Here is a 56,663-nt window from a genome sequence, read left to right on the forward strand (position 1 = left end):
GCGTAGCTCAGTTGGTAGAGCACGGGATTGTGACTCCCGTTGTCGAGGGTTCGATCCCCTTCGTCCACCCCATATTCTGAAAGGCGCCAGATTTAACAGTCTGGCGCCTTTGCTTTAAGAGCTTCAAGCGCGGATGTGGTGGAATTGGTAGACACACTGGATTTAGGTTCCAGCGCCGCGAGGCGTAAGAGTTCGAGTCTCTTCATCCGCACCAATTAAAGCTTTTCCCGGTCGTCAGGCGGGGCAGGGCTCAACAAAGAAGTGGTTTGGTTTCTTTGTTAACGCAATATGGTGGGCGTAGCTCAGTTGGTAGAGCACGGGATTGTGACTCCCGTTGTCGAGGGTTCGATCCCCTTCGTCCACCCCATATTCGAAAGGCGCCAGATTTAACAGTCTGGCGCCTTTTTTGGTTTTGGCGGTTTGAGATTGGGTGGTTGCAGGTGCTGGGCTGCCCCGGCAGGGCGTGTCGTCGTATTTATGTATCTCGATGATGCCGCGTTGCTTGCTCGCCTTGTTCGCAGGGCGGGCCGTCAGGGAGATGAATGGTTGTTCCTTCTATATATAGAGAGGGGCGGCGCAGAGCCCTGGCGCAATTTGGCTGTATTTGTCACCGGGGCGAGGTACTTCAGTGCTTTCGTACCGATAAATTGCCGGCTGTTTTTCGCGGTGTTTTCAGTAGGGTGACTTCTTGAGTTTGACCCACTAGAATGCATGCCCTTGATTGGGGTCGGAAATGGCCGGCTAATGTCTGTGCAACGAGGAATATCCATGCAAGTTTCTGTTGAAAATACTACTGCTCTCGAGCGCCGCCTGAGCATCACCGTGCCGGCAGAGCGTATCGAGACTGCGGTCAACAAGCGTCTGCAGCAGACTGCCCAAAAGGCCAAGATCGCTGGTTTCCGTCCAGGCAAAGTGCCTATGAGCGAAATCAAGCGTCGTTTTGGTGCCGATGCGCGCCAGGAAGCTGTAGGTGACGTGATCCAGGCTTCCTTCTACGAAGCCGTTGTCGAGCAGAAGCTGAACCCTGCTGGCTCGCCTTCGATCGAGCCCAAGTCCCTGGAAGCGGGCAAGGACCTGGAATACGTTGCCGTATTCGAAGTGTTCCCGGAATTTGAAGTGGCCGGTTTCGAAGGTATCGAAATCGAGCGTCTGAGCGCCGAAGTGGCTGATTCGGACCTGGACAACATGCTGGAAATCCTGCGCAAGCAGAACACTCGTTTTGAAGTGGCCGACCGTGCCGCCCAGAACGAAGACCAACTGAACATCGATTTCGTTGGCAAGGTTGACGGCGAAGTCTTCGCTGGCGGCTCCTCCAAGGGCACTCAGCTGGTGCTGGGTTCCAACCGCATGATTCCTGGTTTCGAGGACGGCCTGGTTGGCGCCAAAGCCGGCGAAGAGCGCGTTCTGAACCTGACTTTCCCTGCTGACTACCAGAACCTGGACCTGGCTGGCAAAGCCGCCGAGTTCACCGTTACCGTCAACAGCGTTTCCGAGCCTAAGCTGCCAGAGCTGAACGAAGAGTTCTTCGCTCAGTTCGGCATCAAGGAAACCGGCATCGAAGGCTTCCGCACCGAAGTTCGCAAGAACATGGAGCGTGAGCTGCGCCAGGCTATCAAGTCCAAGGTCAAGAACCAGGTCATGGACGGTCTGCTGGCCGCCAACCCGATCGAAGTGCCTAAGGCCCTGCTGTCCAACGAAGTGGATCGCCTGCGCGTTCAAGCGGTTCAGCAGTTTGGTGGCAACATCAAGCCTGACCAACTGCCGGCCGAGCTGTTCGAAGAGCAAGCCAAGCGCCGCGTTGTGCTGGGCCTGATCGTGGCCGAAGTGGTCAAGCAGTTTGACCTCAAGCCAGACGAAGACCGCGTTCGCGAAATGATCCAGGAAATGGCTTCGGCCTACCAGGAGCCTGAGCAGGTCGTGGCTTGGTACTACAAGAACGAGCAGCAGATGAACGAAGTACGTTCGGTTGTGCTGGAAGAACAAGTTGTGGATACTGTTCTGCAGAAGGCTAAGGTGACCGATAAAGCGGTCTCTTACGAAGAAGCAGTCAAACCGGCGGAAGCAGCACAAGCCGACTGATTGTCCAACTCGTTGGAAATTCAACCATAAGCCAGCCTCGCGCTGGCTTATGCGTTTTCAAGACATGACTATTTGGGAGTAACTGCAGAGCATGTTCCGTAATTCCTATATTCAGCAGAACTCTGATATCCAGGCCGCAGGCGGCCTGGTCCCGATGGTTGTCGAGCAGTCCGCTCGTGGCGAACGCGCCTACGACATCTACTCGCGCCTGCTCAAGGAGCGAGTGATCTTTCTGGTTGGCCCGGTAGAGGACTACATGGCCAACCTGATTTGTGCGCAATTGCTGTTCCTTGAAGCGGAAAACCCGGACAAGGACATCCATCTCTACATCAACTCACCGGGCGGTTCGGTGACTGCGGGCATGTCGATCTACGACACCATGCAGTTCATCAAGCCAAACGTGTCGACCACCTGTATTGGCCAGGCGTGCAGCATGGGCGCCTTCCTGCTGACCGCGGGTGCCGAAGGCAAGCGTTTCTGCCTGCCGAACTCGCGTGTGATGATTCACCAGCCACTGGGCGGTTTCCAGGGCCAGGCGTCGGACATCGAAATCCACGCCAAGGAAATCCTCTTCATTCGTGAGCGTCTCAACACGCTGATGGCCAAGCACAGCGGGCGCACCCTGGAAGAAATCGAGCGCGATACCAACCGTGACAATTTCATGAGCGCTGAAGCCGCCAAGGAATACGGGTTGATCGACGCAGTGATCGACAAGCGCCCCGCTTAATATAAGCCGCTCAAAATAGGGCTGGTCGGCATGTCCGACCACTGGCGGGCTTGAAAAAGCCCGCATAAGCCTTCATCTTGTGTTGCAAGCCTATCGGATTTGGATCGAACGAATGACTGACACCCGCAACGGCGAGGACAACGGCAAGCTGCTCTATTGCTCCTTCTGTGGCAAAAGCCAGCATGAAGTACGCAAATTGATTGCCGGCCCCTCGGTGTTTATCTGCGACGAATGCGTCGACCTGTGCAATGACATCATCCGTGAGGAGGTGCAGGAAGCCCAGGCCGAGAGCAGTGCGCATAAATTACCTTCGCCTAAAGAAATCAGCGGCATCCTTGACCAGTACGTCATTGGTCAAGAGCGTGCAAAGAAGGTTCTGGCCGTAGCGGTGTACAACCACTACAAGCGCTTGAACCAGCGTGACAAGAAAGGTGACGAGGTTGAACTTGGCAAGAGCAACATCTTGCTGATCGGTCCTACAGGCTCGGGTAAAACCCTGCTTGCAGAAACCCTCGCTCGCCTGCTGAACGTTCCGTTCACCATCGCCGACGCCACCACCCTTACCGAGGCTGGCTACGTGGGTGAAGATGTCGAGAACATCATTCAGAAACTGCTGCAGAAGTGCGACTACGACGTAGAGAAAGCCCAGATGGGTATTGTCTACATCGACGAGATCGACAAGATCTCGCGCAAGTCGGACAACCCGTCGATCACCCGGGACGTTTCCGGTGAAGGCGTGCAGCAGGCCCTGTTGAAACTGATCGAAGGCACGGTTGCTTCCGTTCCGCCACAAGGCGGCCGCAAGCACCCGCAGCAGGAATTCCTTCAGGTTGATACGCGCAACATCCTGTTCATTTGTGGCGGTGCGTTCTCCGGTCTGGAGAAGGTGATTCAGCAGCGTTCCACCCGTGGCGGCATTGGTTTCAGTGCGGAAGTGCGTAGCAAGGAAGAAGGCAAGAAGGTGGGCGAGTCCCTGCGTGAAGTCGAGCCTGACGATCTGGTCAAGTTCGGTCTGATCCCGGAATTCGTTGGCCGTCTGCCGGTCCTGGCGACGTTGGACGAGTTGGATGAGGCGGCTTTGATCCAGATCCTCACCGAGCCGAAAAACGCCCTGACCAAGCAATACGGCAAATTGTTCGAGATGGAAGGTGTAGACCTCGAGTTCCGTACCGATGCGCTGAAATCGGTGGCCAAGCGGGCACTGGAGCGCAAGACCGGTGCACGTGGCCTGCGTTCTATTCTCGAAGGCGTGTTGCTCGACACCATGTACGAAATCCCCTCGCAGTCCGAGGTGAGTAAAGTGGTGATCGACGAAAGCGTGATCGAAGGCAAATCCAAGCCACTGTATATCTACGAAAACAGTGAGCCGGCTGCCAAGGCTGCACCCGACGCGTAAGCGTTCAGCAGTTGCGGTACAAGCAAGGGGCCTCTAGGGGCCCCTTGTTTTTTGGGGGCTTTTCTCGGAGCGGTGGTTAAATTCGCGTGTATTCATGCGTTTAACTACTGGCATTGAGCTTGTTTTTTTTGCATGTAACCCCCATCTTGGTTTCAAGCTTATTTTTGAACTGTCATAGAGGCGAAATCATGAAGACAACCATCGAATTGCCTCTCCTGCCGTTGCGTGATGTCGTCGTCTATCCGCACATGGTTATCCCGCTGTTCGTGGGGCGCGAGAAGTCTATCGAAGCCCTCGAGGCCGCGATGACGGGCGACAAGCAAATCCTGCTGTTGGCCCAGAAGAATCCTGCCGATGATGATCCAGGTGAAGATGCCCTGTATCGCGTCGGCACCATTGCCACTGTCCTGCAATTGCTCAAACTGCCCGATGGCACCGTCAAGGTGTTAGTCGAAGGTGAGCAGCGCGGCGCCGTAGAGCGTTTCATGGAGGTGGATGGCCACCTGCGTGCAGAAGTGGCGCTGATCGACGAAGTCGAAGCCCCGGAGCGTGAGTCCGAGGTGTTCGTGCGCAGCCTGCTCTCGCAGTTCGAGCAGTATGTGCAACTGGGCAAAAAAGTTCCGGCTGAAGTCCTGTCGTCCCTCAACAGCATTGATGAGCCAAGCCGCCTGGTCGACACCATGGCCGCCCACATGGCGCTGAAGATCGAGCAGAAGCAAGACATCCTCGAAATCATCGACCTGTCGGCCCGTGTCGAACACGTGCTGGCGTTGCTGGATGGCGAAATCGACCTGCTGCAGGTTGAGAAACGCATCCGTGGCCGTGTGAAGAAGCAGATGGAGCGTAGCCAGCGCGAGTACTATCTGAATGAGCAGATGAAGGCCATTCAGAAAGAACTCGGTGACGGCGAGGAGGGCCACAACGAAATCGAAGAGCTGAAGAAGCGTATCGATGCCGCTGGCCTGCCCAAAGACGCCCTGACCAAGGCCACCGCGGAGCTGAACAAGCTTAAGCAGATGTCGCCGATGTCGGCCGAAGCCACCGTGGTGCGCTCGTATATCGACTGGTTGGTGCAAGTGCCGTGGAAGGCCCAGACCAAGGTGCGCCTGGACCTGGCCCGTGCTGAAGAGATCCTCGACGCTGACCATTACGGCCTGGAAGAGGTCAAGGAGCGCATCCTTGAGTACCTCGCCGTGCAAAAGCGTGTGAAAAAAATCCGCGGGCCGGTGCTGTGCCTGGTCGGGCCTCCAGGTGTGGGTAAAACATCCCTGGCGGAATCGATTGCCAGCGCGACTAACCGCAAGTTCGTGCGCATGGCCTTGGGTGGCGTGCGTGACGAAGCGGAAATCCGTGGTCATCGCCGTACCTACATCGGTTCGATGCCAGGAAGATTGATTCAAAAGATGACAAAGGTGGGTGTACGCAACCCGCTGTTCCTGCTCGATGAAATCGACAAAATGGGCAGCGATATGCGTGGCGATCCGGCGTCGGCCTTGCTCGAAGTGCTTGATCCCGAGCAGAACCATAATTTCAACGACCATTACCTGGAAGTCGACTACGACTTGTCTGACGTAATGTTCTTGTGCACCTCCAACTCCATGAACATTCCGCCAGCCTTGCTGGATCGGATGGAGGTGATTCGTCTGCCGGGCTACACCGAAGACGAGAAGATCAACATCGCAGTCAAGTACCTGGCGCCCAAGCAGATTTCGGCGAACGGCCTGAAGAAGGGCGAGATCGAATTCGAGGTCGAGGCGATCCGTGACATCGTGCGCTACTACACCCGCGAGGCCGGTGTACGGGGCCTTGAGCGCCAGATCGCGAAGATCTGCCGCAAGGCGGTGAAGGAGCACGCGCTGGAAAAACGCTTCTCTGTGAAGGTAGTTGCCGATTCCCTGGAACACTTCCTGGGCGTGAAGAAATTCCGCTACGGCCTGGCCGAGCAACAGGATCAGGTCGGCCAGGTGACTGGTTTGGCGTGGACCCAGGTAGGTGGCGAATTGCTCACCATCGAAGCTGCGGTGATTCCGGGCAAAGGCCAATTGATCAAGACCGGTTCCCTGGGGGACGTGATGGTCGAATCCATTACCGCCGCGCAGACCGTGGTGCGCAGCCGCGCCCGCAGCCTGGGCATCCCGCTGGACTTCCACGAGAAGCACGACACCCATATCCACATGCCGGAAGGGGCGACCCCTAAAGACGGCCCTAGCGCTGGCGTAGGCATGTGCACGGCGCTGGTATCAGCGTTGACCGGCATTCCTGTGCGCGCCGATGTGGCGATGACCGGGGAAATTACCCTGCGTGGTCAGGTATTGGCGATCGGTGGCCTGAAAGAGAAATTACTCGCTGCGCACCGGGGTGGAATCAAGACCGTGATCATTCCTGAAGAGAATGTTCGCGACTTGAAGGAAATTCCTGACAATATCAAGCAGGATCTTCAGATTAAACCGGTTAAATGGATTGACGAGGTCCTGCAAATTGCGCTGCAATACGCGCCGGAGCCCTTGCCGGATGTGGTCCCGGAGATAGTCGCGAAGGACGAAAAACGCGAGTCCGATTCCAAGGAAAGAATTAGCACGCATTAATGTGTTGGAGCCTGGGGGGCTTCCTTGACAGCTTTTTAGAGCCCTTGTTATAAAGCGGCTCTTAAGTGTCTGTAGGCCATTCAGCACTGGTTTTGCTTTTTACCAAAAAACTTAGAATCATACTCAATAGATATATAAGGGGACTTAGAGTGAACAAGTCGGAACTGATTGATGCTATCGCTGCATCCGCTGATATCCCGAAAGCTGCTGCTGGCCGTGCGCTGGACGCAGTAATCGAATCCGTCACTGGCGCTCTGAAGGCCGGCGACTCCGTGGTACTGGTAGGCTTCGGTACTTTCTCTGTGACTGACCGCCCAGCTCGCACTGGCCGTAACCCACAGACCGGCAAAGCACTGCAAATCGCTGCTGCCAAGAAACCAGGTTTCAAAGCCGGTAAAGCCCTGAAAGAAGCCGTTAACTAAGCTTCGTTCAAGCCTTTGCTTACCCGGGTCGGACGCAGGTCTGGCCTGGCAGCGGAGCGGTAGCTGACCCACGTATCGGGTCGCCACGCCGGGGGTGCAGATTCGAACCCCCGTCCGCTCCGCCAGTTACGAGAAGGCGCATCCTCGGATGCGCCTTTCTTCTATCCGGACTCTACCCACGCTCCACGGTTGCCTAATTTTTGAAGTTCAACCGTTTCTGGGGGACGCATGCTGCAAAATATCAGGGACAATTCACAAGGCTGGATTGCCAAGACCATTATCGGGATCATCGTCGCTTTGATGGCGTTCACCGGTATCGAAGCCATTTTCCAGGCTTCGGGTAATAACAAGCAGGACGTGGCCAAGGTCAATGGTGAAGAAATCACCCAGACCGAACTGAGCCAGGCCGTCGATATGCAACGGCGCCAGCTGATGCAACAGTTGGGCAAGGATTTCGATGCTTCCCTGCTGGACGAAAAACTGCTGCGCGATGCTGCCCTCAAGGGCCTGATCGACCGCAAGCTGCTGCTGCAAGGTGCTGCCGATTCCAAGTTCGGCTTCTCGGAAGCGGCGCTGGACCAGGTGATCCTGCAGACGCCGGAATTCCAGGTGGACGGCAAGTTCAACGCCGAACGCTTTGACCAGGTGATCCGTCAGCTGGGCTATAGCCGCATGCAATTCCGTCAAATGCTGACCCAGGAAATGCTGATCGGCCAGGTTCGCGCAGGCATCGCCGGCAGCGGTTTTGTGACCGACGCCGAGGTGCTGGCATTTGCCCGTCTGGAAAAACAGACCCGCGACTTCGCTACCGTCAACATCAAGGCTGACCCTGCGGCGGTGAAACTCACCGACGACGAGGTCAAGGCCTACTACGACCAGCACGCCAAAGAGTTCATGACCCCGGACCAGGTGGTCATCGACTATCTGGAGTTGAAGAAGTCTTCCTTCTTCGACCAGGTCAGCGTCAAGGACGATGAGCTGCAGGCTGCCTACGAGAAGGAAACCGCCAACCTCGCTGAACAGCGTCGTGCCGCGCATATCCTGATTGAAGTCAACGACAAGGTCACCGAGGCGCAAGCCAAGGCCAAGATCGAAGACATCCAGGCGCGCCTGGCCAAGGGTGAGAAGTTCGAAGCCCTGGCCAAGGAGTTCTCCCAGGACCCAGGTTCGGCCAACAATGGCGGTGACCTCGGCTTTGCCGGCCCTGGCGTTTATGACCCGGACTTCGAAACCGCGCTGTACGGCTTGAAGCAAGACCAGGTGTCGGCGCCAGTGCGCACTACCTTCGGTTGGCATCTGATCAAGTTGCTGGGCGTTGAAGCGCCTGAGGTGCCATCGTTCGCCAGCCTGAAAGACAAGCTGACCCGCGAGCTCAAGGCACAGCAGGTTGAACAGCGTTTTGTCGAAGCGACCAAGCAATTGGAAGATGCGGCATTCGAAGCCTCTGACCTGGCCCAGCCGGCGTCTGACCTGAAGCTGACCGTCCACACTTCCGCGCCGTTTGGCCGTGAAGGTGGCGAAGGTGTTGCGGCCAACCGTGCCGTGGTCACTGCAGCCTTCAGCCCGGAAGTGCTGGATGAAGGTGCCAACAGCAGCGCTATCGAGCTGGACCCGGAAACCATCATCGTGCTGCGTGCCAAAGAGCATCTCAAGCCGGCCCAGTTGCCGCTGGAGAACGTCGCTGCGGCCATTCGCACCCAGATGACCAAGGAGCGCGCGAGCGCTGCCGCCAAAGCCCATGCCGACGAGTTGATCGCCAGCCTGCGTGATGGCAAGACCGCGCTGGACCAGCCGGTTGACGGCCAGGCCTGGAAGGTGACTGAGGCAGCTACCCGTGGTCAGGACTCCATCGACCCGGCCGTGCTGCAAGCCTTGTTCCGCATGCCCAAGCCTGTGGCCAAGGACAAGCCGACCTTCACCACCGTGACCCTGCGCGATGGCAGCCTGGTGATCGTGCGCTTGAACGGTGTGAACGAAGCGGCGGCCCCTACGGACGAAGAAAAAGCGCAATACCGCCGCTTCCTCGCTTCCCGTATTGGCCAGCAGGACTTCGCGGCCTACCGCAAGCAGCTGGAAACCCAGGCAGACATCAAGAAGTATTGATGCCGGCCTGAATAAAAAGACCCCGACCTGAAAAGGCCGGGGTCTTTTTTTGCCCTTGATAAAGCGGCTACTCAGTTAAATGGGACTGTCACTGTGGCGAGGGAGCTTGCTCCCGTTGACTGCGCAGCAGTCCCGGCTTTTTAGGGCCGCTTCGCGACCCAGCGGGAGCAAGCTCCCTCGCCACAGGTTGGTGCTCTGCCTCAGATAGGCTTGGCAGCAAACTTGAGCTTGCCCCACGTCAACCCGATCACCGCCGCCAGGGTTGAAGCCGCCAATACGCTCAGCTTCGCAGCCGACAGCAGGGCCGGGTCGGAAAATGCCAGGGACGAGATAAAGATCGACATGGTGAAACCGATCCCCGCCAGCAGGCCGACCAGGCCAACGCCCGTCCAGGTCACACCGTCCGGCAGCTTGCAGATGTTGAGCTTGACCAGCGCCAGGCTCGCCAGCATCACGCCCAGAGGCTTGCCGAGCACCAGGGCGAAGATGACGCCCATGAACACACCGTGGGCCAGCGGGTCATCCAGATTGAAACCGTCCAGGCTCACACCGGCGTTGGCCAATGCAAACAGCGGCATCACGCCGAACGCTACCCACGGGTGCAGCGCCGATTGAACACGCTGCACCGGCGGCAGTATTTCCCGTTGAGCTTCGCGCAATTGCTTGAGGGGCGTGGCGACTTGTTGGGCCCCTTCGGCTGGCTGCGAGAACCGGTCCATCAGCTCGTTGAAGGTGCGTTCGATGGTTTCCAGCGGGCGTTCCCGGGTGGGCTTGGAATTGACGGGGGTCATCAAGCCAAGGATCACCCCGGCGAGCGTCGGGTGCACGCCGGTCTTGAGCAGGCCAAACCACACGATAGCGCCTGGCAGCAGGTAGATCGCCGCCTTGCTGATGCCCATGCGTTGGAACACCAACACCAGGGCCAGCCCGCCGGCAGCAATCACCAAGCCCATGTAGTCGAGGCTGGCGGTGAAAAAGATCGCGATGATCAGAATCGCCACGATGTCATCGATGATCGCCAAGGCCAGCAGCAGGATGCGTACGCCACTCGGAATCGATTTGCCCAGCAGCGCAAGCACACCCACGGCAAAGGCGATGTCGGTCGCGGTGGGGACTGCCCAGCCACTCGCGGCGGCGGTGTCGTGGTTGAGCAGGGTGTAGATGAGTGCGGGCATCAGCACACCGCCCAACGCCGCGCCCAAGGGCAGCGTGGCCAGCTTCAGGTTGGCGAGGGCGCCGTCTTTGATTTCCTGGCGGATCTCGGTACCGACCACCAGAAAGAAAATGGTCATCAGCCCGTCATTCACCAGAAAATGCAGGGAGCGCGACACGCTGTAATCGCCCAGCCCGAGGGTGATGGGCGTGTTCCAGAAATGCTCGTAGGTCGCGGCGGCGGGGCTGTTGGCCCACACCAGCGCGACGATGGCGGCCAGCAGCAGCACGATACCGCTGACGGCTTCGATGTGTGAAAAGCGCTCAAGGGCGGACAGCGCGCCCTCAGTCAAACGCTGGGGGCGGGGGATGGCGGGGTGTTTATCAGGCACGACAAATCTCCATTGGCGGCCCGACCAATGCTTGGCTTTTAACCTGCGCCGTGCTTTATGCAACAACGCACCCAGGGGCGATGATAGGAAGGTGAGGAATAAGTTGTAAACAAACTTGTCATCGCGCGGGCAGCGCTTTACCCCGGATTGCGCCCAGCGCCAACACGATCAATCCTAGAACTGCCCATGGAAATGTCACGACGCCCCAACGTTCGAGCAAGAGCCCGCCCACTAATCCACCTCCGGCGATGCCCAGGTTCCATACCGTGACCAACATCGATTGGGCGGCATCGGCCGAGTTGCCAGCCGACTTGGCCAGCGCGGTTTGCAATAGCGCTGGGAGGCCACCGAAGGCGAGCCCCCACAACGCCACGCTGACGTAAATGGCGACTACGCAGTTGAACCATAGTCCGAGCAGCAGGGCCGCAACGGCGAACATCGCGCAACTGATGAGGGTCAGTAGCCTCAGGTGCCGGTCAATCCAGACGCCTACCAGCCAGATACTCAGCAGGGCCATCAGGCCGAACACCAGCAGCACGCGATCAATCTCGCGGCCGATACCGGCGGGCACCAGCAAAGGGGCGATGTAGGTATAGAGAATGTTATGCGCGAGCACGTAGGTAAAGGTCACCCAGAGCACCGGCCGTATGCCTGGCAACGCCAGTACCTGACGTAAGCCGAGGCGTTTGCTTGGCGGTTCACCGGCAAAATCCGGCAGTTGCCAACGCGCCCATACCAGCAGTAACAGGGTCAGGCCAGTCATGATGGCAAAACTGGCGCGCCATCCGACCAGCGTACCCAGCAGGGTGCCGGCGGGCACGCCGAGGGACAAGGCCAGCGGCGCACCCAGCATGGCGACGGCAATCGCCCGGCCCTGCAGATGAGGTGCGACCATACGACTGGCGTAACCCGCCAGCAAGGCCCACAGCAAGCCCGCGAACACACCGGCGAAAAATCGTGCAGCCAAGGTCAAGCCATAGTGGCTGGAAAAGGCGGTGACACTGTTAACCAATGCAAAGCCGCCGATGGCGATCAACAGCAACGGCCGCCGGCGCCAACCCCGGGTCAGCAATGTCAGGGGGATAGCGGCGAGCAACGAGCCGAGCGCATAGAGCGTTACCAGTTGCCCGACCAGAGCCTGGGAGACCCCGAGCCCAGCACCGATTTGCGGTAACAAACCGGCGGGCATTGCCTCGGTGAGGATGGTGATAAAGCCGGCGCAGGCCAACGCCAGCAAACCGGCCAGTGGCAGGGGGTCAGCGTGGGGGGCTGTATCGATCAATTGGGGGCTGTCGTTCATCGGGGCTCTCCTTGAAAGGGTCAAGGCGCCAGGGTAGGGGGCTGCGAGGCGCGGAAAAACAGGCTAAGGTTCCGAACTTATCGGACGTTGATGTCCGCAATCGGCAAAGGCATCACCATGGACAATCTGGGCAGCCTCTCGGTTTTTGTGCAGGTCGCGCAAACGCTTAGCTTCACCGCTGCGGGCCGTGCACTGGGCGTGTCATCGTCGGCGGTGGGTAAAAGCATTGCGCGAATGGAAGAGCGCCTGGGCGTCAGGTTGTTTCATCGCAGCACCCGCAGCATCACTCTGACCAGCGAGGGCGCGCTCTTCCTGGAACGTTCGCGGCGCATCCTGGCGGAGTTGGAAGCGGCCGAACAGGAATTGACTGAGGTCACTGCCAAGCCTCGCGGCAAGCTGCGGATCAGTGTGCCCCAAGTGCGTGGTTTGTTGATGCCGGTGATCAGCGATTTTATGCGTGCCTACCCGGACATCGAGTTGGATGTGGATTTTTCCGATCGCATGGTGGACGTGATAGAGGAGGGCTTCGACGCGGTGATTCGCACCGGCAAGCCAGAAGATTCGCGCTTGATGGTGCGCCATCTTGGGCATTACCAGTTGGTCCTCGTCGGTACGCCCGGCTACTTCGACCAGCACGGCACCCCCCGTCGGCCCCAGGACCTGAATCATCACGCCTGCCTGCGGCACAAATTCTGCGCCACCGGTAAGCTGGAGCCTTGGCCGCTGCGTCATGTCCCGGGGGCGGCAGAACTGAACCTGCGCGCACCGCTGGTCAGCACTACCATCGAGTCCCTCAATCATGTGGTGCAAGAAGGACTGGGCATTGCGTGCCTGCCGGACTACATGGTCAACCAGGCCGTACAGCATGGGCGTTTGCGACGGGTGCTGGATGAGCACCTCGAACATCGCGGCAGTTTCTGGTTGCTGTGGCCGGCCAGTCGCCATGCTTCGGCCAAGCTGCGGGCCTTTATCGATCATATGTGCGCCGGGCTTTTTCCTACTGACGCCGCTGTATGAGCTTGAGATGTTTTACCGACAGGAATCGCGCTTCAATGTCGCGTTCTGTTGCACAATACCGTCCGGACCGTTTTCTTCAGGATTTTCAATGTCGACATCATTTCACTTGCGCAATCTCGGGTTGGCGCTGGTGCTGGCGGGCGCCGCGGGCTGCTCGTCACCCAAGACCGCTATCTATGAACATGAGAATTTCGACGATTCCGGTACGTTTTCCCGCGATTACCCGGTCAGCGATGTGGCGGCCTGTGAAGCTGCGCGCCGTGCCCTGCTGAGCCAGGGCTACATCATCACCAGCAGCGATCCGAAGTTGGTGGCCGGCAACAAGAGCTTCCAGCAGACCGGCGAGACCCACCTGCAGATCAGTTTCAATGTGGTGTGCGCTGCTGATGGCAAGGGCAGCAATCACTCGACGATGTTTGCCAACGCCTTGCAGGACCGCTATGCGCTGAAGAAGGTCAACAACTCCGCGAGCCTCGGTGTGGGCGTGCTGGGCTCGGTGTCGATGCCGATTGGCTCCACCGACGACTCGATGGTGAAGGTGGCAAGCGAGACCGTCTCGGCACCGAAGTTCTACGAGCGCTACTTTGCGTTGGTGGACGTGTTCCTGCCGCAGGAAGTAAAGCAGGCCGAGCATATCCCCGAGCAGCCCAAGGCCGACCTCGGCGTGCCCGAGCCCAAGACCGCTCCGGCAGCCGAGAAGGTCGAAGCGCCGAAGGATGTGCCTGTAGCGCCTGCCGCTGCAGAGCCGCTTGCGCCGCCACCTGAGGCTGCACCGATTGCACCGGTGACAGAGCCTGCTCCGGTTGCACCGGCGCCGACTGATCCGTCCTTGCCGGCGCCGACGGAAGCGATTCCACCGCTTCCGATGCCTGCGCAGTAACGCAATGCTGTTCTGATGTGGGAGCGGGCTTGCTCGCGAATACGGTGTAACAGTCGCCAAGTGTGTTCAATGACCCACCGCTTTCGCGAGCAAAGCCGCTCCCACATTTTGACCGAGGTTGCGGTTGAGTTAAATCAAGTGATCGCCGCTACGTTTAATCCTGAAGAGCAGGAATGTCACGGCGTCGACATTTTTTCGTCATGACGGCACTTTAGGCTGGGTTCGCAGGTCATTAATCTGCAACCGCTTTCAACACGAAAAGGAGTCCACCATGGACGATTACCAGGAAGAGCTGCTGGAGTATCAGGCATTCGAGCTAGACCCACTGGATCCTGCCGACGATGCCACCGAGCTGTAACACCGACTTCAGGCGGAGTGGCGCTGACTGCGGCGAAATTCCCCTGGGGTCTGGTTGTTCCAACGCCTGAAGGCCCTTTGGAAGGCTTGGGCCGAAGCAAAACCGAGCAAGTAGGCGATCTCGCCGAACGCCAGTTCCGTATCGCGAATGTAGGTCATGGCCAGGTCGCGACGGGTGTCATTGAGGATCGCGCGAAACTGCGTGCCTTCCTCGGCCAGTTTGCGCCGCAATGTCCAGGTTGGCAGCTTCAAGCGTGCCGCCACTTCCTCCAGGTCGGGTTCCCGGCCGCCATTGAGCATCGGCCCGAGCAACCGGGTAATGCGCTCGCGCAGGCTGCGGGTGCGGGTCAACTGCTCTAATTCCCTTTCACACAGCTGTAGCAACAGGTGCCAGGTGCTTGGGCAATGCTGCGGGTTGCGCAGCGCCAGGGTGGGTTGGCTGAGGCGCAGTTGATTGACCTCGGCGCCGAAGTGGACCACGCCCTCTCCCAGCACCCTGTAGTGGTCGTGGTAGTCCGGCGCGTCGAATTCGATTTCAATGCGCTGGGCCTGCACCGGCTGTTGGGCCAGGCCAGACAATTGCTGCAGCCAGCCGGCGATGATCGAATCCACCACAAAGCGGTTATAGGTGTTGTAGGGGCTGATGGAATAAAACCTCAGCCACGCGCCTTCGGCGTCTTCATGAAAGCTTGATTGCCCGCGATAGTTGGAGCCGTACAGTGCTTCAAAGCGTGTGAGCGTGCGTGCCGCTTCGCGCACGGTGGGCGCTTGGGCGGCAGTAACGCCGGCAAGACCAGCCTGGCTCAAGCGGCTGAGCTGGCCCATACGCAGACCCAGGCCGGGGTTGCCGGTCAGTTGGATGGCCGCGTGGCCCAGGCGCATGTAGCGCGGGATCGACAAGCGTGCGCCGGCCTCAGCCAGGCGAGCTGGATCGAGGCCGTATTGCAGCAGCAGGGGCTGTGGGTCCAGGCCGTGGCTGTGGATGGCGTCGGCCAGGGTGTGCACGAAGCCCACCGACAGATCCCCCAGGCGCACCGGCTTCACGGCGCTACAGCCAGATATTCAGCAGGCGCGCACCATGGGCGTCGCCATCGGCGAAGACTTGCCCATTGCGACTGAGAAAACTTTGGCCGGCGCTGCCCAGGTCCCAGAATTGTCCGCGCAGAAAGACGCTCATGCCCGCGGTGGCTTCGCTGACAGGCGGCTGGCTGATCAGGGTAAGGCGACGCCAGGCCGCGCCCTCACTGGTTTCTTCAGGCTTGAGGCTCACTTCTGAGGGCGTAGACACACTCTTGAAACCGCGCCACGGACGGTCCCAGGTATCGCGGCCGGTGACAAAAGCGGGTACCGCGATCAATTGCGCGCCTTGCTCGTTGAGCTTGCGGTAGTTGTCCGGGTACCAGCTGTCGCTGCCGACCAGAATGCCCAGGCGCCCGGCGGGGGTATCGACAACGTTGACGACATGCTCATCGCCAGGTTCTATAAAGCCACGTTCATCGTAGATCGGGTAAAGCTGGCGCTGCGGCTGGCCCAGCGGCAAGCCGTCGGCGGCGAACACCACGCTGGCGTTGTACAGCGCGCCGTGGCCGATCTCCAGTTGCCCCTGGATCACGCTCGGGTTGGGCAGGGCGATGGAACCGGCCACCAGGGTCACGCCAAATTCTTTGGCGAGGCCGCCAAACAACACTTGATAGTCGCGGGCCATTGCCGGGGCTTTCATGCGCAGGTACGCATCGTCCATGCGGTTGTCGCCAGTGGCGCTGATCCAGGCTTTGGCAAATTGCAGCGGGTTGCTGATCGACAGCCAGTTCATGGCGTCCTTGAGGTGAGCGGCCTGGTACAGCTCATTCTTTTCTCCGCCGAGCATCAGCCAAGTGCCGATATGTTCCGGCAGCACCACAACGGTCTTGGCATTGATCAGCCCAAGGTCCCGGGCATTTTGCAGGTAGGCGGACAGCTTCAGATGCAGGCGTTCCAGGCTCTGGTAATCGGCAGGGAACAGTTCCGGCTGGATACCCAGCAGGTTGCCCCGGTCGGCTGGTTCGCCCTCGTTGACGGCGAGGGTGATGCGCAGGTCGGACAGGTAATGCGCCACGGGGCGCTCCTGGGTCCAGACCAGATACGCGGCGAGTGAGGCAACCAGGGCCATGATGACGGTGAACGCTAGAAGTTTACGCATGGGGCAACAGACAACAGACCAGGTGCAGGGTTCGCGACTAGGGTAGGGCCCATGGCGTGGCTTGCCAAGGGGCGCTGTGCATTTGGATCAATAACTTGTCAGTTTCAGTCATTGAGCCGTGGTCCACCGCCTCTTAGTCTGTGGGACATAAACCGATGGCACGCCGTTCGAGTGCGCCACGTCCCGTGATGATCCGTTGTGGAGCTGTACCATGACCGCTGCTGCCTACCCGCACCTGCTGGCCCCGTTGGACCTGGGTTTCACCACCTTGCGCAACCGTACCCTGATGGGTTCGATGCACACCGGCCTGGAAGAAAAGCCCGGCGGTTTCGAGCGTATGGCGGCCTATTTTGCCGAGCGCGCCCGTGGCGGCGTAGGCCTGATGGTCACTGGCGGCATTGGCCCCAATGATGAAGGCGGCGTGTACGCCGGTGCAGCCAAGCTGACCACCGAAGAAGAGGCGAGCAAGCACAAGATCGTTACCCAAGCCGTGCACGACGCGGGTGGCAAGATCTGCATGCAGATCCTCCACGCCGGGCGTTACGCCTACAGCCCCAAGCAGGTGGCTCCGAGCGCTATCCAGGCGCCGATCAACCCGTTCAAACCCAAGGAACTGGATGAAGAGGGCATCGAAAAGCAGATCCAGGATTTTGTCACCTGCTCGCTGCTGGCCCAGGTCGCCGAGTATGACGGCGTCGAAATCATGGGCTCCGAAGGCTACTTCATTAACCAGTTCCTCGCTGCCCATACCAACCATCGCACCGACCGTTGGGGCGGCAGCTTTGAAAATCGCATGCGTCTGGCGGTGGAAATCGTGCGCCGCGTACGCGAAGCCGTAGGCCCGAACTTCATTATCATCTTCCGCCTGTCGATGCTCGACCTGGTGGAAGGCGGCAGTGTCTGGGAAGAGATCGTGCAGTTGGCCAAGGCCATCGAACAGGCCGGCGCGACGATCATCAACACCGGTATCGGCTGGCACGAAGCACGTATCCCGACCATCGCCACCAAGGTACCCCGTGGTGCGTTCAGTAAAGTCACGGCCAAATTGCGCGGTTCGGTACAGATTCCGCTGATCACCACCAACCGCATCAACACCCCGGAAATTGCTGAGCAGATCCTGGCCGAAGGCGACGCCGATATGGTCTCGATGGCGCGGCCGTTTCTCGCCGACCCCGAGTTCGTCAACAAGGCCGCCGCCGGGCGCGCCGATGAGATCAATACCTGTATCGGCTGCAACCAGGCATGCCTGGACCATACCTTTGGCGGCAAGCTCACCACCTGCCTGGTCAACCCGCGGGCGTGCTACGAAACCGAGCTCAATTACTTGCCGGTCAAGCAGATCAAAAAGGTCGCGGTCGTCGGCGCAGGCCCTGCGGGTTTGGCCGCGGCTACCGTGGCCGCAGAGCGCGGGCATCACGTGACCTTGTTCGACTCCGCCAGCGAGATCGGCGGCCAGTTCAATATCGCCAAGCGCGTGCCGGGCAAGGAAGAGTTCTTCGAGACCCTGCGTTATTTCAAACGCAAATTGCAGACCACCCACGTCGAGCTGTGCCTCAACACCCGTGTCGACGTTGCGCAACTGGTAGCGGGCGGTTATGACGAAGTGATCCTGGCCACCGGCATCGCACCGCGTACCCCGGCGATTCCCGGTGTCGACAACGCCAAGGTCCTGAGTTACCTGGACGTGATCCTCGAGCGCAAGCCGGTGGGCAAGCGCGTGGCGGTGATCGGCGCCGGCGGCATCGGTTTTGACGTGTCTGAATTCCTCGTGCACCAAGGCGTCTCCACCAGCCTGGATCGTGAGGCGTTCTGGAAAGAATGGGGCATCGACACTCAGCTGCAAGCCCGTGGTGGCGTGGCCGGGATCAAACCCGAGCGCCACGCGCCGGCCCGTGAAGTGTTCCTGCTGCAACGCAAGGCTTCCAAAGTGGGCGATGGCCTGGGCAAGACCACGGGCTGGATCCACCGCACCGGTTTGAAGAACAAGCAGGTGCAGATGCTCAACAGCGTCGAGTACTTGAAGATCGACGATGAAGGCTTGCATATCCGCATCGGCGCCGAGGGCGAGCCGCAAGTCCTGGCGGTGGACACTATCGTCATCTGTGCCGGCCAGGACCCGCTGCGCGAATTGCACGACGGCCTGGTCGCCGCCGGCCAGAACGTGCACCTGATCGGTGGCGCCGATGTGGCGGCCGAACTGGACGCCAAGCGCGCCATCAACCAGGGCTCGCGCCTGGCTGCAGAGCTGTAAGACGACGAGAGGGGCGGTGTTAGACTACCGCCCCTTTTTCATTCAGATACCTGCCAATGGGCCCTTTCGATTGGCTGCCTTATGCGCCCCTTGAACCTTTGCAGCTGGATTGGCTGAACGGTGTCGAGCTGGCCGTGCTGCGCCTGGACCGTATCGATCCGCTTATCAGCGGCAACAAGTGGTTCAAGCTCACCGAGCACCTGGCCCAGGCCCGACACGCTGGAGCCACCGGGGTGATGAGTCTCGGCGGTGCGTACTCCAACCATTTGCATGCGCTGGCGGCGGCGGGCAAGCGCTTTGGTTTTTCCACGGTCGGCCTGCTGCGGGGCCATCCTCAAGACACCCCCACGGTTCTCGACCTCAAAGCGTTTGGCATGCAGCTGCATTGGCTCGGTTATGGCGGTTATAGGGCGCGGCATGAAGCGGGTTTCTGGTTGCCTTGGCGCGAGCAGTATCCTGGCTTTCATCCGATACCCGAAGGCGGCGGTGGGCTGGCCGGCGCGCAGGGCTGTGGCGTGTTGGTCGAGCAGGCGCGGGCGCAACTGGACAGCCTCGGTTGGAGCGATTACGACGCCTGGTGGTTGGCGGCGGGTACCGGCACGACACTGGCCGGGCTGGCACTGGCGGAGGCGGGCGCGCATCCGGTATATGGCGCCATGGCGGTGCCGGATGACCACGGTGTGGCGCAGAACGTGAGTGCCATCGTGCAGGACGGTTATACATTGCTGGACGCCAGTCGCGGCGGCTTTGCCAAAGCCGATCCACTGTTGCTCGACTTCATTCAGCGCACCGAACAAGCGTGCGGTCTACCGCTGGAACCGCTTTACACCGGCAAGGCGCTGCTGGCGTTGAAACAGCAGATCGAGGCCGGACGCTTTGCCCCCGGCATGCGCCTGATCTTCATCCATACCGGCGGCCTGCAAGGCCGCCGAGGCTTCAGCGACTGGCGCAAACCCCTTGTGGGAGCTGGCTTGCCTGCGAAAGCGGTCTTGCAGTAAGAGGCACTGTGACTGACACACCGCCTTCGCGGGCAAGCCCGCTCCCACAGGGGAGCTAATTGGCTGGGTTAAAGCCTCCTCCCACCCGGCATCATGCGCAGCGCCGTGTTATCGCGCATCACGTAATGATGAAAGATCCCCGCCACCGCGTGCAGCCCGATCAGCCAGTACCCGATCTGGCCAAACAGCACATGCCAGCCTTCAATCTCCTTGGCCAGTGCCTTGTTTTCCCCAATCAACGGCGGCAACTCCATCCCATAGAACATCACCGAGTGCCCTTCGGCGCTGACGATCAACCAGCCGGCAATCGGCATGCCGATCATCAACGCGTACAACGCAGCGTGCATCAGTGTCGCCAGCAGGCTTTGCCATTGCGGCGGTGCCGGCACGATCTTCGGCGCCACCCCCAGGCTGCGTGCGAACAGGCGCAGCCATACCAGCACAAACACGGTAAGGCCGAGCATAAAGTGCATTTCCACAATCAGCGTGCGTGCGCCGCTGCCTTTGGGGAATTGGCCGCGCAGTTCAATGCAGGCGTAGACCACCGCCAGCAGCACCACCATCAACCAGTGCAACGCAATCGACATGGTGCTGTAGCGTGTATCGGAATTTTTCCACGGCATCGCTGTGTTCCTCACTCATCAGGGCATACCTCCATTCTTTAGCGATGGAGTGCATTAACTCTATGCCTGTTTTGAGCGCTGCGCTTGTTGCCAATGCCGTTGTCTTGACCTCGGTCAGTAGGCCTGCGGCATTTCCCCGCGGGCCAGGCGCTGGTTGATGTCACTGATGACCTGTGGCAGATCGGTGATGGTGTCAATCAGGTAGTGTGGGCGTGAAGCTTCGAACATCGCTTCGATGCGCTGGCGTTCGCTGGCCAGTGTGTCGGTGTCCAGGGCGCGGAACTGCTCGTAGGTCAGGCCCAGCGCGTTGCCCGAGCAGGTCAGGGCCACGGTCCACATGCCGGCACGGCGACCTTCGAGAATGCCCGGCACGGTGTCGTCGACCTTCACGCAGGCCGCCACATCATCAATGCCCAGGGCGATCACGTTGGCCAACGCCTGGGCCGGCCATGGTCGGCCGTTGGGCACTTCGTCAGTGGCCACGACGTGGTCGGCGACGTAGCCGTTGGTGGCGGCCAGGGCCACGACCTTGTCCATCACCTGCTTGGGGTAGCCAGAGCAGGAGCCGATCTTGATGCCTTGGCCGCGCAGCGCTGCAATGGTGTCGAGGGCGCCGGGGATCAGGGCCGAGTGTTCGGCGATCTTCTCGATCTGCAGCGGCATGAAGCGCTGGTAGATGGCGGTCACGTCGTCGTCGGTGGGCGTGCGGCCGAACGCCTTGCGGTAGCGTTCGGCAACCTGCGGCTGGTCGCAGAGCGTACGGATATGGTCCCACTTGCCCATGCCCATCGGGCCACGGGCTTCCTCGATCGACACCTGCACGTCGAACTCGGCGAAGGCCTCGACAAAAATCTGCGTGGGGGCGAAGGAGCCGAAATCGACCACGGTGCCAGCCCAGTCGAGGATAACGGCCTGGAGGGTGTTGGGGTTTTGATAGTTCATGGTTCAGATCCTGTGGGGTAATAACATTCATCTATGTAGGAGCTTGCTCGCGAAAAACATCCAGGCGCCGCGTTAACTCAGGATGCCCGCGTTTTCGTTAACACTCTTCGCGAGCAAGCTCGCTCCTGCACATTTCTTGCAGCACCTCGGCGATGGCCTTGACGGCTGCGCGCATGTCGGCCGCGTCGACATGACCGATGCAGCCCACGCGAAAGGTTTCCACCTGGGTCAATTTGCCCGGGTACAGAATGAAACCCCTGGCCTTGACCCGTTCGTAGAACGCTTTGAACTGATAGCGAGGATCGTCGGGGGCGTGGAAGGTGGCAATGATCGGCGCCTGGATAGCCGCCGGTAGAAAACTGCGCACGCCCAGTTCGGCCATGCCGTCCAGCAAGGCCTGGCAGTTATTTGCATAGCGCTGGTGACGGGCGGGCAGGCCGCCTTCCTCGGCGTACTGCAACAGCGCTTCATGCAGGGCGGCGACCACGTGGGTCGGCGGGGTGAAGCGCCACTGGCCGGTTTTGGTCATGTAGCTGTGCTGGTCGAACAGGTCCATCGCCAGGGAATGGCAGTTGCCCTGTGCCGCGGCCAGTGCGTGTTTTTCCGCAAAGACAAAGCCCATGCCCGGTACGCCTTCCAGGCATTTGCCCGAGGCGGCGATCAGCGCGTCGAAGGGGATTTCGCGGGCATCAATCGGTAGCGCGCCGAAGGAACTCATGGCGTCGATGATCAGGCGCTTGCCGTGGCGTTTGACCACCTCGGCGATCTGCGGCAACGGGTTGAGAATGCCGGTACTGGTTTCGCAATGGATCAGTGCGACATGGGTGATGGCGCTGTCGGCGTGCAACAGACGATCCACATCGGCGGCAGTGGTGGGCTCGTCTTCGGCGGTTTCAAAGGTGCTGAATGCGCGGCCAAGCACCTCGCAGATTTTCGCCAGGCGTTTGCCGTAGGCGCCGTTGATGAGCACCAGCACCTTGCCATTGCGGGGGACCAGGGTGCCGATCGCGGCTTCGACGGCGAAGGTGCCGCTGCCTTGCAACGGCACGCAGTGGTGGCTGTCGGCGCCGTTGAGGATCGCCAGCAGCTGCCTGCACACACTGGCTGTGAGCTGGTTGAAGCGGTCGTCCCACGAGCCCCAGTCCGTCATCATCGCCTGGCGGGTGCGGTTCGAGGTGGTCAGGGGGCCGGGGGTCAACAGGATCGGCGCGGCAGTGGGCATGTCAAATCCTCGCAAGGTGTTGGGGTTCAAGCTACGGCGCCTAAATTGCAGTTTGGCTTGTCATCAATCAAATTGTTTGTTGTTATGCGAGCTATCAGTGAGGCCGATAGCTATGAATCTGTTCCAACTGCGTGCATTCGATGCCGTGGCCCGTGAGGGCAGTTTTACCCGCGCGGCGGCTCGGCTGTTTATCAGCCAGCCGGCGGTGACCGGGCATATCAAGGCGCTTGAGGAGCACTACCAGATCCCGCTGTTGCGCCGCACCGCACGTCGGGTGGAATTGACCGAGGAGGGCGCACGCCTGGCGGCCATCACGCGGGCTATCTTCGGGTTGGTCGACGAGGCGCAAACCCTGCTGGAGGCCAACCGCCAGTTGCTCACCGGGCGCCTGGAAGTGGCGGCGGATGGCCCCCACCTGGTGATGCCGATGATCGCCAGCCTGCGTGCGCGCTACCCCGGCATTACCGTGAACCTGCGTTTGGGCAATGCCCAGGAAACCCTGGCGGCGTTGCTGTCCGAACATGCGGACGTGGCGGTGCTCACCGAGGTGGAACCGCGCAATGGCCTGCACTTGCAACCCTTGGACCAGTCACGGATTTGCGCCTTGGTGCCGGCCGCACACCCGTGGGCCAAGCAGCCCGACGGTATTGAATTGGCGCAGTTGCATGAGGTGATCATGGTGCTGCGCGAGCCCAGTTCCACCACCCGCCGCACCTTTGACGACGCCTGCCTGGCGGCGAATGTGCAGCCCAAAGTGCTGCTGGAACTGGACAGTCGGGAAGCTGTGAGCGAGGCGGTGGCGGCAGAGTTGGGCGTGGGCGTGGTGTCGTCGATGGAGGTCAGCCCGGACCCGCGTGTGCAGGCGGTGCCGATCCTCGGCGATGGCCTGATGAATCGGCATATGCTCGGCTGCATGGAGCGCCGTCGCTCGCTGCGCTTGATTCAGGCGTTTTTCGAGTTGGCGTGAAGGCTCTCACGCACAATCTCCAGAAAGGTCGCGACCACACGGCGTGAACTCTGCTCTTTCAGGCACACCAGGGTTTCTTTCATGCGTTGGGTGCAATCGCGGATCGGCATGGCGTACACCCGTGCATCGGCACCGAATTCTGCCGCCGACACCACGCCCACGCCAATCCCTACCACCACGGCTTCACGGGCGGCCTCGCGGCCTTCCACCTGGATCGCCGGACGAATGCGCAGGCCGGCCTGGCGCATTTCCTGCTCCAGGGTCTGGCGGGTGACCGAGCCGGTTTCCCGCAGTACCAGCGGGGTGTCATCGAGGTCGGCCAGGCAGATCGACTCGCGCCCGGCCCAGGCATGGTCCCGTGCGACAAAAGCCAGCAGTTGGTCGTCGGGCAGCGGCACTGACAACAGGCGCACATCATCGACATCGCGCCCCAACAGCGCCAGGTCGGCCTGGTAGTTGTAGAGGCGCGACAGTGACTCGTCGGTATTGCCCGTTTCGATTTTCACGCTGATCCCAGGGTAGCGCTGGCAGAAGCGTGCAATCTGCGGCAGGACGTGCACGGGCGCATCCACCGCCAGGGTGAGAGTTCCGGTGAGCAGGGCACGCGAATCCTGCAGCAATTCTTCGGCTTCGGCCTCGATCACAAACAGGCGCTGGGTGATACCCAGCAGGCGTTCACCCAGATCGGTCAGGCGCACCGAACGCTTGTTGCGGTGAAACAGCAATACGCCGAAGCGCTCTTCAAGTTTGCGCACCTGGTCGGAAATCGCAGGCTGGGTCAGGAACAGCCGTTCTGCAGCCCCGGTAAAACTGCCGTGAATGGCCACCGCATGGAAGGCTTTGAGCTGGGCATGGGAAACCGACATGGTACGTCCTCTTAAAACCTGAGCTTATATTTGAAATACGATAAATCGATTTTACCTATGAGTCAGCCATTGTTTTGATGCACCTCAGCCGCCGTAGGTTGAGTCCTACAACCACGGCGGCCATGGGCGCAGGCACATCGCACCCATCTGACCAATACCGCGCTATCCAAGGCCCGGCATTGCAGTGCTCAACCATAAGAACAACAGGCGTTTTCTTTCGATTCTGCCGGCACACTCACACCTGAGGTCAGAACCACCATGAATATCCCTATGGGTAGTATCAAGCGTTGGCGCGTGCAGATTTTCGCCATTACCTGGATGGCGTACGCCGCGTTCTATTTCACCCGCAAAGCCTTTTCGGTGGCAAAGCTGGGGATTGGCGACGACCCGAGTTTCCCCCTCGACAAAATGACGATGGCTAACCTGGATGGCCTCTATCTCGCAGCGTATGCGGTGGGCCAGTTCACCTGGGGCATGCTTGCAGACCGCTTCGGGCCACGGGTAGTGGTGCTCGGTGGCTTGTTGATTTCCGCAGGCGCGGCGCTGGTGATGGGCACCTGTGCCACTTTGCCGATTTTTGTCACCTGCATGTTGGTACAGGGCTTGGCCCAGTCCACTGGCTGGTCGGGGTTGTGCAAGAACCTCGGTAGTTTCTTCCCGGCCCAGCAGCGGGGGCGGGTGCTGGGGCTGTGGAGTTCGTGTTATGCATTTGGCGGGTTGGTCGCGTCACCGTTTGCCGGTTGGTGGGCTTATACGCTGATCGGCAGTTGGCATGCGGCGTTTATTTCCAGCGCCGCAGTGGTCGCGGTGGTGGCCGTGCTCTTCTTTATGTTCCAGCGCAATACCCCGCAGGATGTGGGCTTGCCGGCAGTCGAGCCCGAGCCGGTGCTGAGCGCCGAGCAGTTGGCCGCCGAACAGCGCGTGAGCGTACTCGAACCCCTGCGCGCGATCCTGCGCAACCGTACGGTGTTGACCCTGGGGCTGGCTTACTTCCTGCTCAAGCCGGCGCGCTACGCGATTCTGTTGTGGGGGCCGGTGATCGTCTACGAGCAGATGCCGTCGGTGGGCAAGGTCGGCGCCGCCATCGTGCCCACCGCGTTTGAGCTGGCCGGTTTATTGGGGCCGGTGTTGATCGGCCTGGCCTCCGACAAACTGTTCGGTGCTCGGCGCATGCCCGCCTGCGTGCTCAGCCTGTTGGCGCTGACGGTTGCCCTGGCGTTGTTTATGGGCGCGCTGCACACCGGCAGTGTGGTGCTGGTGATGACGTTGCTGTTTGTCATGGGGCTGACGCTGTATGGGCCGGACTCGATGATCAGCAGCACGGCGGCCATCGACTTCGGCACCGCCAAGGCCGGCGCTACCGCTGCGGGCTTTGTCAACGGCTGCGGTTCGGTGGGGGCGATCCTGGGTGGTTTGCTGCCAGGCTATTTCGATACCGTTACGGTATTTATTGTGTTTGCCGGTGCGGCACTGTTTTCGTCGCTGGTGCTGATGCCCTACTGGAATGCCAGGCCCGCCGTACTGGCCCAGGCCGGGGATTTTGTGCCGGACCGCAATGCGGTGATCAAACCCTTGCGCACCTGAGTACCCTGGCCGGTTTTTTGGTGGAACGAAGCGTTCTCGCGCTATAAACTCTGCCCCCAAAGCGCCGGCCAGTAGACGTTTCGGCGCGATGGAAATAAGAGAGTGAGTCATGGGCGCACAGTGGAAAGTCAAACATAAAGAAGCGGCAGCCAATGCCAAGGGCAAGATTTTCGGCAAGCTGGTGAAAGAAATCACCATCGCCGCCCGCAACGGCGCCGATACCGCGACCAACGCGCACCTGCGCCTGGTGGTGGAGCAGGCCAAAAAGGCCTCGATGCCCAAGGAAACCCTGGACCGCGCGATCAAAAAGGGCGCCGGTCTGCTCGGTGAGACCGTGCAATACCACCGCGTGACCTACGAAGGTTTTGCGCCGCACCAGGTGCCTTTGATCGTCGAGTGCGTGACCGACAATATCAACCGCACCGTGGCGGAAATCCGCGTGGCCTTCCGCAAGGGCCAACTGGGCGCTTCCGGTTCGGTGGCCTGGGATTTCAACCATGTGGGCCTGATCGAAGCATCACCGGACACGCCAGACGCCGATCCAGAAATGGCCGCCATCGAAGCCGGCGCCCAGGACTTTGAAGAGGGTGAAGAAGGCGCCACCTTGTTCATTACCGAAACCACCGACCTGGATGCCGTGCAGAAAGCCTTGCCGGAGCAGGGTTTTACCGTGCTGTCGGCCAAGCTGGGCTATATCTCCAAGAACCCGGTCAGCGGTTTGACCGATGAGCAGATGGCTGAAGTCGAGGCGTTCCTGGAAGGCCTGGACAACCATGATGATGTGCAGGATATGTTTGTCGGCCTGGCGGGCTGATTTCTATCTGAGTACACGCGGTTAATATGTGGGAGCGGGCTTGCTCGCGAATGCTGTGTGACAGTCAACAGATGTATTGGCTGTTCCACCGCATTCGCGAGCAAGCCCGCTCCCACATTAGTTCAGGGGTGCTGCAGAGATTCCAGCAGGGCCTCGATTTCCTCAAAGCCTGGTCGGGCCAGTACATCCGGCTGACAGCAACGCTCGCACAGTTCGCACAGCATCTTGTCAATGGCTTGTGCCTCAACCCGCTCCAACAACTCCCCCAGCAGCACCCCGAACGCCCGCACTTCAATACGCTGCAACGCACGTGTTTCCAGGGTGTCCGCCGTGGCATGGAATGACGCCGCGCCAAAGTCTCCGAGCAAGCAATCACCCGCTGCGTTCCACAAAATATTGTGACCATACAGGTCACCATGGGTAATGCCGTGCCGATGCAGGTGCGCCGCCACCGAAGCAACGCCCCGCGCCATGCGCAGTGCCACGTCCAGGCTGAAACGGATGGTGGGTTCGTAGACATCCCGCGTGCACGACGCCAGGCTCGGCAGGGCTGCGAGGTTGCGGTAACTCGGGTCGATCAGCTCCATCACCAGCGCGGCCTGGTTGTCGGGGTGGCCGATGACGCGTCCTTCAACCTTGATCAGGTTGGGATGCAGCCCGGCAGCGATGCAGGCTTGCATTTCATGCAGCGGTGAACCGTCGCTGGTGATGGTGCCCTTGTACAGCTTGACCGCGACTGGCAACGCATGGGGTTTCCACAGCGCCTTGCGAATAATCCCCGAAGCGCCTTCGCCCAGGACGTCGCCCATTTCCAGTTCCTGCCAGGCGATGTTCGGCGTCGCCTCGTCAGCGCTTACCTGCACGGCCATTTCCACCGGATTGCCGGCATAGGCCAGCCAGGTCAGGCTCGGCAGGGTCAGCAGCCACTGCGGCAGGTGGGTGAGGCGGTTGGAGGCGATGCGGATCAACGCCAGGTTTTGGCACTGGGCCAGGCTTGGCGGCAGGTCGGTCAACTGGTTACCGGCCAGCATCAGCTTTTGCAGCAAGGGGCGTTCGCCCAGTTCATCGGGCAATTGGCTGATGCAGTTGTCGGTGAGGATTAGCCAGCGCAACTGTGGCGGCAGGGCGGCAGCGGCTACCTGGCTGATCTGGTTGGCCTTGAAGCCGATCATGCTCAGCTTGGCGCACTGGCCCAGGCATTGCGGCAGTTCGGTAAAGGCGTTGTCCGAACAGAACAGCACACGCAGGTTCGTCAGGCGGTGCAGGTCGTCGGGCAGGCTGCTCAGGGCGTTGCCGGTGAGGTTGAGGATTTCCAGCGAGTCGGCCAGTTCGAAGATTTCCCGGGGGAACTCGGTCAGCCCGCAGGCCAGGTCCAGGCGCGTAACGCCAGCCAATTGGCCAGCCTTGAGTTGGGCGAGGGTATTCATGCAGGGCGCAGTGCTCGGAAGGAGGCGTAAAAGGCGCTCATGATAGCGGCTCGGGCGCGGGTTGCGGGCAGCGCGTGTGCAATTGGCGCAGGCGGCTGGCGGTGCGGGCGAGGTCGATGGCCTGGCCTTCCAGGCATTTATCCAGGGGCTGGTGACCGATAAGTGTCAGTTGCTTGTCCTGGTCGTAGAGCACGTCTACCAGGTTGATAAAGCGCTGTTGCACGGCGATGGGGCATTCGGCCAGATGCGGCAGGCCGTCGATGATCCAGTGGTCGAAGTCCCGGCACAACAACAGGTAATCCATGACCGCCGTGAGCTGTTCGCACAGGTCGTTGAAGGTAAATGCGATGGTTCGTGCCTGAAGGCCTCGGCACTGTAACTGACGAGTGCCGACCTTCAGGGTTTGCGCCGGGCAATCTGTGGCAGGCAGGCCCAGGCTTTCACGCTGGCCTGTTGTACCTGGCCATACATACTGGCCGCCCGTGAAGCGTTGTTGGGCGTGGGCCTGAGCCAGGCTGCGAAAGTCCTGAGGCGCACTGACTTCCAGCACCTCCATGCGCGCGGCGATCAGCTCGATCACCGGCTTGAAACGCTCGTGGTACAGCGGGTTGGGCAGCAATCCTTCGGGTGGGTAGTTGGAGGTCACCAGCACCAGCACGCTGCGCTGGAACAGGGCCTTGAACAGGCGGCTGATGAGCATCGCATCGCCGATATCCTGCACATGGAATTCGTCGAAACACAGCACTCGGCAGCCGGTCAGCAGCTCGTCCAGAGTGGCGCCCAGGGCATCGTCATGCTCGCGGTGCAGGAACATGCCCTGGTGCAGCCGGGCGAAGAAGGTGTGGAAATGCACGCGTTGCTTCTCGGCGATGGGCAGTGCCTGGAAAAATCCATCCAGCAGCCAGCTTTTGCCACGCCCCACCGGGCCATGCAGGTACAGGCTGCGCGTGGCCTGGCCGTTGAGCAGGTGTTGTGCCTCGCGATTCAGGGCGGTAATCGCCCGGATTTGCCCGTCACTGAGGGTATAGCCCTGTTGTTCGGCCTTTTTTTGAAAATACGCCGGGATAGGCGAGGCGTCCGAGGCGTCGGTTTTTTTACCCAGCAGACGCTGGAGCAGGGCAAGCACGGCCAAGAATAATCACTCTGTATTGCGGTGGTCGTTCACTGTAGGACGCTCGATGCCATTTGACCAATAGGAAAGGGCCCCAAGCCATGCAAACTGGCACTTTCGCGTTAACTGGCTAACCTCATACACAGTTGTCACCCCTGTATAAGGAATTGGGGCTGTGAAGGGACCGGCGGTATTGGCTGTCATGGGCACGATGCTCTGCAACACGGTGTTTGCTGCGCAACTCCAGGTGGAGGTGCGCATCGACGTGCAGCGGGGTTGCCAGTTGGTGGGTACCACCCGTAGTGCAGGCATCGAGCAACTTGGCGTATTGGATTTCGGCAGCGGCCCGCGTCTGGATGACCCGGCCGGCCCCCTGAGTGCGGCCCTGATCAGCCAACGCCAGCCGCGCCTGGAATGTAACCCCGACACGCCTTACCAAGTGCGCGTTGATGGCGGCCTGCATGGCGGCGTCGGCGAAGTACGTTATCTCGCCAATCCGGCGCCCTCCAGTCGGCCCATCCCCTATCGAATCTATGCCGACGCCGCGCGGCTGATCCCCTTGCCAGTGGACGTGCCCATCAGTGGCCGCGTGCCGGACACCGGCTCTGTCGACCTGCCACTGTATGGCCGCATCGAACCGCTCAAAGGCATTCCCGCTGTCGGCCGTTATTCCGACCTGCTCAAGGTCACGGTCACATGGTAAGCCGCTACCTGGCTGTGACGGCTCTGGGCGGTCTGCTGTTGCTGGCGGATGACGCGCAGGCGGCGGTGGTCAACGGCCAGGTCCACGCGCGTTTGGTGATCACCGCCAGTTGCGAAGTGAGCAAAGACGTGGAAACCGCGCCGGTCACACCTGAGGGCGGCACGGCGCTAATGGATTTCGGCAGCCAGGGGCCGACCTGGAGCAACACGCTGGGCGCGTCGATTTCCGATGCCGACAAGGCGCCGCTGTCGGTGTCCTGCAACCCCTCGGTGGTCAGCAGTTTCACGGTGACCATCGACGGCGGCGCTAATGGCGACGGCACCACGCGGCGCCTGAGCAATGGCCGCCAGACCATTCCTTATCGACTGTCGGCTGATGCTCAGGGGCGCAGTGCCTACAGGATCGGCCAGCAACGCAATTTCGTCGTGACCCAGGGCACCCAGGTACCGATCCCGGTATTCGGTTCCGTGGTGGCGAATACCAGGGCCCTACCGGCCGGCATCTACACAGACACCCTGACGGTGACTCTGGATTGGTAAACCATGAGGATGGATATCATGCATGTACTTGTATCGCGAATCGGCCTCTGTGCCCTGGGCCTGGGGCTGGCGTCCAGCCTGAACGCGGCGACCACGGTGACCGGGCAGATCAGTTCCAGCCTGACCTTGATCGCCAGTTGCCAGGTCAACGGCTCCGGGGCGGCCACCGGGCTGAATTTCGGTAGCTTGAACTTCGGTACCACCAACAGCCTGTTTACCAATGCCGACGCCCAGTTGCTCGGCGGCACCGGTACCGGCGGCGCGTTGTCGATCCTGTGTTCGGCTGGCACCGCGCCAACGATCAAGGTGCGTGCCGGCGCCCACGATGGTGCTTCCCCCGGTGGTACTCGTGCGCTGGCCGATGGCGTGGGTAACTTCGTGCCTTACGATTTCTACACTGACAGCGGGCGTTCAGCGCTGTTGGCGATTGACGGCGTGGTGACCCTCGCCACCAGTACCGGCGTGGCGCAGACCGTCAGCCTTTACGGCCGGGCGGTGGGCAAAGCGGGCCTGCCGGCGGGCACCTACACCGACACCGTGGCCGTGGAACTGACGTTCTAACGATGTGGCCCAGGGTGTTGCTCGCCATCGGCCTGGCGATACCGTTGCCGCTGTCGGCGGTGGTCAACCAGAGCTTCCAGGTGAGTGCGACCATCACGCCGGGCTGTCTGATCGTGGGCGGCGGCGCCAACTACGGCACCTTGGCCTACGGCAGCTATTCGGCCCTGGCCACCAGCACGGTCACAGCGGCTCTCACTGGCGGGGTAACCCTGCAATGCACGCCGGGCGTGGCCCTAAGCATGAGCGTGGATGGCGGCCTGTACAGCAGCACCGGACGCAATTTGCAGCTCAACAGTGGCAGCGCGCGGGTGGCTTACCAATTGTTTCGCGATGCGGCATTCAGCCAGAGCCTGGGCATCAACCAGAGCGTCAGCGTGACCTACAGCGATGCGAGCAATATCAGCCTGCCGATTTACGGGCGGGTGGTTTTACCGGGCAATCAGCCTGGGGGGACGTACAGCGACACGCTGCAGGTGCAGCTGACGTGGTAGGGCTAACGGTTTAAGGAGGGGTGTCATGGGTTGTGCTTTGCGACGGTTATGGACCGCGGGTTTCGCCTTGGGGGCGTTGTGCTCGGCGGGGTTTGTACAGGCGGCCAGTTCGGTGCTGATCTGGCCCATCGACCCGGTGCTGGAGGCTGACCAACAGGCCAGCGCGCTGTGGCTGGAGAACCGTGGCACCGAGACCGCCAACTTGCAGATCCGCGTGTTTGCCTGGAGCCAGAACGGTTTCGACGAGCAGTACCAGAACCAGCGCGATGTGATCGGCAGCCCGCCGGTGGCCAAGATTGAGCCGGGCCAGAAGCAACTGGTGCGCCTGACCCGCACCCGGGAGGTACCGCCGGGGCAGGAGTTGGCCTATCGCATCATCATTGACGAAATCCCCTCGGCGCTGCAGGTGCCAGCACCGCCGGAGGGCAAGAACACGGCAGCGGCGATTCGCTTCCAGATGCGTTATTCGGTGCCGCTGTTTGCCTATGGCGCCGGCCTGTGGAGCAAGGACGACGCTACCCGCCAGCGCGACCCCAAGGGCGCGGGCAAGCCGCAGTTGAGTTGGCAGAAGGTCAACGTGGCAGGGCGCAACTACATCGAGGTGCGCAACCAGGGCGCCGTGCATGCGCGGCTTACCGATGCGTCATTCAAACAGGGCGGGCAGACCCGGCCGTTGGTGGACGGTTTGCTCGGCTATGTGCTGCCGGGCGCGAGCATGCGCTGGCCGGTGCCGGATGCCGTATCGGCCGACCAGCCGTTGCAGGTACGCGTCAACGGCGCGCCGCAACTGGAGAGCCTGGCGCCCACGCGATAGCCGTTATGTAGCGCAACGGGCACACGCCCGGGTTTTAACAGGATGGAGATGTCCATTGAAGGACACAACGCCATGGTGAGTCGTGGTTGGGCTCGGGTTTTATGGCCGTCGGTGGCAGTGGCAAGCGGGCTGTGGGGCGCAGCGATGGCGGGCGACCTGCCGCCGCCGCCCGGCAGCATGGAGGCAGTTGCCGATGCACAGCTGTTTCTGGAACTGGTGGTCAACCAGATGGACACCGGCCGCGTCATCGCGGTCGAGCAGCGCGCCGGCCAGCTGTTTGTGCCGGCCAGCGCGTTGCAGGACGTGGGCATGAAACTGCCCGGTGAGCCCGTCGGCAGTGTGGCCCTGGACCAGGTGCCGGGCCTGCACAGCGACTACGACAGCAACGGCCAGCGCCTGCTGCTGGATGTGCCGCCCTCCTGGCTGCAGGAACAGTTCATCGGCAACCGCAATACCTATCCGCGTACCCAGGCCATGAGCAGCTTTGGCGCCTTGCTCAACTATGACGTGTATTTCAATGACACCGACGATGGCGGCAGTTACCTCGCGGCCTGGAACGAAGTACGGCTGTTCGACACCTGGGGCACTCTGTCCAACACCGGGCAACTGCGCCAGACCCTGTCCGATGGAATCAGCGGCGGCACCCTCGACAATGGTTACCGACGTTACGACACCACCTGGCGTTTTTCCGACGATGAGCGCCTGCTGACCTACGAGGCCGGCGACGTGATCAGTGGCGCGCTGCCCTGGAGTAGCTCGGTGCGCCTGGGCGGGGTGCAAATGTCCCGGGATTTTGCCGTGCGCCCCGACCTGGTCACGTACCCCTTGCCGCAGTTTGCCGGTGAGGCGGCGGTGCCCTCGTCGGTGGACCTGTTTATCAACGGCTACAAATCCGACAGCGCGCGACTGCAACCCGGCCCCTACACCCTGACCAACATCCCATTCATCAACGGTGCCGGCGAGGCCGTGGTGGTCACCACCGATGCCTTGGGCCGCCAAGTGTCGACCACGGTACCGTTCTACGTCACCAGCACTTTGCTGCAACAAGGCTTGACGGATTTTTCGCTGGCCGCCGGTACTTTGCGCCGTGACTACACCCTACGGGACTTCGGCTACGGACCGGGCGTGGCCAGTGGCACGTTCCGCTATGGCTATTCCGATAACCTGACCCTGGAGAGCCACGCCGAAGCCTCCAGCGACCTGAGCCTCGGCGGGCTCGGCGGCAACCTGCGCCTGGGCAACTTCGGCGTGCTCAATACCGCCCTCAGCCAGAGCCAGTTCGACAGCCGCACGGGCCAGCAACTGAGCCTCGGTTACCAGTACAACAGCACGCGCTACAGCTTTATGTACCAACGGGTGGAACGTCGCGACGACTACGCCGACCTGACCCTGGTCGACACCCCTTACGCCAGCCTCAGCAAGCGCAGCGAGCAGGTGACCCTGAGCCTCAACCTCCAACGTTTCGGTAGCCTGGGCCTGGGCTATTTCGACGTGCAGGCGGCGGACGACTCGCGCACGCGCCTGCTCAACCTGAGCTGGAGCAAACCGTTGTGGCGCAACACCAGCTTTTATCTGTCAGCCAACCGCGAAATCGGTGACAGCAACTGGGCCATGCAGGCGCAACTGGTCATCCCGTTCGACCTCAACGGCAGCCTGGCCTTGAGCACCGAGCGCAGCAAGGATGGCGCCAGTCGCCAGCGCATCAACTACAGCCGCGCGGTGCCCAGCGAAGGCGGGGTGGGCTACAACCTCGGCTATGCCCAGGGCGATGCCCCCAGCTATCGACAGGCCGACCTGACCTGGCGCTTGCAGTCGGTGCAGTTGCAGGCCGGCGTGTACGGCAGCAGTGAGGCCATGACGCGCTGGGCCGATGCCAGCGGCTCGCTGGTGTGGATGGGCGGCGAAACCTTTGCCGCCAACCGCATCAATGACGCCTTTGTGGTAGTGAGCACCCAGGGCTTTGCCGGGATTCCGGTGCGCTACGAAAACCAGCTGGTGGGCCAGACCGACCGCAACGGCCATTTGCTGGTGCCGTGGAGCAGTGCCTATTACCGCGGCAAATACGAGATCGACCCCCTGAACCTGCCGGCGAATGTGCAAAGCCCCAATGTTGAGCAGCGCGTATCGGTACGCCGTGGCAGCGGTTACTTGCTGGAATTCCCCCTGCGCCGGGTGCTCGCTGCAAGCATCACTCTGGTGGACCGCCAGCATCAGGAGTTGCCGCTGGGCAGCCTGGTAGTGCACGAGCAAAGCAACACCCAGGCGGTGGTCGGCTGGGATGGCCTGGTGTATCTGGAAAACCTCAGCGCGCACAACACCTTGCAGGTCACCCTCGGTGAGGGCCGCACCTGCCAGACGACATTCGATATTGATGAACAGCAACAGGACGTGCCCTTGATCGGGTCATTAGTGTGCCAATGAGGCATCGAACAGGGAGTGTTCAGGTGAGGGGCAGCGTAGGGTTATATGGCGTAGGTTTGTTGTTTTGCGGGCAGGCGATGGCGGCGTGTTCGGTGGTGTCCACCGTGCCGGCCAGTTTCGGCTCAATCAGCTCGATGACGGTGCGCACCGCCGCGCAAACCAGCTCTACGACTAATTCGGGGTTGAGTTGCACCTCGGCGTTGATATCGCTGCTGGTGTCCACCGACCACTTTTACGCCACGATCACCTCGCCCCAGAGCGGCATGGTCGGGCCGACCGGTGATGTGATCAGCTACACGATTTATGGCAACAACAGCACCAGCTATCCCATCACCCGTGGCAGCCAATTCGATTTCGGCGGCGCTGGCGGCATCGCCCAGAGCATTGGCCTGATCGCAGGGCCCGGCGCGAAAACCGTACCGCTGTACCTGAGCAGCATCACCGGCAGCAACGTCGCCGCCGGGGTGTACACCGAGACACTGAGCATCGCCTGGGTGTGGAATTATTGCTCGGGGATCGGCCTTGGCGGCATTTGCCTGGGACGTGACACCGGCAGTGGCACGGCGTCCCTGACCGTCAGCATGACAGTGACCAACGACTGCCAGATCACCGCCCCGAATATCAGCTTCGGCAGCGCGCCGGTGGTCAGTGGTTTTACCGCGGTGAGCGGGCAGACCATCAACATCGCCTGCACCAAGGGCAGCGCCTATACCGTGGGCTTGAGCGATGGCCAGAACCCGGTGAGTGTCGGCGGCCGGCGGCGCATGGTTTCCGGCGGCAATTACCTGGCCTATGACATTTTCAAAAGCGCCGGCACCACGCGTTGGGGCAGTGTCGGCGCGGCGCGGCGGGCCAGCTCCACGGCCGAGGTCAACCCCGGAAACGGCTTGGGCAATGGCAGCCAGGTGTACAACTACAACGCCAAGGTCTACACCGATCAGCCCACCCCACCAGCCGGCACCTATCTGGATAATGTGGTGCTGGACGTCGGTTTCTAGAATGGCGTCTGCAACGCGGCGGCCTGATCCACCGGGCTGACCATCGCATAGTTGTAGCCGCCGCCCGACCAGTAGTCGGCCTGCAAGCCATCGGCACTGCGGCTGCCGCGAGGCAGGAAACCGTTGTTCGGGCCCGGCGGGCGGATGTAGAAGCTGATGCGCCGGCCTTGGGCGTCCTGGTACAGCACCATGGCTGCCGCGCCTTGGTCGGTGGTGAGCAGGCGCCCGCTGACCGGCTTGAAACCGGCTTGGCTCAGGTCGGGCAGTCGATGGGCCTGGTTGAAATAACGGTCGAGCCAGGCCTGCATGGTGCCGCGGTCCTGGGCGTTGTAGTCGGCGGGCATGATGCCGTCCTGGGCAAACAGGCGATAGGCCTGCATGGCGTCGGTCATCGGCAACAGCGGCGGCTGGGTGGCTTCACGGGCGTGCCAACCGCCAACCCCGCCGAGGCTCACGGCGATCAGCAACAACGCCGCCGTGGCCAGGTGCCGACGGGACTGTTTCTTGATGCGCTGGCGAATCAGCGCCGGGTCCAGTGCCGGGTTGTGCGGCTGTTGCAGGGCGCCGCTCAATGACGCACGCAGCAGCTGCGCATCCTGTTGCCAGGCCTGTACCTGGGCCGCCACTTCGGGGTGGCTGGCCAGCCAGGTTTCAAGCACACGGCGATCAGTGTCCGGCAATTGGTGATCGACGTAGGCATGTAAATCGCGTTCGCTGGGGGGCAGGCTGATCATTTGAGTCTCCGCAGGGCAGGGCCGGTCATTTCGCCATCGCTGAGTTGACGCAGCGCTTGGCGTGCGCGGGACAGGCGTGACATCACTGTGCCGATGGGCACCTTGAGGATCTCGGCCACTTCCTTGTAGCTCAAGCCCTCGACGGACACCCACAGCAACAGGGCGCGCTGTTCGGTGTTCAGTTGGTCGAAGGCTTGCAAGGTGGATTGGGCCAGCACCGTGCGTTCCACCGAAGGTTGCACGTCATCGCGGCCGGTGAAGAATTCGAGCATGCGTGCATAGCGGCGGTTGCGGCGGTGGGCGTCGAGGAACTGGCGGTAGAGGATCGAAAACAGCCAGGCGCGCAAATCGCCCTCGATACGTTTATCGGCCCAGGCGACGATGGCGCGCTCCAGGGTCGATTGCACCAGGTCATCGGCGCTGCTGCTGTTGCGCGTCAGGGACACGGCAAAACGCCGCAACCTGGGAATGAGTTCACGTAACTGTTCGTCGAGTTCATGCATGGGCGTCTGGCTGGTCACTACGCTGGGACTAGAGAGACGTCCGGCGTTGAAGGTTATTCCCCGTCCCGCAAAATAAATCCAGGGCCTGGGAATAGAGCCAATCGGCGTTCGTCTTAATGCTCCGACCTTATGTTTCAGCCTGAGGCCTCTGGCCCTGGAGTTCCTGCATGGTAGATCACTCATCACCCCCCCGTCCTCCATTGAGCACTGCGAGCCTGATCGCACGACTTGCCGGCATCGGTGCCGTGGTTGCGGTTGTTGCCGGGGCATTTGCCTACGTCAATGGCACGCTCGACCCACAACGCCTGCGGCCAAAAACCTTGGTCAATGCCCTGGAAACCAATAACGGCGTGCATCCGGGCTTTCGCCGTAACCATGCCAAGGGCGTATGCGTGGCGGGTTATTTCGAGAGCAGTACCGAGGCCCGTGCCTATTCCAACGCCCAGGTGTTCAGCGAGGCCAAGACTCCGATCATCGGCCGCTTTGCCTTGCCCAGCGGCAACCCCTACGCGCCGGACAGCAGTGTGCCGATTCGCAGTTTCGCCGTGCAGTTCAGCCAGGCCAACGGCCAGCAATGGCGTACGGGGATGAACAGCATGCCGGTGTTCCCGGTGGGCACGCCCGAGGCGTTCTACCAGTTGCTCAAGGCCGGCGCGCCAGACCCGGCCACCGGCAAGCCGAACCCGTCAAGCATGCCGGCGTTTTTTGCCGCACACCCGGAAACAGCGCCATTCCTGGCCTGGGTCAAGACCGCCAAGCCATCGGCCAGTTATGCGACTGAAACCTATAACGGCATCAACGCGTTTTACCTGGTGGCTGCCGATGGTACGCGCCAGGCCGTGCGTTGGGAGGTGGTGCCCCAGAGCCAGGACGCGGCGGGTGATACCGCACCTGCTGGCAGTGACTTCCTCGAGCAGGACTTGGTGCGACGCCTGGCCGCCGGGCCATTGCGTTGGCAGTTGAACATGACCCTGGCCAACCCCGGCGACCCGCTGGACGACGCAAGCAAGACCTGGACCGGCGCGCACAAGGTCCTCAACGCCGGCACGTTGGTGCTGCAAAGCAGCCAGCCCCAGGCAGATGGTGATTGCCGCGATATCAACTTTGACCCGCTGATTCTGCCCAGTGGTATCCAAGCCTCCAACGACCCCTTGCTGGCCGCCCGTTCGGCCGCGTATGCCAGTTCGTACCTGCGCCGCGCTGGTGAAGTCAGCCCGTTGCACAGCGCCCCTCAGGAGTCGAAGCCATGAATGCTCAACCACGGTTCTTTGCGCCCTTGGCGCGCGTGTTGCACTGGCTGATGGCGTTGATGATCATCGCCATGCTGTTTATCGGCGCGGGTCTGGCGGCGTCGGTGTCGGAGCGCCATGAGTGGCTGATCCACCTGCACAAGCCGCTGGGCATTGCGATTCTGGCGCTGGTGATCGTGCGCCTGGCGGTGCGTTTCTCGACGCGCCAACCGCCGTTGCCAGCGGATTTACCGGTGTGGCAAAGGCTCGCAGCCAAGGCTTCCCATGTGCTGTTGTACGCGTTGATGCTGGTGTTGCCGCTGCTGGGTTGGGCGATGATTTCAGCGGCTGGCGACCCGGTGATGCTCAGCAGTAACCTGCAACTGCCCGCACTGGTGGGGGCGAATGCGCCGTTGTTCGCGCTGTTGCGCAAGGCTCACGGCTACCTGGCCTATCTGCTGTTTCTCACCGTGCTGGTGCATCTGGCGGCCGCGTTGTTCCACGGTTTGATCCGCCGCGACGGTGTCTTGCAAAGCATGACCGGCAGCAAGGATTGACCGCTCTTGTGGCGAGCGAGCTTGCTCGCGCTGGGCTGCGAAGCAGCCCCAAAACAGCCTGCTCGGTGTGTCAGGTGATCCGGCAGTGATTTTCATGGGGCCGCTATGCGGCCCAGCGCGAGCAAGCTCGCTCGCCACAAAGAGCTCGCCTCGGGGGTTAGCGCAAACGCCCAACGATATCAGCGACGCTGCTCAACACGTCCTTGCCCAACTGTTTTGAACGATCGCCTGACCAGCCAGTTCGCAGGTTGGGCGCGTCGTCGTTGTCCTTGAAGGGCATTTCCAGGGTCAGGGACAGGCAGTCGTATTTTTCTCCTACCGCGTTGCAGGCCAGGGTCATGTTGGCTTGGCCGGGCAGGTCGCGGGTGTAGCCGTGGGTGGTCTGGAAGTCTCGTGTCAGGTGGCTCAAATGGCTGCGGAAGTGTTTTTCCAGGGCTTCGATACGCGGGGTGTAGCCAGGGTTGCCTTCGCAGCCGGCGGTGAACACGTAGGGGATTTCTTCATCGCCGTGGATGTCGAGGAACATATCCACGCCGTACTTTTCCATCTGTTGCTGGACGAACAGGACCTCGGGGCTGAGTTCCTGGCTGGCGCTTTGCCAGGCGCGGTTCAGGTCCTGGCCCATGGCGTTGGTGCGCAGGTGGCCGTGGAAGGCGCCATCCGGGTTCATGTTTGGTACCAGGTACAGATCGGCAACGGCCAGCAGTTTTTTCAGTTCGTCGTCGCCGTCCTTTTGCAGGCGCTCAATCACGCCCTCCATAAACCATTCGGCCATGTGCTCACCGGGATGCTGCTGGGCGATGATCCACACCTTGCGCCGGCCCTCGATTCCTTTGCCTCGGCGCAGCAGTTGAATATCGCGGCCTTCAGCGCTCTTGCCGGTGGCCAGCAGGGTGACCCCGGCGTACTTCAGGGCTTGCTCGATCAGCCAGTCGTGGCGTTCACGGCTATAGGGCTCGAAGTAGGCAAACCAGGCGTGCTTTTCCCGGGTCTGGAGGTTGATGTGCAGGATCTCGCCATCAAAGCGCGTCGGTACCCGGAACCAGTTGATATGGTCGTAGGACGCCACGGCGTTGTAGCCGCTCCAGGCATGCTTGTAGGACGAGCGCCCTGCGTTGCTCAAGCGAAAGGTATGGGTGTGTCCCACGTGCATGCCTTCGGCCTTGAAGTGGAACCATTGGTAGTGATCGCTGCGGGTATCGGGTTTGATTGCCAGCAACAAGTGATAAGCGTCGCTGGCATCCAGGACCTGGATATTGCCGCTGTCGAAGTCGGTGCTGATCTTGATGGAGGTCAAGGCCACGGTCATAGTCTGGTTGCCTGAATATGAGTGATGTGGCGGCTATCTTACACAGGCGTTCGGTAAAACCAGGATGCAAAAATTGTTGCAGGGGAGGGGGCGTCATCCGTGACGCCGCCGCAGCTTAGAGTCTATGAGATTGATTCTCAAGCGCTAATTCGCAGAGATACGCGCTAGAGCACTCGGACGACTTTCTTTGGGCGATAGTCTTTTGCTACCATGCGCGCCATCAAGCAACACACAGTCTTCATTAGCCTGAAGCCATGCCAGGAAAACTGGCAAAAAAAAGACCCGGCCAAAGAGCCGGGTCAAAAACCGTGATTAGCCTGATGAGGAGATATTCCAAGAGTCCGACCTAAGGTCTCTTGGTCTATCGACTGATCTCGCGATCAGCTGAGCCCAATAATAATCATTATCATTTGCAAGTCAAATGTTTTTATCCGTGGGATAGAAATATTTTTCTTTCATGCCTGCTAAGCGTTTGCCGCCGCTCCTGGCGCTTGCAACGACCGCTCCACCATCGCCTTCGCCATATCGATCAAATACACCACCGAAAACGCCAGGTCGCGCTGGTTGCCCTGATGGCTGCACGCCGACTCGTAGGCGGTTGCCGCTGCACTGCGCAACAGGTCCGAGGCGTGTATCAGGGCCTCCTCCTGGCTGACTTCGGGTTTGATCGCGAACATGGCCCCGTCCGAATCCGGCGTCGACCGATTTTCTTTCAAGTAGTAGTCCAGTGCGCGCTGGGCCGCGCCACTGTTGCACATGTCGTTTACTTCAGTCAGTTCGGGCGTTGGGTACGTGCGGGTCGTCATAAGCGGCAATACTCCGGTGGGTGTCGAAATCCTTGGGCTTGATGATAGTACGTATCGTATTCCTGTCGTTTTATGGATTACTACAAACTGTTTATTGCCCGCAAAAACGGGCGCCGTATTGTGATGCGCCATGGATAACTGGATAGCGTTGGTCAAGGCCAACATGAAAGACCGCAAGGTCACGCAGGATGAACTGGCGCGGCGCCTGGGCATGTCCCAGGGCGGCGTCGGCCATTGGCTCAATAAACGCCGTGTGCCGAGCCTGGCGGACATGAACCGTGTGCTCGCCGAACTGGGGTTGGGGTATTTGGAGGTGGCGCTGGAGATTCGTGAACGGGCCGCGCAAGTGCCGGAACTGGACCCCCACTACAATCCGTATTTCCGCTACCCGGTCAGCGACTGGAAGCAGGCCTGCGAGCTGCGTGAGGAGCGTGCGCCTTATAGAACCGAGCGCTACGAATTGACCGATTACCACGCCCGAGGCGAGGCATTCTGGTTGCCGGTGACGGGAGACGCCATGACCGCCCCCACGGGTATGAGTATTGCGGCTGGCATGATGATCCTGGTTGACCCGGCCATCGCACCCGAGCCCGGCAGGCTGGTGGTGGCCCAATGGGCCGGTAACCCCCAGGCCACCTTTCGCCAATTGCAGGAAGAAAGCGGCCAGCACTACCTGGTGCCGCTCAACCCCACTTACCCCAAGGTGCTGCTCAGCGACGGCTGCCGCCTCCTGGGTGTGGTGGTGCAAGCCACGGCGAAGTTCTAGTCGGCCGTTTCAAGCTCCACCAGCGCGCTGCCTTCGGCTACCATTTCACCTTCCTGGCAGAACAGCGCCTTGACCACCCCGGCGTGGGGCGCACGGATGCTGTGCTCCATCTTCATGGCTTCGAGCACCACCAGTTGAGTACCAGCCTCAACGGTTTGGCCCACCTCCACGAGCACCCGCACGATGCTGCCGTTCATGGGGGCGGTGAGGCCGCCCTGATGGGATTGATTGGCCTCGACCGCCGCAATCGGGTCGAACAGGCTGACGGCATGCATCTCGCCGTCCCAACGCAGGTACAGGCTGCCTTCACTGCGCACCGCCAGATGAGCACGGCGCACGCCCTGATGTTCAGTCAGCAACTGTTCGCCGCATAACTGAGACGGTTGCCCGGTCAGTGTCACCAACCGATCCTGCCCATTGCAGCTCAGGTGCAGCGACACCTCGGCAGGCAGGCCCGCGCGAAAGCCCTGGTGACTTGCCCAAGGCCCGTCACCCACCGGCAAGCTCTGCATAAACGCCGAGCCCGCCGCTTGCCAGAACTCATCGCTCAAGGCTCCTGGCGTCGGCAACAGCTCACCCTGATAGCGCGGGATAAACCCGGTATCCAACTCGGCCGCGGCAAACGCAGGGTGCCCGATGATGCGCCGCAAAAAGCCCAGGTTGGTCTTGAGCCCGCCGACCGCAAACTCATCCAGCATGCTTAATAAGCGCAGGCGCGCCTGTTCGCGGTCTTCACCCCAGGCAATCAACTTGCCGAGCATCGGGTCGTAGAAGGGCGACACGCTGTCGCCTTGCTCGACGCCGCTATCCACCCGGCGTCCAGGGCCCGGGCTGGACTCGCGGTACAGCGCCAGGTGCCCGGTGGCCGGCAGAAAGTCATTGGCCGGGTCTTCGGCATACAGCCGCACTTCAATTGCATGACCGTTCAACGCGACCTGCTCTTGCGTGATCGGCAGCGCCTCGCCCTGGGCAACCCGGATCTGCCAGGCCACCAGGTCGAGGCCGGTAATCGCTTCGGTCACCGGATGCTCCACCTGCAGCCGCGTGTTCATCTCCATGAAGAAAAACTCGCCACGGGCATCCAGCAAAAACTCCACCGTACCTGCGCCGACATACCCGATGGCCTGGGCAGCGCGCACGGCCGCTTCGCCCATGGCCCGGCGCTGCTCGACACTCAAGCCGGGTGCCGGGGCTTCTTCCACGACCTTTTGATGACGACGCTGGATCGAGCAGTCGCGTTCATTGAGGTACAAGCAATGACCCTGCTGGTCGGCAAACACTTGGATCTCGACATGCCGCGGCTTGAGCAGGTATTTCTCCACCAGCATCTGCCCGTTGCCGAACGACGACAGCGCCTCACGCTGGGCGGAAGCCAGGGCTTCGGCCAGTTGGCTGACGTCCTCGACCACTTTCATGCCCTTGCCACCGCCACCCGCCGTGGCCTTGAGCAGCACCGGGTAGCCGATACGCTCACAGGCGGCGCGGAAGGTCTCCAGGTCCTGGGCCTCGCCGTGATAACCCGGCACAAGGGGTACGCCAGCCGTTTCCATCAAGGCCTTGGCCGCGGATTTGCTGCCCATGGCGTCGATTGCCGAGGCGGGCGGGCCGAGGAAGATCAAGCCTGCCGCCTCGATGGCCCGGGCGAAGCCGGCGTTTTCCGAGAGGAAGCCGTAGCCGGGGTGAATCGCCTGGGCGCCGCTGGCGTGGGCGGCGGCAATCAGCTTGTCGATTTGCAGGTAACTATCGGTGGCCTTGCTGCCGCCCAGGTCGACGCGGATATCGGCTTCACGGCTATGGCGGGCATCGCGGTCGATGGCGCTGTGCACAGCCACGGTGGTCAACCCCATGGCCTTGGCGGTACGCATGACCCGGCAGGCGATTTCGCCACGGTTGGCCACCAGAACGGTGTTGAGTGTGCTCATGAACGCGGCTCCTGGGTTTGCCAACTTGGCGCACGTTTTTGCAGAAATGCACGCAAACCTTCCTGGCCCTCGGCGCTCACCCGGATGCGCGCAATGGCGTTTTCGCAATAGCGGCGCAGCGCGGGGGTGAGGGCACCGTTGCCCACTTCGCGCAGCAAATCCTTACTGGCACGCATGGCCGCCGGGCTGTTTTGCAGCAGGTTGGTGACCCACTGGTCCACCTGTTGATCCAGGCTCTCGGCAGGATAACTTTCCGCCAGCAAGCCGATCTCCCGTGCGCGTTGGCCGCCGAACCGCTCGGCTGTGAGTGCATAACGACGGGCAGCGCGTTCGCCGATGGCCTGCACCACGAACGGGCTGATCACCGCCGGCGCCAGGCCGATACGCACTTCCGACAGGCAGAACTGCGCGTCGTCGGCACCGATGGCCATGTCACAGCAGCTGATCAGGCCCAGCGCGCCCCCGTAGGCCGCACCTTGCACCACCGCCAGCGTGGGGATTTTCAGTTTGGACAGGTTGTACATCAGCTCTGCCAGTTCCCGGGCGTCGTCCAGGTTGGTGTGGTAGTCCAGCTCGGCCGATTGCTGCATCCAGGCCAGGTCGGCACCGGCGCTGAAGTGCTTGCCACGCCCGCGCAGTACCAGGAAGCGCAGGGACGGGTCGCCTTGTACGCGGTCAAGAGCCAGGATCAATTCGCGGATCATCTCGGCGTTGAACGCGTTGTTCTTGGCTTCGCGGCTGAGCCACAGCGTGGCAAAGCCACGGCGGTCAGTGATCAGTTCGAGGGTGTTGAAGTCGCTCATGCAAGGAGCTCCATGATAATGAGAGGCCTCCTGTAGGAGCGAGCTTGTTGTGGCGAGCAAGTTTGCTTGCGCTGGGGTGCGCAGCGCCCCCAAAAAAGCCGGGACTGTTGCGCAGTCAGCGGGAGCAAGCTCCCTCGCCACAACAGGCGCGCTCCTACAGGTTACATGCGGAACACGCCGAAGCGGCTCGGCTCGATGGGGGCGTTCAGTGCGGCGGACAAGGCCAGGGCCAGCACGTCACGGGTCTGCAGCGGGTCGATCACGCCGTCATCCCACAAGCGCGCGCTGGAGTAGTAGGGATGGCCCTGGGTTTCATACTGGTCGAGGATCGGCTGCTTGATCGCGGCTTCCTCCTCGGCACTGAAACCGTTGCCGGCGCGCTCAGCCTGTTCGCGCTTGACCTGCGCCAACACCCCGGCGGCCTGTTCGGCCCCCATCACGCCAATGCGTGCGTTGGGCCACATCCACAAAAAGCGCGGGTCGTAGGCGCGGCCACACATCCCATAGTTACCCGCACCAAAGCTGCCACCGATGATCACGGTGAATTTCGGCACCTTGGCGCACGCCACGGCGGTGACCAGCTTGGCGCCGTGCTTGGCAATGCCGCCGGCTTCGTACTTCTGGCCGACCATGAAGCCGGTGATGTTTTGCAGGAACAGCAGTGGAATCCCGCGCTGGCAGGCCAGTTCGATAAAGTGCGCGCCTTTTTGCGCGGCTTCGGCGAAGAGGATGCCGTTGTTGGCCAGGATCGCTATCGGGTAGCCATGCAAGTGCGCAAAGCCGCACACCAGGGTCGTGCCGAACAGGGCCTTGAACTCATCGAACACCGAGCCGTCCACCAGCCGTGCGATGACTTCGCGCACATCAAAGGGTTGCTTGGCATCCGCCGGGATCACGCCGTACAACTCTTCGCTGCTGTACAGCGGCGCCACCGGCGAGCGTTGCAGCAGCTCACCCTGCTTGCGCCAATTGAGGTTGGCCACGCTGCGCCGTGCCAGCGCCAGGGCGTGCTCATCGCTGTCGGCATAGTGGTCGGCCACGCCGGAGACCTTGCAATGCACATCGGCACCGCCCAGGTCTTCGGCGCTCACCACTTCACCGGTGGCGGCCTTCACCAGCGGCGGGCCGGCGAGGAAGATGGTGGCTTGCTGGCGCACCATGATCGCTTCGTCAGCCATGGCCGGCACGTAGGCACCGCCGGCGGTACACGAGCCCATCACCACGGCAATCTGGGGAATGCCCTGGGCGCTCATATTGGCTTGGTTGAAAAAGATTCGCCCGAAGTGCTCGCGGTCTGGGAACACCTCGTCCTGGCGCGGCAGGTTGGCGCCACCGGAGTCCACCAGGTAGATACACGGCAGGCGGTTCTGCTCGGCGATGGTCTGGGCGCGCAGGTGTTTTTTAACGGTCAGTGGGTAATAGGAGCCGCCTTTGACCGTGGCATCGTTGGCCACGATCATGCATTCGACGCCTTCCACCCGGCCGATGCCGGCAATCACCCCGGCAGCCGGGACGTCTTCGCCATACACCTGGTGGGCGGCCAGTTGGCTCAGCTCGAGAAACGGCGAGCCCGGGTCGAGCAGACGGTTGATACGCTCGCGGGGCAACAGTTTGCCGCGTGAGGTGTGGCGTTCCTGGGCCTTGGCGCCGCCACCTTGATGGACGTGGGCGAGCAGGCTGTGCAGGGCGTCGACCTGTTCAAGCATCGCCGCGCGGTTGGCGGCGAATTCCGCCGAGCGCGGGTTGAGCTGGGTGTGCAAGGTGGCCATGGGCGTGCTCCTTCAGCGGGTTTCGTTGAACAGTTCGCGACCGATCAACATCCGCCGAATCTCACTGGTGCCCGCACCAATTTCGTAGAGCTTGGCGTCACGCAGCAGGCGCCCGGCGGGGAATTCATTGATATAGCCATTGCCGCCCAGAATCTGGATTGCATCCAGGGCCATTTGCGTGGCGCGCTCGGCGCTGTAGAGGATCACGCCCGCAGCGTCCTTGCGCGTGGTCTCGCCGCGTTCACACGCCTGGGCCACCGCGTAGAGGTAAGCGCGGCTGGCGTTGAGCTGGGTGTACATATCGGCGACCTTGCCCTGGATCAACTGGAATTCGCCGATGCTCTGGCCGAACTGCTTGCGGTCGTGGATGTAGGGCACGATCAAGTCCATGCATGCCTGCATGATCCCGGTAGGGCCACCGGAAAGCACCACGCGCTCGTAGTCCAGGCCGCTCATCAACACTTTCACGCCGCCATTGAGCACGCCGAGGATGTTTTCTTCGGGCACCTCGACGTCGTCGAAAAACAGCTCGCAGGTGTTGGAGCCGCGCATGCCCAGCTTGTCGAATTTATTGCTGCGGCTGAAGCCTTTCCAGTCGCGCTCGACGATGAAGGCGGTGATGCCGTGAGGGCCTTTTTCCAGGTCGGTCTTGGCGTAGATCACATAGGTGTTGGCGTCCGGGCCGTTGGTGATCCAGGTCTTGCTGCCATTGAGTACGTAATGGTCGTCGCGCTTGTCGGCGCGCAGTTTCATCGACACTACGTCGGAACCGGCATTCGGCTCGCTCATGGCCAAGGCGCCGATGTGCTCGCCGCTGATCAGCTTGGGCAGGTACTTGAGTTTTTGTGCGTGGTTGCCGTTGCGGTTGATCTGGTTGACGCACAGGTTGGAGTGCGCCCCGTAGGACAACGCCACCGAGGCCGAGCCACGGCTGATTTCTTCCATGCTCACCACATGGGCCAGATAACCGAGGCCGGCACCGCCGTATTCCTCGGGCACGGTGATGCCCAGCAGGCCCATGTCGCCGAACTTGCGCCACAGGTCGGCGGGGAACAGGTTGTCGATGTCGATCTGGGCCGCGCGCGGTGCGATCTCCTTGGCCACGAAGGACTGCACCTGGTCGCGCAGCATGTCGATGGTCTCGCCGAGGGCGAAGTTCAGGGACGGGTAACTCATGGACAGGCACCTTAATGTGAGCTTTGTTGTTGTGTGGGCAGGGCGCGAGAGGAGGGCGCTCACCTTTACGTTAACGTAAGCTTGCGTTGCGGCGCTGTCAATCGTAGTTTACGTATACGTCAACCTACAAAAAAGATAACAGGGGTCGTTATGGATCAACCGAACCAGAGTTACAGCCGTGGCTCCCAGGACAAGGCCTTGCTGGCCATGACCATTGGCCAGGCATTCGATCACACCGTTGCGCAGTATCCAGACAGCGAAGCCTTGGTGGTGCGCCACCAGCAGCGGCGCTACACCTGGCGGCAGCTGGCCGAGACAGTTGAGCTGCACGCCCGCGCATTCATCGCCCTGGGCATGCAAACCGGCGACCGCCTGGGGATCTGGGCGCCTAACTGTGCCGAGTGGCTGATCTGCCAGGTGGCGAGCGCCAAGCTCGGGGTGATCCTGGTCAATATCAACCCGGCCTATCGCAGCAGTGAATTGGACTACGTGCTCAAACAATCCGGCTGCCAATGGCTGGTATGCGCCGGTTCGTTCAAAAGCTCCGATTACCACGCCATGCTCCAGGCATTGAAACCCGAGCTGCGCGGCCTCATCAGCCTGGACCCCAGCCCGCCGCCGGAATTCATGCCCTGGTCGCAGTTGGCGGCGCTTGGCGCAGGCGTGCCGCCCGAGCACCTGCACAGCCGCCAGGCCAGCCTGCATTTCGATCAACCCGTGAATATCCAGTACACCTCCGGCACCACCGGCTTCCCCAAGGGCGCCACCCTCAGTCACCACAACATCCTCAATAACGGTTACATGGTCGGTGAAAGCCTGGGCCTGACGGCAGGGGACCGCCTGGTGATCCCAGTGCCGCTGTACCACTGCTTCGGCATGGTCATGGGCAACCTCGGTTGTATCACTCACGGCACCACCATGATCTACCCCAATGACGGCTTCGACCCGTTGCTGACGCTGAGCGCCGTCGCCGAAGAACAAGCCACCGGCTTATATGGCGTGCCGACCATGTTTATCGCGCTGCTCGATCACCCACGCCGGGCCGAGTTCGAGGTGTCCAGCCTGCGCACCGGGATCATGGCCGGGGCGACATGCCCGATCGAGGTGATGCGTCGGGTCATCCATGAGCTGCACATGGCAGAGGTGCAGATTGCCTATGGCATGACTGAAACCAGCCCGGTGTCGCTGCAGACCGGCGCAGATGACGATATCGAACGGCGTGTCACCACGGTGGGCCGCACCCAACCGCAACTGGAAACCAAGATTGTCGACGAGGCCGGTAACACCGTGGCCCGTGGCGTGATCGGTGAACTGTGCACCCGCGGCTACAGCGTGATGCTGGGTTACTGGAACAACCCTGACGGCACTCGCGAGTCCATCGATGAGGCCGGCTGGATGCACACCGGCGACCTGGCGACCATGGATGAGCAGGGTTACGTGTGCATCGCCGGGCGTAACAAGGACATGATCATTCGCGGTGGCGAGAACGTTTACCCGCGGGAGCTGGAAGAGTTTTTCTTTACTCATCCGGCCGTGGCGGACGTGCAGATCGTTGGCATCCCGGATGAACGTTATGGCGAAGAGATTGTTGCCTGGATCAAGTTTCATCCCGGTCAAGTGGCCAACGAGCTGGAGTTGTTGAGCTGGTGCAAGGACCGCATCGCCCATTTCAAGACGCCCAGGCATTTCAAATTCGTGGATGAGTTTCCGATGACAGTCACGGGCAAGATCCAGAAGTTTCGCATGCGCGAGATTTCCATCCAGGAGCTGCAAGCGCGCTGACAACGTCAACCCCCTGTGGGAGCTGACTTGCCTGCGATGGCGGCCTGACTGCCGGCCCACATCTACCTGATACCCCGCGAACCTGCTGCGCCACCAAAATAGTTAAACCCAGAAAGCACAAAGGGGACCCGAAGGTCCCCTTTAATTTGTCGTTGCGTGCTCTTTTCTTATTATTGAGGGGCGGCCTGTTGTTGTTTTTGGTAGCCGTGGCCCGTACCGCTTTTTTGGCGACCCCCATCCGGGGTCAAGAGCAAACGTATTTTTTTGAACGCTGACCTGCTTCTTCGTAAACGATCCAACCAGTGGGTAGCTACCTGAGGTAGTTTTATTTTTCTCTATCCGGTTGCGGGTTGCGGCATGCCGTACCCTGGGAAGCACATCTTCTCCAAAAAAATCTGTTAGCTGCGTCTCTGCCGTGTTGTTTTTGTTATGTCAGAGTCGTTTCGTCTTATTTTTATTAGGTTTGGCGCTTTTTATTCTTGTTATGCCATAGAGATAGCAGAAGGCGTGCCAACTTTTTAAAAGCCTTTAAAATCAACGAGTTGGTTTTTTGTCAGTATTTTCTTTCAGTTTGCACGGCGGATTTTGTTCCCGCGTTACCCGTTATGCCGGTGTGCGGTAACACATTGTCACAGCTGTGCTACTCACCTGCGTTACGCACCTTCGCCACGCGGGAACCCGTAGGCCGTCCCAGCACCTGGCTGATCTGCTGGCCGGCGCCAATCAAGCGTTCCAGGTCGATACCCGTGTCGATACCCAGGCCGTTGAGCAGGTACAGCACGTCCTCGGTGGCGACGTTACCGCTGGCGCCCTTGGCGTAGGGGCAGCCGCCCAGGCCTGCGATAGAGCTGTCGAACACCGTGATGCCCTCCAGCAGGCTGGCATAGATGTTGGCGATGGCCTGCCCGTAGGTGTCGTGGAAGTGCCCGGCCAGCTTGTCCCGTGGCACTTGCGCGCCGACCACTTCGAACAGGCGCCGGGTAGCGCCCGCCGTGCCGGTACCGATCGTGTCGCCCAAGGACACTTCATAGCAGCCCATGGCATACAGCTCGCGGGCGACGGCCGCCACTTGCTCCGGGGCGATATCGCCTTCATAGGGGCAACCCAGTACACAGGACACATAGCCGCGCACGCTGACGCCGTGCTGCTTGGCGGCGGCCATGATCGGTGCGAAGCGCTCCAGGCTCTCGCTGATGGAACAATTGATATTGCGCTGGGAGAACGCCTCGGACGCCGCCGCAAACACCGCGACTTCCTTGACCCCGGCCGCCAGCGCATCCTCGAACCCGCGCAGGTTCGGTGCCAGTGCGCCATAGGTCACGCCGGGCTTGCGCTGGATCTGCGCAAATACCTCGGCTGAACCTGCCATTTGCGGCACCCATTTGGGCGAGACAAAACTACCGACTTCGATATAGCTCAAGCCAGCGGCGCTCAAGGCGTCTACCAATCGGACTTTATCCGCCACGCTGATGGGCTGGGCTTCGTTCTGCAAACCGTCGCGCGGGCCGACTTCAACCAGGCGTACGTGGGAAGGGAGGGACATGGCAGTTACCTTCTGGTCAATGGCCGGCTTGGCTGATGGTCTGCGCCAGGGCCTGGGTGCAACGCTCTTCAGCGGTGTCCAGTTCCAGCTTCATCTGTTCGATATCCAGCAGTTGCTGCTCCAACTGTTCACGGCGTTCGGCGATCTTGGCCAGCATGCTGTTGAGTTGGATCTGGTTGCCGCCGGTGGGGTCGTAGAGTTCGATCAGTTCGCGGCATTCGGCCAGGGAGAAGCCGATGCGCTTGCCACGCAGGATCAGCTTGAGGCTGACCTTGTCCCGCGCCGAGTAAATGCGCTCCTGGCCCCGACGTTCGGGGGCCAGCAGGCCTTGTTCTTCATAGAAACGAATGGCGCGGGTGGTGATGTCGAGCTCGCGGGCGAGGTCGGAGATGCTGTAGGTGGTGCTCATGGCGGTGCTCAAGGAAGTCTTGGCGCTAAGCTAATTGCAGGTTGACGTAAACGTCAAGGCTGCTGGGCTTTCTTTTCCTGGGCCGTCACCTGCTGGCACAACTCGATCATCTGTTCACGCATCCAGCGGTTCGCCGGGTCCTGGTCGGTGCTTTCGTGCCAGTACAAATGGGTTTCCACCGGCGGCACGTTGTTGACCGGCAGATGGAACCAGTGCAGTTCATGACGGCGAGCGAAACGCTCGGGCACGGTCATCACCATGTCCGTCTGTTGCAGCACCTGGGAGGCCATCAGGTAATGCTGGGAACGCAGGGCGATCTTGCGCTGAATGCCCATCTTGCCCAAGGCCAGGTCCACATAGCCCAAACCGTTGCGGCGGCTGGAGATATGGATATGGGTCAGCGACAGGTAATCATCCAGGGTGAATTTATCCTTGCCCGCCATCGGGTGGCCCTTGCGCATGGCACACACGTAGCGGTCTTCCATCAGCTTGACGTGACGCACCTGCGGGTCGGTGTTGAGCGGCGCATCCACGGCAAAATCCAGGCGCCCGGCGGCCAGTTCCTTGGTGGTTTCGCGACGTTTGGACAGGAAACTCTCGATCATCACGGTCGGCGCCAGGCGACGCAGGCGCTGGAACAGCAGCGGCAGGATCACGGCCTCGGTCAGGTCGGTCATGCTGATACGGTAGGTCTTGGCCGCCTGCTGCGGGTTGAAGATGCGGCTTTCCTGTACGGACACGCGCAGCAACGATAACGCATTGCGCACCGGGCCGATGATGTTCTGCGCCATGGGCGTGGGCACCATTCCTTGGGCGGTACGCACGAACAGCGGGTCGTTGAAGGTCTCGCGCAACCGCGCCAGGGCGTTGGACACCGCCGGCTGGGTGATACCCACGATCTGGCCGGCGCGGGTCAGGTTGGCTTCGGTGTAAATCGCGTCGAAGACAATAAAGAGGTTGAGGTCGACCTTGCTCAGATTCATTTCGTTGCGCTCTTATTGTGAGGTGCTCATACCCCGATCATATATCGGTGATGAATGTTAATACACGGCGAGAATAGGCTAGGTAAATTATCAGCGCTGTTCTAGCATCGAATGCATGACCTAAACAACCTCTCAGAGAAGGGAGCTGCTCATGGATTTCGCCTATTCGCCCAAGGTTCAGGAACTGCGTGAACGCGTCACTGCGTTCATGGACGCTTATGTCTACCCGGCTGAACCGGTGTTCGAACGCCAAGTCAGCGAAGGTGATCGCTGGCAGCCCACGGCGATCATGGAAGAACTCAAGGCCAAGGCGAAGGCCGAGGGCTTGTGGAACCTGTTTCTGCCGGAATCCGAACTGGGCGCTGGCCTGACCAACCTTGAATACGCACCCTTGGCGGAAATCATGGGCCGCTCGTTGCTCGGCCCGGAGCCATTCAACTGCTCCGCTCCCGACACCGGCAACATGGAAGTGCTGGTGCGCTACGCCAACGAAGAACAGAAACAGCGCTGGCTCGAACCCTTGCTGCGCGGCGAGATTCGCTCGGCTTTTGCCATGACCGAACCGGATGTGGCGTCCTCGGACGCCACCAACATGGCCGCCCGCGCCGAACGCCAGGGCGACGAGTGGGTGATCAACGGCAAGAAGTGGTGGACCTCCGGCGCCTGCGACCCGCGCTGCAAGATCCTGATCTTCATGGGCCTGAGCAACCCCGATGCGCCGCGTCACCAGCAGCACTCGATGATCCTGGTGCCGGTCGATACCCCAGGCGTGAAAATCCTGCGGCCGCTGCCGGTATTCGGTTACGACGATGCGCCCCACGGCCATGCCGAAGTGCTGTTCGACAATGTGCGTGTGCCTTATGAAAACGTGTTGCTGGGCGAAGGCCGTGGCTTCGAAATCGCCCAGGGGCGCCTTGGCCCAGGCCGCATCCACCACTGCATGCGTTCGGTCGGCATGGCCGAACGCGCATTGGAGTTGATGTGCAAACGCTCGGTCAGCCGCACTGCCTTCGGCAAGCCTTTGGCGCGGTTGGGCGGCAATATCGACAAGATCGCCGACTCACGCATGGAAATTGACATGGCGCGCCTGTTGACCTTGAAAGCGGCGTACATGATGGACACCGTGGGTAACAAAGTGGCGAAAAGCGAAATCGCCCAGATCAAGGTGGTGGCACCGAATGTGGCCTTGAAGGTCATCGACCGCGCGATCCAGATGCACGGCGGTGCCGGGGTCTCCAATGATTTTCCGCTGGCCTATATGTACGCCATGCAACGCACCCTGCGCCTGGCCGACGGCCCGGACGAAGTGCACCGTGCGGCGATTGGCAAGTTCGAGATTGGCAAATATGTGCCTCGGGAATTGATGCGCGGCGGGCAGTAACACTGATGATCGTTCCCACGCGTGGGAACGATCTTCAATGATCTTCAGTACACCCAAACCTCCACTCGCCGATTCTTGATCCGGCCTTCATCCGCAGTATTGGCCGCCACCGGCATCTGCGCGCCAAACCCGCGAATATCCTTGAGCACCACGCCGCTCTTGACCAGCTCTCGGCGCACTGCCATCGCCCGCAACTTCGATAGCAGCGCCGCACGTTGCGGATCATTCTTGGTGTCGCCAAACCCCACCAGCGTCACCTGTTTATTCAGCTTGCCGTGGCTTCTGATATAGGCGACCACCCGCTGCACATCCTGGCGCGCCTTATTGTCGAGGCTGGCGCTGCCCTCGTCGAAGCGAAAATTCACCGTCAGGCGCTGAGCGTCTCGGGCGATGGCCTGGTAATCGTCGGGCATCGACGGGCGCGGCGCCACACCGATCGCTTGCACCTGCTGGGCGATGAAGCCATTGGCAGCCACAATCGCCTGGCCCTTGCTGCCTTGGGAAAACTCCACCATCGCCTTGGCCCATGGGTTGCGGGAAGAGGGCGGCAAGTAGAAGAACAGCCGACGTGACAGCGGGTAATCCTCGGTGGCGATCAGGCTGGTCAGCGGCAACATCGGTTGCGAGTCGCCGTCGACAATCGCCACCGCCTTGGCCTGGCGCACAGAGGGCAGGCCGATAAAACCGATGCCCTGGGGGTCCTGGCTCACCGCATCGGAAAGCTGTTCGCTGGATTCAAAGCGCTTGGCCAACGGCGCGAGCGGTTGGCCGCGGCGGCTCAGCACCAGTTCCCGGAAAGTGTCGAAGGTGCCGGATTGATCATCCCGGGCATATAAATGAATGGTCCCGCCTGTACCTCCCAGTGCCTCCCAGGTGCTGACCTCGCCGTTGAAGATTTGCGCCAATTGCTCGGTGTTGAGGCTATTGAGCGGGTTGCGCGGGTTGACGATGATTGCCAGGCCATCAATGGCGATCACATGCTCGGCGCCTGGGGTTTTCAAGTCCCCCAGGGGGTCGAGGTCCACCAGCTCGCTGTCATTGATCGGGCGGGACGCTGCGGCGAGGTCGGCGCGGTTGTTTTTCAGCGCCGCAAAGCCGGTGCTGGAACCGTGGGCCGCCACCTCGATGGTGACCGTCTGGCCTTGGCGTGTCTTGCCAACCACGCGCTGCTCATTCACCCCGGCACCCGGTTCAGCACGCACATCCTGCAAGCCCTGATACTCCATCAAGCCTTTGACCAGCGCCGGGCCGAGTGCCGCGCCGATGGTGTTGGAGCCCTGGATGCGCAGGGCCGGGCCTTGGTCGGGAATGGACAGAGGGGCCGCCACGGCGGGGAGTGCGATTGCAAAACACAGGAACAGAACGCGCAGCATCATGCCGGCACCTTCTCAGCCAAGGGAGTGCCGGGAGATTAAGTCAGTCGGATTGCAGTCATATGACCGACACGGGGCTGGCACCCCTGATCTCCTGTAGGAGCGAGCTTGCTCGCGAAAAACGTCAACGATAACGCGGGCTTCCTGAATAAACGCGGCGCCCTCAAGTTCTTCGCGAGCAAGCTCGCTCCTACAATCAGCTCAGTTCCAACCAGATCGGCGCATGGTCCGACGGTTTCTCCAGCCCACGCAAATCATAATCCACCCCCGCGTCCTTCACCCGAGGCACCAACCCGGTGGACGCCATGATTACGTCGATGCGCAGCCCGCGCTTGGGCTCGTCCTCAAAGCCACGGCTGCGGTAATCGAACCAGCTGAAGCGGTCGGTCACGTCCGGGTTGAGGTGGCGGAAGCTGTCCACCAGGCCCCAGTTCTTCAAGCGTGCCATCCACTCGCGTTCTTCCGGCAGGAAGCTGCACTTGCCGGTTTTCAGCCAGCGCTTGGCGTTGTCGGCGCCGATGCCGATGTCGCAGTCCTCTGGGGAAATGTTCACGTCGCCCATCACCACCAGCGCCTGGTCATTGCTGAACTGGCTTTCCAGCAATTGCTGCAAGTCTTCATAGAAGCGCTGCTTGGCCGGGAACTTGGTTGGGTGGTCGCGGCTTTCGCCTTGGGGGAAGTAGCCGTTCATGATGGTCACTGGGTGGCCGTTTTCGTCGGCGAAGGTGCCCCAGATAAACCGGCGCTGGGCGTCTTCTTCATCGCTGGCAAAGCCTTTGTGCACGCTCAACGCTTCTTTGCGCGAGAGCAGGGCCACGCCGTAGTGGCCTTTCTGCCCGTGGTAGTACACGTGATAACCCAGGGCCTGCACTTCGGCCAACGGGAACTGATCATCGTGGACCTTGGTTTCCTGCAAACCGATCACGTCCGGTTGATGCTTTTCAATCAGCGCCGCCAACTGATGAGGGCGAGCACGCAGCCCGTTGATATTGAAGGAGACGATTTTCATGGTCGGCAGTCCAGTCTGGCAAAAGGGCGATGCTAGCCGACAAGTCGGATGGGGGCCAGCGTGGCGGCAGGATGAATGCGCTGCTAATGTCTGGGAACGACTGGAGCTGTGCAGGTTCGTACCCATAAGAACGCCATGTTTGAGTGGCGCCCAGGGAGATTGACTGTTATGCCAGACACTTCGACGGCCACTGCCGAAATCCGCCTGCTCAATAGCGGCTACTCCCGTGAAGCGCGATCCCTGCTGTACCAGGCGTATCGCCATGAGCCGACCTTTGCCTACATCTTCGAAGCCGAGCGGGCGGGCTATGAACAGCGAGTACGTGCCACTGTGCGCGAACTGGTCAAGCAGCATTTTTTCCAGAAACTCCCGGCCATCGGCCTGTTCGTCAACGACCGGCTGATCGGCATTGCCCTGATTGCACCGCCCCAGCGGCGCCTGGGCATCACCGAAAGCTGGGCCTGGCAAATCCGCATGTGGCTGAGCACCGGCGTGCGCGGTACGCGGCGTTACCTGGAATACCATCATGCCGTCATGGCGTGCCTGCCCAACACGTCTGTGCATGTGCTGCCGTTGCTGGGTATTCACCCGCAGTTCCAGGGCAAGCACCATGGTGAGCAGTTGCTGGAAGCGGTACACAATTGGTGTGCCGACGACCCGCATTCATCCGGCGTGGTGCTCGACACCG

At 61.1% G+C, this 56,663-nt stretch carries 49 protein-coding genes and 2 tRNA genes (1 of these 51 cut by a window edge); 28 read left to right on the forward strand and 23 right to left on the reverse strand.

What is annotated here, in order from left to right; all coding sequences use genetic code 11:
- The first annotated feature begins 129 nt into the window (after positions 1-129).
- The 8 genes from AC1RAC_RS10440 (at position 130) to AC1RAC_RS10475 (ending at position 9,312) form a co-directional block, all read left to right on the forward strand.
- A tRNA-Leu gene (locus tag AC1RAC_RS10440) sits at positions 130-214 on the forward strand.
- A gap of 77 nt (positions 215-291) precedes the next feature.
- A tRNA-His gene (locus AC1RAC_RS10445) sits at positions 292-367 on the forward strand.
- A gap of 401 nt (positions 368-768) precedes the next feature.
- A complete protein-coding gene (gene tig, locus AC1RAC_RS10450; RefSeq protein WP_034127949.1) occupies positions 769-2,079 on the forward strand; it encodes a trigger factor in 1,311 nt (436 codons plus the stop codon).
- 91 nt (positions 2,080-2,170) lie between these two features.
- On the forward strand, positions 2,171-2,806 hold the full coding sequence (gene clpP, locus AC1RAC_RS10455; protein ID WP_003192255.1) for an ATP-dependent Clp endopeptidase proteolytic subunit ClpP: 636 nt from the start codon (positions 2,171-2,173) through the stop codon (positions 2,804-2,806).
- A 112-nt stretch (positions 2,807-2,918) separates the two neighbouring features.
- Positions 2,919-4,202: an ATP-dependent Clp protease ATP-binding subunit ClpX gene (gene clpX, locus AC1RAC_RS10460; RefSeq protein WP_003192254.1), complete on the forward strand. Its 1,284-nt coding sequence runs from the start codon at positions 2,919-2,921 to the stop codon at positions 4,200-4,202.
- 188 nt (positions 4,203-4,390) lie between these two features.
- Positions 4,391-6,787, forward strand: a complete 2,397-nt coding sequence (lon, locus tag AC1RAC_RS10465; protein WP_034127948.1) for an endopeptidase La — start codon at positions 4,391-4,393, stop codon at positions 6,785-6,787.
- Positions 6,788-6,936: 149 nt separating this feature from the next.
- Positions 6,937-7,209 carry an HU family DNA-binding protein gene (locus tag AC1RAC_RS10470; RefSeq protein ID WP_003174819.1) on the forward strand — a complete coding sequence of 91 codons (273 nt, stop codon included), beginning with the start codon at positions 6,937-6,939 and terminating at the stop codon, positions 7,207-7,209.
- A gap of 228 nt (positions 7,210-7,437) precedes the next feature.
- On the forward strand, positions 7,438-9,312 hold the full coding sequence (locus AC1RAC_RS10475) for a SurA N-terminal domain-containing protein (protein WP_103299422.1): 1,875 nt from the start codon (positions 7,438-7,440) through the stop codon (positions 9,310-9,312).
- 200 nt (positions 9,313-9,512) lie between these two features.
- On the opposite strand, the gene nhaA is transcribed toward AC1RAC_RS10475, so the two are convergent.
- Complete coding sequence (gene nhaA / locus AC1RAC_RS10480; protein ID WP_054897258.1) at positions 9,513-10,856, reverse strand: Na+/H+ antiporter NhaA; 1,344 nt, start codon at positions 10,854-10,856, stop codon at positions 9,513-9,515.
- A gap of 118 nt (positions 10,857-10,974) precedes the next feature.
- Positions 10,975-12,156 (reverse strand): MFS transporter, encoded by a 1,182-nt coding sequence (locus AC1RAC_RS10485; protein ID WP_054897259.1) that lies wholly within the window; start codon positions 12,154-12,156, stop codon positions 10,975-10,977.
- A gap of 117 nt (positions 12,157-12,273) precedes the next feature.
- Here AC1RAC_RS10485 and AC1RAC_RS10490 point away from each other — a divergent pair, with 117 nt between their 5' ends.
- Both AC1RAC_RS10490 and AC1RAC_RS10495 read left to right on the forward strand, forming a co-directional pair.
- A complete protein-coding gene (locus AC1RAC_RS10490; RefSeq protein ID WP_169918742.1) occupies positions 12,274-13,173 on the forward strand; it encodes a LysR family transcriptional regulator in 900 nt (299 codons plus the stop codon).
- 88 nt (positions 13,174-13,261) lie between these two features.
- Positions 13,262-14,053 (forward strand): DUF2242 domain-containing protein, encoded by a 792-nt coding sequence (locus tag AC1RAC_RS10495; protein ID WP_034127943.1) that lies wholly within the window; start codon positions 13,262-13,264, stop codon positions 14,051-14,053.
- Between the two features lie 366 nt (positions 14,054-14,419).
- Here the strand turns inward: AC1RAC_RS10495 and AC1RAC_RS10500 are convergent, their stop codons facing one another.
- Together AC1RAC_RS10500 and AC1RAC_RS10505 are read right to left on the reverse strand one after the other, a co-directional pair.
- Positions 14,420-15,454, reverse strand: a complete 1,035-nt coding sequence (locus AC1RAC_RS10500) for an AraC family transcriptional regulator (protein ID WP_034127942.1) — start codon at positions 15,452-15,454, stop codon at positions 14,420-14,422.
- Positions 15,455-15,458: 4 nt separating this feature from the next.
- The gene (locus tag AC1RAC_RS10505; protein ID WP_034127941.1) at positions 15,459-16,589 is read right to left on the reverse strand and encodes a carbon-nitrogen hydrolase family protein; all 1,131 of its coding nucleotides are present in this window, start codon (positions 16,587-16,589) and stop codon (positions 15,459-15,461) included.
- A gap of 211 nt (positions 16,590-16,800) precedes the next feature.
- Between AC1RAC_RS10505 and AC1RAC_RS10510 the strand changes: the two genes are divergently transcribed.
- Together AC1RAC_RS10510 and AC1RAC_RS10515 are read left to right on the forward strand one after the other, a co-directional pair.
- Entirely contained in the window at positions 16,801-18,840 is a 2,040-nt protein-coding gene (locus AC1RAC_RS10510; protein WP_492616553.1) for an oxidoreductase, read from the forward strand.
- Between the two features lie 56 nt (positions 18,841-18,896).
- Positions 18,897-19,838 (forward strand): 1-aminocyclopropane-1-carboxylate deaminase/D-cysteine desulfhydrase, encoded by a 942-nt coding sequence (locus AC1RAC_RS10515; protein WP_072446098.1) that lies wholly within the window; start codon positions 18,897-18,899, stop codon positions 19,836-19,838.
- A gap of 68 nt (positions 19,839-19,906) precedes the next feature.
- Here the strand turns inward: AC1RAC_RS10515 and AC1RAC_RS10520 are convergent, their stop codons facing one another.
- From AC1RAC_RS10520 to AC1RAC_RS10530, 3 genes are all read right to left on the reverse strand, one after another.
- Positions 19,907-20,461, reverse strand: a complete 555-nt coding sequence (locus AC1RAC_RS10520) for a cytochrome b (protein WP_072446094.1) — start codon at positions 20,459-20,461, stop codon at positions 19,907-19,909.
- A gap of 114 nt (positions 20,462-20,575) precedes the next feature.
- Complete coding sequence (gene phnX / locus AC1RAC_RS10525) at positions 20,576-21,403, reverse strand: phosphonoacetaldehyde hydrolase (protein ID WP_054917363.1); 828 nt, start codon at positions 21,401-21,403, stop codon at positions 20,576-20,578.
- A gap of 97 nt (positions 21,404-21,500) precedes the next feature.
- Positions 21,501-22,625, reverse strand: a complete 1,125-nt coding sequence (locus tag AC1RAC_RS10530) for a 2-aminoethylphosphonate--pyruvate transaminase (protein ID WP_252951094.1) — start codon at positions 22,623-22,625, stop codon at positions 21,501-21,503.
- Between the two features lie 112 nt (positions 22,626-22,737).
- On the opposite strand from AC1RAC_RS10530, the gene AC1RAC_RS10535 reads away from it, so the two are divergent.
- Positions 22,738-23,592, forward strand: a complete 855-nt coding sequence (locus tag AC1RAC_RS10535) for a LysR substrate-binding domain-containing protein (RefSeq protein ID WP_492616554.1) — start codon at positions 22,738-22,740, stop codon at positions 23,590-23,592.
- Here AC1RAC_RS10535 and AC1RAC_RS10540 read toward each other — a convergent pair.
- Positions 23,568-24,458, reverse strand: a complete 891-nt coding sequence (locus AC1RAC_RS10540) for a LysR substrate-binding domain-containing protein (protein ID WP_034127935.1) — start codon at positions 24,456-24,458, stop codon at positions 23,568-23,570. The genes AC1RAC_RS10535 and AC1RAC_RS10540 overlap by 25 nt on opposite strands.
- A 258-nt stretch (positions 24,459-24,716) precedes the next feature.
- Here AC1RAC_RS10540 and AC1RAC_RS10545 point away from each other — a divergent pair, with 258 nt between their 5' ends.
- Entirely contained in the window at positions 24,717-26,042 is a 1,326-nt protein-coding gene (locus AC1RAC_RS10545) for an MFS transporter (RefSeq protein WP_492616555.1), read from the forward strand.
- Between the two features lie 109 nt (positions 26,043-26,151).
- On the forward strand, positions 26,152-26,856 hold the full coding sequence (locus tag AC1RAC_RS10550; RefSeq protein ID WP_003192227.1) for a YebC/PmpR family DNA-binding transcriptional regulator: 705 nt from the start codon (positions 26,152-26,154) through the stop codon (positions 26,854-26,856).
- 122 nt (positions 26,857-26,978) lie between these two features.
- Here AC1RAC_RS10550 and AC1RAC_RS10555 read toward each other — a convergent pair whose 3' ends face one another.
- Together AC1RAC_RS10555 and zapE are read right to left on the reverse strand one after the other, a co-directional pair.
- Positions 26,979-28,283 (reverse strand): protein kinase, encoded by a 1,305-nt coding sequence (locus tag AC1RAC_RS10555; protein WP_492616556.1) that lies wholly within the window; start codon positions 28,281-28,283, stop codon positions 26,979-26,981.
- 37 nt (positions 28,284-28,320) lie between these two features.
- Complete coding sequence (gene zapE / locus AC1RAC_RS10560; protein ID WP_492616557.1) at positions 28,321-29,415, reverse strand: cell division protein ZapE; 1,095 nt, start codon at positions 29,413-29,415, stop codon at positions 28,321-28,323.
- Between the two features lie 181 nt (positions 29,416-29,596).
- Here zapE and AC1RAC_RS10565 point away from each other — a divergent pair, with 181 nt between their 5' ends.
- From AC1RAC_RS10565 to AC1RAC_RS10595, 7 genes are all read left to right on the forward strand, one after another.
- On the forward strand, positions 29,597-30,097 hold the full coding sequence (locus AC1RAC_RS10565; protein WP_435406421.1) for a Csu type fimbrial protein: 501 nt from the start codon (positions 29,597-29,599) through the stop codon (positions 30,095-30,097).
- Entirely contained in the window at positions 30,091-30,636 is a 546-nt protein-coding gene (locus tag AC1RAC_RS10570; RefSeq protein ID WP_054917341.1) for a spore coat protein U domain-containing protein, read from the forward strand. The genes AC1RAC_RS10565 and AC1RAC_RS10570 overlap by 7 nt, the downstream gene beginning before the upstream one ends.
- An 18-nt stretch (positions 30,637-30,654) precedes the next feature.
- Positions 30,655-31,197, forward strand: a complete 543-nt coding sequence (locus AC1RAC_RS10575) for a Csu type fimbrial protein (protein WP_127880729.1) — start codon at positions 30,655-30,657, stop codon at positions 31,195-31,197.
- Between the two features lie 2 nt (positions 31,198-31,199).
- Positions 31,200-31,688, forward strand: a complete 489-nt coding sequence (locus AC1RAC_RS10580) for a Csu type fimbrial protein (RefSeq protein WP_014718968.1) — start codon at positions 31,200-31,202, stop codon at positions 31,686-31,688.
- Positions 31,689-31,713: 25 nt separating this feature from the next.
- Positions 31,714-32,502 carry a fimbrial biogenesis chaperone gene (locus AC1RAC_RS10585; RefSeq protein WP_054897270.1) on the forward strand — a complete coding sequence of 263 codons (789 nt, stop codon included), beginning with the start codon at positions 31,714-31,716 and terminating at the stop codon, positions 32,500-32,502.
- Between the two features lie 72 nt (positions 32,503-32,574).
- Complete coding sequence (locus AC1RAC_RS10590) at positions 32,575-34,923, forward strand: fimbria/pilus outer membrane usher protein (protein WP_492616589.1); 2,349 nt, start codon at positions 32,575-32,577, stop codon at positions 34,921-34,923.
- Positions 34,920-35,921 carry a Csu type fimbrial protein gene (locus AC1RAC_RS10595; protein WP_181124783.1) on the forward strand — a complete coding sequence of 334 codons (1,002 nt, stop codon included), beginning with the start codon at positions 34,920-34,922 and terminating at the stop codon, positions 35,919-35,921. The genes AC1RAC_RS10590 and AC1RAC_RS10595 overlap by 4 nt, the downstream gene beginning before the upstream one ends.
- Here the strand turns inward: AC1RAC_RS10595 and AC1RAC_RS10600 are convergent.
- Both AC1RAC_RS10600 and AC1RAC_RS10605 read right to left on the reverse strand, forming a co-directional pair.
- Positions 35,918-36,655, reverse strand: coding sequence for an anti-sigma factor family protein (locus AC1RAC_RS10600; RefSeq protein WP_072446078.1), 738 nt, complete (start codon positions 36,653-36,655; stop codon positions 35,918-35,920). The genes AC1RAC_RS10595 and AC1RAC_RS10600 overlap by 4 nt on opposite strands.
- Positions 36,652-37,158, reverse strand: a complete 507-nt coding sequence (locus AC1RAC_RS10605; protein WP_034127925.1) for a sigma-70 family RNA polymerase sigma factor — start codon at positions 37,156-37,158, stop codon at positions 36,652-36,654. The genes AC1RAC_RS10600 and AC1RAC_RS10605 overlap by 4 nt, the downstream gene beginning before the upstream one ends.
- Positions 37,159-37,325: 167 nt before the next feature.
- Between AC1RAC_RS10605 and AC1RAC_RS10610 the strand changes: the two genes are divergently transcribed.
- Both AC1RAC_RS10610 and AC1RAC_RS10615 read left to right on the forward strand, forming a co-directional pair.
- Positions 37,326-38,408: a catalase family peroxidase gene (locus AC1RAC_RS10610; protein ID WP_054917334.1), complete on the forward strand. Its 1,083-nt coding sequence runs from the start codon at positions 37,326-37,328 to the stop codon at positions 38,406-38,408.
- Complete coding sequence (locus AC1RAC_RS10615; protein WP_032896571.1) at positions 38,405-38,944, forward strand: cytochrome b; 540 nt, start codon at positions 38,405-38,407, stop codon at positions 38,942-38,944. The genes AC1RAC_RS10610 and AC1RAC_RS10615 overlap by 4 nt, the downstream gene beginning before the upstream one ends.
- Positions 38,945-39,101: 157 nt before the next feature.
- Here the strand turns inward: AC1RAC_RS10615 and AC1RAC_RS10620 are convergent, their stop codons facing one another.
- The gene (locus AC1RAC_RS10620) at positions 39,102-40,253 is read right to left on the reverse strand and encodes a M14 family metallopeptidase (protein WP_492616558.1); all 1,152 of its coding nucleotides are present in this window, start codon (positions 40,251-40,253) and stop codon (positions 39,102-39,104) included.
- A 464-nt stretch (positions 40,254-40,717) separates the two neighbouring features.
- Positions 40,718-41,059: a DUF6124 family protein gene (locus tag AC1RAC_RS10625; RefSeq protein WP_492616559.1), complete on the reverse strand. Its 342-nt coding sequence runs from the start codon at positions 41,057-41,059 to the stop codon at positions 40,718-40,720.
- A gap of 130 nt (positions 41,060-41,189) precedes the next feature.
- On the opposite strand from AC1RAC_RS10625, the gene AC1RAC_RS10630 reads away from it, so the two are divergent.
- Positions 41,190-41,825 carry a LexA family protein gene (locus tag AC1RAC_RS10630; protein WP_054897276.1) on the forward strand — a complete coding sequence of 212 codons (636 nt, stop codon included), beginning with the start codon at positions 41,190-41,192 and terminating at the stop codon, positions 41,823-41,825.
- Here AC1RAC_RS10630 and AC1RAC_RS10635 read toward each other — a convergent pair.
- From AC1RAC_RS10635 to AC1RAC_RS10650, 4 genes are all read right to left on the reverse strand, one after another.
- Entirely contained in the window at positions 41,822-43,747 is a 1,926-nt protein-coding gene (locus AC1RAC_RS10635; RefSeq protein ID WP_057974932.1) for an acetyl/propionyl/methylcrotonyl-CoA carboxylase subunit alpha, read from the reverse strand. The genes AC1RAC_RS10630 and AC1RAC_RS10635 overlap by 4 nt on opposite strands.
- Positions 43,744-44,550: a gamma-carboxygeranoyl-CoA hydratase gene (locus AC1RAC_RS10640; RefSeq protein ID WP_034127920.1), complete on the reverse strand. Its 807-nt coding sequence runs from the start codon at positions 44,548-44,550 to the stop codon at positions 43,744-43,746. Before AC1RAC_RS10640 ends, AC1RAC_RS10635 begins: the two co-directional genes overlap by 4 nt.
- A gap of 161 nt (positions 44,551-44,711) precedes the next feature.
- Complete coding sequence (locus AC1RAC_RS10645; protein WP_127880722.1) at positions 44,712-46,319, reverse strand: carboxyl transferase domain-containing protein; 1,608 nt, start codon at positions 46,317-46,319, stop codon at positions 44,712-44,714.
- Positions 46,320-46,331: 12 nt separating this feature from the next.
- Positions 46,332-47,495: an isovaleryl-CoA dehydrogenase gene (locus AC1RAC_RS10650; RefSeq protein WP_054897279.1), complete on the reverse strand. Its 1,164-nt coding sequence runs from the start codon at positions 47,493-47,495 to the stop codon at positions 46,332-46,334.
- 150 nt (positions 47,496-47,645) lie between these two features.
- On the opposite strand from AC1RAC_RS10650, the gene AC1RAC_RS10655 reads away from it, so the two are divergent.
- Positions 47,646-49,277, forward strand: coding sequence for an AMP-binding protein (locus tag AC1RAC_RS10655; RefSeq protein ID WP_492616560.1), 1,632 nt, complete (start codon positions 47,646-47,648; stop codon positions 49,275-49,277).
- A 640-nt stretch (positions 49,278-49,917) separates the two neighbouring features.
- Here AC1RAC_RS10655 and AC1RAC_RS10660 read toward each other — a convergent pair.
- The 3 genes from AC1RAC_RS10660 to AC1RAC_RS10670 are packed head-to-tail and all read right to left on the reverse strand — an operon-like array spanning position 49,918 to position 52,212.
- The gene (locus AC1RAC_RS10660) at positions 49,918-50,820 is read right to left on the reverse strand and encodes a hydroxymethylglutaryl-CoA lyase (RefSeq protein ID WP_034127916.1); all 903 of its coding nucleotides are present in this window, start codon (positions 50,818-50,820) and stop codon (positions 49,918-49,920) included.
- A gap of 16 nt (positions 50,821-50,836) precedes the next feature.
- Positions 50,837-51,229 (reverse strand): MerR family transcriptional regulator, encoded by a 393-nt coding sequence (locus tag AC1RAC_RS10665; protein WP_003192195.1) that lies wholly within the window; start codon positions 51,227-51,229, stop codon positions 50,837-50,839.
- Positions 51,230-51,282: 53 nt separating this feature from the next.
- A complete protein-coding gene (locus tag AC1RAC_RS10670) occupies positions 51,283-52,212 on the reverse strand; it encodes a LysR family transcriptional regulator (RefSeq protein ID WP_492616561.1) in 930 nt (309 codons plus the stop codon).
- Between the two features lie 151 nt (positions 52,213-52,363).
- Here AC1RAC_RS10670 and AC1RAC_RS10675 point away from each other — a divergent pair, with 151 nt between their 5' ends.
- On the forward strand, positions 52,364-53,593 hold the full coding sequence (locus AC1RAC_RS10675; RefSeq protein WP_034127914.1) for an acyl-CoA dehydrogenase: 1,230 nt from the start codon (positions 52,364-52,366) through the stop codon (positions 53,591-53,593).
- A 44-nt stretch (positions 53,594-53,637) separates the two neighbouring features.
- Here AC1RAC_RS10675 and AC1RAC_RS10680 read toward each other — a convergent pair whose 3' ends face one another.
- Together AC1RAC_RS10680 and xthA are read right to left on the reverse strand one after the other, a co-directional pair.
- On the reverse strand, positions 53,638-54,969 hold the full coding sequence (locus AC1RAC_RS10680) for a substrate-binding domain-containing protein (protein ID WP_492616562.1): 1,332 nt from the start codon (positions 54,967-54,969) through the stop codon (positions 53,638-53,640).
- Between the two features lie 193 nt (positions 54,970-55,162).
- Positions 55,163-55,975 (reverse strand): exodeoxyribonuclease III, encoded by an 813-nt coding sequence (gene xthA, locus AC1RAC_RS10685; RefSeq protein ID WP_057974927.1) that lies wholly within the window; start codon positions 55,973-55,975, stop codon positions 55,163-55,165.
- Positions 55,976-56,143: 168 nt separating this feature from the next.
- Between xthA and AC1RAC_RS10690 the strand changes: the two genes are divergently transcribed.
- Positions 56,144-56,663, forward strand: the 5' portion of a protein-coding gene (locus AC1RAC_RS10690; protein WP_034127911.1) for a GNAT family N-acetyltransferase. The gene runs 131 nt beyond the window's last position; only the first 520 of its 651 coding nucleotides appear in the window; the start codon lies at positions 56,144-56,146; the stop codon falls past the right edge of the window.

This window comes from Pseudomonas sp. GW823-FHT02F05 (assembly GCF_058797315.1).

Excerpts from the sequence above, each read along its gene's own strand:
- AC1RAC_RS10510 (WP_492616553.1), top strand. The coding sequence starts at position 16,801 with ATGACCGCTGCTGCCTACCCGCACCTGCTGGCCCCGTTGGACCTGGGT.
- AC1RAC_RS10585 (WP_054897270.1), top strand. The coding sequence starts at position 31,714 with ATGGGTTGTGCTTTGCGACGGTTATGGACCGCGGGTTTCGCCTTGGGG.
- AC1RAC_RS10550 (WP_003192227.1), top strand. The coding sequence starts at position 26,152 with ATGGGCGCACAGTGGAAAGTCAAACATAAAGAAGCGGCAGCCAATGCC.
- AC1RAC_RS10600 (WP_072446078.1), bottom strand. The coding sequence starts at position 36,655 with ATGATCAGCCTGCCCCCCAGCGAACGCGATTTACATGCCTACGTCGAT.
- AC1RAC_RS10540 (WP_034127935.1), bottom strand. The coding sequence starts at position 24,458 with ATGTCGGTTTCCCATGCCCAGCTCAAAGCCTTCCATGCGGTGGCCATT.
- phnX (WP_054917363.1), bottom strand. The coding sequence starts at position 21,403 with ATGAACTATCAAAACCCCAACACCCTCCAGGCCGTTATCCTCGACTGG.
- AC1RAC_RS10475 (WP_103299422.1), top strand. The coding sequence starts at position 7,438 with ATGCTGCAAAATATCAGGGACAATTCACAAGGCTGGATTGCCAAGACC.
- AC1RAC_RS10650 (WP_054897279.1), bottom strand. The coding sequence starts at position 47,495 with ATGAGTTACCCGTCCCTGAACTTCGCCCTCGGCGAGACCATCGACATG.
- AC1RAC_RS10495 (WP_034127943.1), top strand. The coding sequence starts at position 13,262 with ATGTCGACATCATTTCACTTGCGCAATCTCGGGTTGGCGCTGGTGCTG.
- AC1RAC_RS10630 (WP_054897276.1), top strand. The coding sequence starts at position 41,190 with ATGGATAACTGGATAGCGTTGGTCAAGGCCAACATGAAAGACCGCAAG.
- AC1RAC_RS10485 (WP_054897259.1), bottom strand. The coding sequence starts at position 12,156 with ATGAACGACAGCCCCCAATTGATCGATACAGCCCCCCACGCTGACCCC.
- clpX (WP_003192254.1), top strand. The coding sequence starts at position 2,919 with ATGACTGACACCCGCAACGGCGAGGACAACGGCAAGCTGCTCTATTGC.
- AC1RAC_RS10605 (WP_034127925.1), bottom strand. The coding sequence starts at position 37,158 with ATGCATGAACTCGACGAACAGTTACGTGAACTCATTCCCAGGTTGCGG.
- AC1RAC_RS10625 (WP_492616559.1), bottom strand. The coding sequence starts at position 41,059 with ATGACGACCCGCACGTACCCAACGCCCGAACTGACTGAAGTAAACGAC.
- AC1RAC_RS10520 (WP_072446094.1), bottom strand. The coding sequence starts at position 20,461 with ATGCCGTGGAAAAATTCCGATACACGCTACAGCACCATGTCGATTGCG.
- AC1RAC_RS10490 (WP_169918742.1), top strand. The coding sequence starts at position 12,274 with ATGGACAATCTGGGCAGCCTCTCGGTTTTTGTGCAGGTCGCGCAAACG.
- AC1RAC_RS10530 (WP_252951094.1), bottom strand. The coding sequence starts at position 22,625 with ATGCCCACTGCCGCGCCGATCCTGTTGACCCCCGGCCCCCTGACCACC.
- tig (WP_034127949.1), top strand. The coding sequence starts at position 769 with ATGCAAGTTTCTGTTGAAAATACTACTGCTCTCGAGCGCCGCCTGAGC.
- AC1RAC_RS10575 (WP_127880729.1), top strand. The coding sequence starts at position 30,655 with ATGCATGTACTTGTATCGCGAATCGGCCTCTGTGCCCTGGGCCTGGGG.
- AC1RAC_RS10645 (WP_127880722.1), bottom strand. The coding sequence starts at position 46,319 with ATGGCCACCTTGCACACCCAGCTCAACCCGCGCTCGGCGGAATTCGCC.
- AC1RAC_RS10640 (WP_034127920.1), bottom strand. The coding sequence starts at position 44,550 with ATGAGCGACTTCAACACCCTCGAACTGATCACTGACCGCCGTGGCTTT.
- lon (WP_034127948.1), top strand. The coding sequence starts at position 4,391 with ATGAAGACAACCATCGAATTGCCTCTCCTGCCGTTGCGTGATGTCGTC.
- AC1RAC_RS10610 (WP_054917334.1), top strand. The coding sequence starts at position 37,326 with ATGGTAGATCACTCATCACCCCCCCGTCCTCCATTGAGCACTGCGAGC.
- AC1RAC_RS10535 (WP_492616554.1), top strand. The coding sequence starts at position 22,738 with ATGAATCTGTTCCAACTGCGTGCATTCGATGCCGTGGCCCGTGAGGGC.
- AC1RAC_RS10680 (WP_492616562.1), bottom strand. The coding sequence starts at position 54,969 with ATGATGCTGCGCGTTCTGTTCCTGTGTTTTGCAATCGCACTCCCCGCC.
- clpP (WP_003192255.1), top strand. The coding sequence starts at position 2,171 with ATGTTCCGTAATTCCTATATTCAGCAGAACTCTGATATCCAGGCCGCA.
- AC1RAC_RS10595 (WP_181124783.1), top strand. The coding sequence starts at position 34,920 with ATGAGGCATCGAACAGGGAGTGTTCAGGTGAGGGGCAGCGTAGGGTTA.
- AC1RAC_RS10660 (WP_034127916.1), bottom strand. The coding sequence starts at position 50,820 with ATGTCCCTCCCTTCCCACGTACGCCTGGTTGAAGTCGGCCCGCGCGAC.
- xthA (WP_057974927.1), bottom strand. The coding sequence starts at position 55,975 with ATGAAAATCGTCTCCTTCAATATCAACGGGCTGCGTGCTCGCCCTCAT.
- AC1RAC_RS10670 (WP_492616561.1), bottom strand. The coding sequence starts at position 52,212 with ATGAATCTGAGCAAGGTCGACCTCAACCTCTTTATTGTCTTCGACGCG.
- AC1RAC_RS10505 (WP_034127941.1), bottom strand. The coding sequence starts at position 16,589 with ATGCGTAAACTTCTAGCGTTCACCGTCATCATGGCCCTGGTTGCCTCA.
- AC1RAC_RS10675 (WP_034127914.1), top strand. The coding sequence starts at position 52,364 with ATGGATTTCGCCTATTCGCCCAAGGTTCAGGAACTGCGTGAACGCGTC.
- AC1RAC_RS10555 (WP_492616556.1), bottom strand. The coding sequence starts at position 28,283 with ATGAATACCCTCGCCCAACTCAAGGCTGGCCAATTGGCTGGCGTTACG.
- AC1RAC_RS10665 (WP_003192195.1), bottom strand. The coding sequence starts at position 51,229 with ATGAGCACCACCTACAGCATCTCCGACCTCGCCCGCGAGCTCGACATC.
- AC1RAC_RS10515 (WP_072446098.1), top strand. The coding sequence starts at position 18,897 with ATGGGCCCTTTCGATTGGCTGCCTTATGCGCCCCTTGAACCTTTGCAG.
- AC1RAC_RS10635 (WP_057974932.1), bottom strand. The coding sequence starts at position 43,747 with ATGAGCACACTCAACACCGTTCTGGTGGCCAACCGTGGCGAAATCGCC.
- AC1RAC_RS10580 (WP_014718968.1), top strand. The coding sequence starts at position 31,200 with ATGTGGCCCAGGGTGTTGCTCGCCATCGGCCTGGCGATACCGTTGCCG.
- AC1RAC_RS10545 (WP_492616555.1), top strand. The coding sequence starts at position 24,717 with ATGAATATCCCTATGGGTAGTATCAAGCGTTGGCGCGTGCAGATTTTC.
- AC1RAC_RS10590 (WP_492616589.1), top strand. The coding sequence starts at position 32,575 with ATGGTGAGTCGTGGTTGGGCTCGGGTTTTATGGCCGTCGGTGGCAGTG.
- AC1RAC_RS10565 (WP_435406421.1), top strand. The coding sequence starts at position 29,597 with ATGGGCACGATGCTCTGCAACACGGTGTTTGCTGCGCAACTCCAGGTG.
- AC1RAC_RS10570 (WP_054917341.1), top strand. The coding sequence starts at position 30,091 with ATGGTAAGCCGCTACCTGGCTGTGACGGCTCTGGGCGGTCTGCTGTTG.
- AC1RAC_RS10620 (WP_492616558.1), bottom strand. The coding sequence starts at position 40,253 with ATGACCGTGGCCTTGACCTCCATCAAGATCAGCACCGACTTCGACAGC.
- AC1RAC_RS10655 (WP_492616560.1), top strand. The coding sequence starts at position 47,646 with ATGGATCAACCGAACCAGAGTTACAGCCGTGGCTCCCAGGACAAGGCC.
- AC1RAC_RS10615 (WP_032896571.1), top strand. The coding sequence starts at position 38,405 with ATGAATGCTCAACCACGGTTCTTTGCGCCCTTGGCGCGCGTGTTGCAC.